Source organism: Streptomyces sp. NPDC057010 (assembly GCF_042673805.1).
Lineage (GTDB): Bacteria > Actinomycetota > Actinomycetes > Streptomycetales > Streptomycetaceae > Streptomyces.
The window spans coordinates 54,554-111,722 of record NZ_JBHUSC010000020.1 but is presented as its reverse complement, the minus strand read 5'-3'; the positions used below and the strand labels follow the sequence as shown (position 1 = coordinate 111,722).

Genomic DNA, 57,169 nt, shown 5'->3' with positions numbered 1-57,169 from the left:
GCCGGAGCAGTTCTCGCACCGGCCGCCCTTGACGTTGAAGGAGAAGCGGCCCGGCAGGTAGCCGCGCACCTTCGCCTCCATCGTCTCCGCGAACAGCTTCCGCACGTGGTCGAAGACACCCGTGTACGTCGCCGGGTTCGACCGCGGCGTCCGGCCGATCGGCGACTGGTCCACGTGCACGACCTTGTCGACGAGGTCGTCCCCGTCCACCCGCGTGTGCCGCCCCGGCACCGAGCGCGCGCCGTTCAGCTCGCGCGCCAGGTGCGTGTAGAGGATGTCGTTGACCAGCGTCGACTTTCCGGAGCCCGAGACGCCGGTCACGGCCGTGAGCACGCCCAGCGGGAAGGACACGTCGATGTCCTGGAGGTTGTTCTCCCGGGCGCCGTGCACGGTGAGCCTGCGCTCCCCGTTCACCGGCCGCCGTACGAGCGGCAGCGGGATGGACCGCTTGCCCGACAGGTACTGCCCGGTCATCGACTCGGCGTTCTTCAGCAGGTCCTTCAGCGCACCGCTGTGCACGACCTTGCCGCCGTGCTCGCCGGCGCCCGGGCCGATGTCCACGACCCAGTCCGCCACCTTGATGGTGTCCTCGTCGTGCTCGACCACGATGAGCGTGTTGCCCATGTCCCGCAGCCGCACCAGGGTCTCGATCAGCCGGTGGTTGTCCCGCTGGTGCAGGCCGATGGAGGGCTCGTCCAGTACGTAGAGCACCCCGACCAGGCCGGAGCCGATCTGCGTCGCGAGGCGGATGCGCTGGGCCTCGCCACCGGACAGGGTGCCGGCGGCCCGGTTGAGCGAGAGGTAGTCGAGGCCGACGTCCACGAGGAAGCGGAGCCGCTCGTTGACCTCCTTCAGGACCCGCTCGGCGATCTTCTTGTCACGGGCGTCGAGCCGCATCCGGCCGAGGAAGTCCGCGCACTCGCTGATCGACATGGCGGCCACCTCGGCGATGGACTTCTCCATCACCGTCACCGCGAGCACGATCGGCTTGAGCCGGGTGCCCTCACAGGTCGGGCAGGGCACCTCGCGCATGTAGCCCTCGAAGCGCTCGCGGCTGGCGTCGCTCTCCGACTCCGCGTGCCGCCGCTTGACGAACGGCACGGCGCCCTCGAAGGCCGTGGTGTAGGCCCGCTCGCGCCCGTACCGGTTGCGGTAGCGGACCTCGATCTGCGTCTTGTGCCCGTAGAGCAGGGCCTTCTTCGCGCGCAGCGGCAGTCCGGCCCAGGGGATGTCGGTCCGGAAGCCCAGTTCGCCGGCGAGCGCGCCGACCAGCCGCTGGAAGTAGTCCTTGGTGTGGCCGAGCGACCACGGCGAGACCGCGCCCTCGTCGAGGGACTTCTCCTCGTCCGGAACGATCAGCTCCGGGTCCACCTCCATGCGCGTGCCGATGCCGGTGCACTCGGGGCAGGCGCCGAAGGGCGAGTTGAAGGAGAAGGAGCGCGGCTCCAGCTCCTCGAAGGACAGGTCGTCGTACGGGCAGTAGAGGTGCTCGGAGTACATCCGCTCACGCTCGGGGTCGTCCTCGGCGAGGTCGACGAAGTCCAGGATGACCATGCCGCCGGAGAGGCCGAGGGCGGTCTCCACCGAGTCGGTGAGCCGGCGCTTGGCGCTGTCCTTGACGGTGAGGCGGTCGATGACCACCTCGATGGTGTGCTTCTCCTGCTTCTTCAGCGTGGGCGGCTCGGACAGCTGGATGGTCTGCCCGTCCACGCGCGCCCGGCTGTAGCCCTTGGTCTGGAGGTCGGAGAAGAGGTCGACGAACTCGCCCTTGCGCTCGCGCACCAGCGGCGAGAGCACCTGGAAGCGGCTGCCCTCGGGGAGCGCGAGCACCTTGTCGACGATCGCCTGCGGCGACTGGCGGGAGATGGGGCGCCGGCACTCGGGGCAGTGCGGCTTGCCGATGCGGGCGAAGAGGAGGCGGAGGTAGTCGTAGACCTCGGTGATGGTGCCCACGGTCGAGCGCGGGTTGCGCGAGGTCGACTTCTGGTCGATGGAGACGGCCGGGGAGAGGCCCTCGATGAAGTCGACGTCGGGCTTGTCCATCTGCCCGAGGAACTGGCGGGCGTACGACGAGAGCGACTCGACGTAGCGGCGCTGGCCCTCGGCGAAGATCGTGTCGAAGGCCAGGGAGGACTTGCCCGACCCGGAGAGTCCGGTGAAGACGATGAGTGAGTCGCGGGGCAGGTCGAGCGAGACGTTCTTGAGGTTGTGCTCGCGAGCGCCACGAACGATGAGACGGTCGGTCACGCCGGTCCGCACCTTTCTTGAGAGAGCCGGGGGGCACGGGCCCCCGTCCCAGGGTATGGGGGGCGCCACTGCGGTGGAGTTGGAGTCTGGACTTCGAGCGTATAGCACGCACATTCGATTTACGGCACTCCGCAGACCTCTTCACCCGATCGTGTGGCCGCGACCCGGCAGCCACTAGGCTCGCCGTCATGACTGATCATGTGCACGACCTGCGATCTGTACGTGAAGCCACGGAGCGACTGCTGACCGCGGTCGCGAAACTGGACGACGCCGCCCTGACCGAGCAGTCACATCTGCCCGGCTGGACCCGGGGCCACATCCTGGCCCACCTCGCACGCAACGCCGACGCCCTCGTGAACGTCCTCGAAGGCCGTCCCATGTACGAGAGCGCCTCGGCACGCGACGCGGACATCGAGCGCGACTCCGGTCGGCCCCTGGAAGAACACCTGGCGGACCTCCGTGATTCCGGGGCCCGCTTCCTCGCCACCGCCGAGCCCGCCCAGGACTGGTCCCGCACGGTCGAGCTGCGCAACGGCGTCACCGACCTGGCCTCGAACGTACCCTTCCGCCGCTGGGTCGAGGTCGCCCTGCACCACGTCGACCTGAACATCGGCTACGAGCTCGCCGACCTCCCGGACGAGTTCACCGATCGCGAGATCACCTTCCTCGCCGACCGCTGGTCCGGGCGCCCGGAGGTTCCGCCGGTGACCCTGAAGACGTACCACGACGACCGCGTCTGGCACACGGGCGGCCCCGAGGGCACCCCCGTGATCCTGGTCGGCCCGCCCGACGAGCTGCTCGGCTGGCTGGCCGGCCGCGGCCTCCAGGGCGCCCACCTCTCCCTCGAGGCCGGGGACGGCCTCCCCGAGCTCCCCCCGCTCTAGGATCAGGACATGACGTACACCGGAGAGGTCAAGGTCGGCGGTCCGGCCGACGTGCACGAGCTCGCGGACCTGATGATTTCCAAGGTCGCGGTGGGTTCGATGAACAACAACGCCTACCTGCTGCGCTGCCGGGCCACCGACGAGCAGCTGCTCATCGACGCGGCCGCCGAGGCCACCACCCTGCTGAGCCTGATCGGCGACGACGGCATCGCGTCCGTCGTCACCACCCACCGGCACGGCGACCACTGGGGCGCGCTCCAGGAGGTGGTCGCGGCGACCGGGGCGCGGACGTACGCGGGCGCCCTCGACGCCGAGGGCATCCCGGTGCCCACCGACGTGGCGGTGGCGGACGGGGACACGATCCAGGTCGGCCGGGTCAAGCTGACCGCCCGCCACCTGGTCGGACACACTCCCGGCTCGATCGCCCTGATCTACGACGACCCGCACGGGCACGCGCACGTCTTCACCGGCGACTGCCTCTTCCCCGGCGGCGTCGGCAACACCTGGGGCGACCCGAAGGCCTTCGCCAGCCTGATCGACGACGTGGAACACAAGCTCTTCGACCAGCTGTCGGACGAGACCTGGGTCTACCCGGGACACGGCAACGACACCATGCTCGGCGCCGAGCGGCCGCACCTCGCCGAATGGCGCGAGCGCGGCTGGTAGAGCCCCGCCATCCGTCAACTTCGGTACGCGATGCACTCCTTCCGGTCGATAGGGGCCGAACTCACGTCCTGAGGGACGGGGAAGGGGTATTTGCTGCATCATGCAACAAGACCCCGCCCCGTCCCCCGAGCCCTCCCGGCCCGGCGCCGCAGGCCACCCGGGCATGCTGCGGCTCGCCTCGGCCGCGCTCGCCGGGACCGCCATCGAGTTCTACGACTTCTTCGTCTACGGGACCGCTGCCGCGCTCGTGCTCGGCCCGCTCTTCTTCCCGTCCTTCTCCCCGCTCGCCGGCACCCTGGCCGCCTTCGGCACCTTCGGCGTCGGCTTCCTCGCCCGCCCCCTGGGCTCGGCGCTCTTCGGCCACATCGGCGACCGGCACGGCCGCCGCCCGGTGCTCCTGGCCTCCCTGCTGCTCACGGGCCTCGCCACGGTCGCCGTCGGCTGCGTGCCCACGTACGGCTCGATCGGCACGGCAGCCCCCGTACTGCTGCTCCTGCTGCGCTTCCTCCAGGGCCTCGGACTCGGCGGCGAGTGGGGCGGCGCGGTGCTGCTGACCGCCGAGCACGCCCCCGAGCGGCGCCGGGGCCTGTGGTCGAGCTTCCCGCAGATCGGCCCGGCGGTGGGCTTCCTGCTCGCCAACGGCATCGTCCTCGCGCTGTCCGCGACGCTGACCGACGCCCAGTTCACCGCGTGGGGCTGGCGGGTGCCGTTCTGGGCGGCCGGGGTACTGGCGCTGGCCGGGCTGTGGCTGCGGCGCTCCGTCGAGGAGACCCCGCAGTTCCGGGCACTGGCCGACACGGGCCGCCGGGCCGAGGCCCCGCTGTCCGAGGTGGTCCGCGGCCACTGGCGGCTGCTCCTGCTGACCGGCGGGGCGCTCGCCGTCGGGTACGCCGTCTTCTACGCGGTCACCACCTGGTCCCTCGCGTACGCCACCGAGCACCTCGGCGCGGGCCGCAGCGTCATGCTGGCCTGCATCATGGCGGCGGTCGCCCTCAAGGGCCTGGCGACTCCGCTGGTGGCGCTGCTGGGCGACCGCTACGGCCGGCGTCCCCTGTGCCTGATCGGCTGCACGGCCTGCGCGCTGTGGATGTTCCCGTTCGTGGCCCTGCTGCGCACGGCGGAGCCGTTGCTGATGACACTGGGCTTCGTGGGGGCCCTGTTCGGCATGGTCACGATGTTCGCCGTGGTGGGTGCGTACCTGCCGGAGCTGTACGCGCCGCGGATCCGCTGCACGGGCGCGGCCGTCGGCTACAACCTGGGCGGCGTGCTGGGCGGGGCGCTGACCCCGATCGTGGCGACGGCGCTCGCGGACGGCTCGGGGCCGCCGTGGGGGGTCGCCGCGTACCTGAGCGGGATCGCCCTGCTCAGCCTGGGCTGCTTCGCGCTGCTTCCCGAGACCAATCCGGCGGTCGTACGGACGCGGCCGGGGGCGGCGGCCGAAACGGCCACCGCCCCCGCCTAGACGCGCGGGCCCGCTCAGGCGTCGATGCTCTCCGGGCGGGCGGCGGCCTCGGCCGCCGCCTGCTTCTTCGAGGCCATCAGGCTGGTGATCGTGGTGATGACCAGGACACCGCAGATGACGCCGAGGGAGACGGGGATCGAGATCACCGGGACGTGCACGCCGTTCTCGTGGAGGGCGTGCAGCACCAGCTTGACGCCGATGAAGCCGAGGATGATCGACAGGCCGTAGCTGAGGTGGACCAGCTTCTTGAGCAGGCCCCCGATGAGGAAGTACAGCTGGCGCAGGCCCATGAGGGCGAAGGCGTTGGCCGTGAAGACGATGTACGGGTCCTGGGTGAGGCCGAAGATCGCGGGGATCGAGTCCAGGGCGAACAGTACGTCGGTGGTGCCGATGGCGAGCATGACGACCATCAGCGGGGTCAGGACGCGCTTGCCGTTGTTCCGGATGAAGAGCTTGGTGCCGTGGTACTTGTCGGCGACGCCGAACTTCTTCTCGACGGACTTGAGGAGACGGTTCTCCTCGAACTCCTCGTCTTCGTCGTCCTTGCGCGCCTCCTGGATCAGCTTCCAGGCGGTGTAGATCAGGAACGCGCCGAAGATGTAGAAGACCCAGGAGAAGCTGGCGATGATCGCGGCGCCGGCCGCGATGAAGACCGCGCGCAGCACGAGGGCGATCAGCACGCCCACGAGCAGCACGCGCTGCTGGAGGTGCGAGGGCACCGCGAACTTCGCCATGATCAGGACGAAGACGAAGAGGTTGTCCACGCTCAGCGACTTCTCGGTGATGAAGCCCGCGAAGAACTCCTGCGAGGCCTGGCCGTTCCCGAAGAACCACAGGCCGAGGCCGAAGAGTGCGGCGAGGACGATCCAGACGACCGTCCAGGTGCCTGCTTCCTTGATCGATACGTCGTGAGGTTTGCGGCCGATGAAGAAATCGGCGCCGATGAGGAGGGACAGACCAAGAATGGTCAGCGTCCACAGGGTCCAGGAAACTTCCACGGTTGACACGCCTCCGGCGGATGGCTCAGCACTTCGTCAGCGTCATCGCTGCCGGAGGTCTCTTCCACCCGGGCGACCTGGAGGCCGTGGGCCGGCGCCCCGGGACCGACTGGGTTCGTGTGACCGAACCGGTCCGTATTGACGGGCACGCCGTAGCAGGAAAGCAGGAATACTCCCCTCCGCGCTCACCAGGGTACCCGCCAAGGTCGGAAAAGGTAAAGAGAATGCCAAGTACCGGTCATCGGAAAGTCATCGACCGGTGCGCCGGACCTCCGCCACCCGCTCCAGGGCCAGGTCGAGGACGCGGCTCCCCTGCGGGGGCAGGTCCGGTTCGAAAGTCCAGGCGTGGTGGACCCACGGGTCGGCGAGGTGGTTGTCCGGCACCGGGGACAGCCGCATCAGCGAGCGCCACAGCGGATCCAGCAGCGGCCCGTAGGCCGAGGCCTCGTCACGGTCCGCGACCATCAGCAGGTGCACGCCGACCGCCGGCCCCTCGTCGGCGAGGTAGCGCAGACGGGTGACGGCCCGGTCGTCGAAGCCGTGCGGGAAGTCGTGCACGATCAGCAGCTGCTCGGCCGTGTCCACATCCGGCGGCAGGTCCTCGGGAGCACCGGCCCGCAGCGCCATCTGTACGAGGTCCACCCGGCGGGTCAGCCGCTCCAGGGTCTCGGAGACCCCGGCGGCCCCGGCGGCGGGCGGCCCGGCCAGCACCCCGGCGCGCACGAGCGGCGCCAGCGAGGCGGCACCGGCCCCGGCCGCGTCGATGACGTGGACGGAGATCCGGTCGCCGGGGTGGACCGCGAGCAGCCGTGCCGCGTGGGCGACGGCCATGTCCATGGCGGCCCGGCGCAGCCGGTCGGTGTCCATGGCCATCGCTGCCTCGGAGCCGGTGCGCCCGTTGTCGATCCACAGCCCGCGCTCCAGCGGGAGCCGCACGAGCATGGGGATGCGCAGATCGGGCCGCTCGGGCAGGTGCAGGTCCCCCAGGCGCAGGGCCAGCGGGCCCTCCTCGGGCAGCCGGTGGGCGTGCCAGACCGGGTTGTCCCAGCGGGCGTACGAGGCGGGCAGCGCGGGCTCGACCACCTCGCACTCGGCGGTGAGCTGCGCGAGGTCCCGGTCGAGGACGGCCTGGGCCTGGGCGACGAGCTCGTCGCGGCGGGCCCGGGCGGTGTCGCGGGCGGCGTTGCCCGATCCGCCGAGGCGGTGGCGCGGGTCGGACAGGGCCTCGTCGAGCTCGCGGTCCATCCGGGAGTCGGCGAATTCGACGGCGCCCCGGTAGGCGGCGACGGTGCGGGCCAGGTCCTCGAACATGCCCCAGACCTGGTTGTAGAGCCGCTCGTCCATGGACCAGCCGCTGGCGTCCCCGGCGACGGGGCGCGGGGGCTGCCCGGGCTCCGCCGGCTGCTCGGCCCGCGGCGCGGGCTCGGGCGGCTCGGTGCTGGTGCGGCGGCGGCGCGGGTGGGCGTAGTTGATGGTCCCGTCGGCCCCGATCGCGGGAGACGGCGCGGCCTCGGGAGCGGGCGAGGGCTCGGGGGCCGGGCCCGGGGTACCCGCGTACGGGACTCCGGACACGGGGACCGGGTCGGGTGCCACCGGGGCGGCGACGGACGCGTCCACGCGCGCCGCCAGTTCGGCGGCGGCGGGCGCGCTGAGCCCGTGGTCGGCGAACAGGGCGGCGAGGCCGCCGGCGTAGCCCTGGCCGACGGCACGGACCTTCCAGGCCCCCTGGCGCCGGTAGAGCTCCAGGGCGACGACGGCGGTCTCCGCATCCAGCCCGGTCAGGGTGTACTCGGCGATCTCCGTGCCGTCTGCTCCCGCGACGGCGATGTGCGAGGCCGCGACGGCCCCGAAGCGGGCCGGGCCGCCGGGCGGCAGGGAGAGCAGGACGCCGACCCGGTGCACCGCGGCGTCCACCGCGTCCAGGTCGACGGCGAACCGGTGCCGGTCGGCGGATCCGTCGGACGCCTCCACCCCTGGGAGGGCGTGCGCACCGGGGTGCGCGATTCCCTCCGGGCCCGTCACGGCTCCCCGCTCGTCGCCGAGCGAGGCCAGGGCGAGCACCGGTGTGCCCGCCGAGACCGTGATCCGCACCTTGTGTTCGGGCAGGGCGTGGTTCTGCCCCCGGACCAGTTCGGCCGCCATCGTCCCGTCTCCCCCCGTGTTTCTTCGCCTACAGGTGCGGCAGGATCGCCGGCATCAGGTCCTGGAACGTGCGGCCGTTGGCCGGGTTGCCCAGGGCCGTCATCTTCCAGCCTCCGCCGGCGCGGGACACCTTCGCCATGATCTGCGCGGTGTACTGGCCGCCGCCGTCGAGGGTGTAGCGGGCCAGCTCCTGGCCGTTGGTCTCGTCGACGATGCGGCAGAACGCGTTCTGCACCTCCTGGAACGTCTGGCCGGTGAAGGAGTTCACCGTGAAGACGATCTGGTCGATGTGCACCGGCACGCGCTGGAGGTCGACGAGGATGGACTCGTCGTCCCCGCCCTGGCCGGCGCCGCCGACGAGGTTGTCACCGGTGTGCCGGACCGAGCCGTCGTCGCTCTGCAGGTGCCGGAAGAAGACCACGTCCACCGGCTGCTTGTCGGCGAAGAGCACCGCCGAGGCGTCCAGGTCGATCTCCCTGGTCCGCGAGCCGAACAGCCCGCGGCGCTTCGCCGCCTGCCAGCCGAGTCCCATCCGGACCGCGGTCAGCGTGCCCCCGTCCGCCTTCTGCAGACTGATGGCCTGACCCTTGGTCATGTTGACCGTCACGCGGTGTCCCCTCTCATAAGCCCGCCCCAATAACGAGCGCGCAGCGTGTACCTGCGGCCGTGCACCAACCCTACTGACAGGCTCCCGGTCAGGCGAGGCCCGCTTCCTTCATCTGCCGCAGCTCCTTCTTCAGCTCGCCGACCTCGTCCCGGATCCGGGCCGCGACCTCGAACTGCAGCTCCGCGGCCGCCGCCCGCATCCGCTCGGTCATCTGCTCGATGAGCGAGGCCAGTTCCGCGGCGGGCCGGTCGGTGAGCACCTCGGTGCCCTTCGCCGCGCCCTTGGTGCCCTTGGCGCCCTTTCCGGCCGCCTTCGCCTTGGCCCCGAGCGCCGGCACCGGGGCCTGGGCCCCCTTGCCGTCCTTCGCCTGCCGGTATCCGGTGCCCAGGAGCTCCTCGGTGTCGAGCTCCTCGCGGGCGATGGTGGCGACGATGTCGTTGATCTTCTTGCGCAGCGGCTGCGGGTCGATGCCGTTCGCCGTGTTGTAGGCGACCTGCTTCTCCCGGCGGCGGTTCGTCTCCTCGATCGCCTGGGCCATCGCCGGGGTGACGGTGTCGGCGTACATGTGGACCTGGCCGGAGACGTTGCGCGCCGCGCGGCCGATGGTCTGGATCAGCGAGGTGCCGGAGCGCAGGAAGCCCTGCTTGTCGGCGTCCAGGATCGCCACCAGGGACACCTCGGGCAGGTCGAGGCCCTCGCGCAGCAGGTTGATGCCCACCAGTACGTCGAACTCGCCGGACCGCAGCTCGCGCAGCAGCTCGATGCGGCGCAGGGTGTCCACGTCGCTGTGCAGGTAGCGGACCTGGATGCCGAGCTCCAGGAAGTAGTCCGTGAGGTCCTCGGCCATCTTCTTGGTGAGGGTGGTGACCAGGACCCGCTCGTCCTTCTCGACGCGCTGACGGATCTCGTGCACCAGGTCGTCGATCTGGCCCTCGGTGGGCTTGACGACGACCTCGGGGTCGACGAGGCCGGTGGGGCGGATGATCTGCTCGACGAAGCCGTCGCCGCGCGAGAGCTCGTACTTGCCGGGGGTCGCCGACAGGTAGACGGTCTGGCCGATCCGCTCCTGGAACTCCTCCCACTTCAGCGGGCGGTTGTCGAGCGCGGACGGCAGGCGGAAGCCGTGGTCGACCAGGGTCCGCTTGCGCGAGGCGTCGCCCTCGTACATGGCGCCGATCTGCGGCACGGTCACGTGCGACTCGTCGATGACGAGGAGGAAGTCCTCGGGGAAGTAGTCGATGAGGGTGTTGGGCGCGGAGCCGCGCTCGCGGTCGTCCATGTGCAGCGAGTAGTTCTCGATGCCGGAGCAGGACCCGATCTGGCGCATCATCTCCAGGTCGTAGGTGGTGCGCATGCGCAGCCGCTGCGCCTCCAGCATCTTGCCCTGCTTCTCCAGCTCCGTGAGGCGCTCGGCCAGCTCGGCCTCGATGCCGCGGATCGCCTTCTCCATGCGCTCCGGGCCGGCGACGTAGTGGCTGGCGGGGAAGACGTACAGCTCGCGGTCCTCGCTGATGACCTCGCCGGTCAGCGGGTGCAGGGTGGAGAGGGCCTCGATCTCGTCGCCGAACATCTCGATGCGGACGGCCAGTTCCTCGTAGACCGGGAAGATCTCGACGGTGTCGCCGCGCACCCGGAAGGTGCCACGGGTGAAGGCCATGTCGTTGCGGGTGTACTGGATGTCCACGAAGCGGCGCAGCAGCTGGTCCCGGTCGATCTCCTCGCCCACCTTGAGGGGGACCATCCGGTCGACGTACTCCTGCGGGGTGCCGAGGCCGTAGATGCAGGAGACGGAGGCGACCACGACGACGTCGCGCCGGGTGAGGAGCGAGTTCGTCGCGGAGTGGCGCAGCCGCTCCACTTCCTCGTTAATGGAGGAGTCCTTCTCGATGTACGTGTCCGACTGCGGGACGTAGGCCTCGGGCTGGTAGTAGTCGTAGTACGAGACGAAGTACTCGACGGCGTTGTTCGGCAGCAGCTCGCGGAACTCGTTCGCGAGCTGGGCGGCGAGCGTCTTGTTCGGCGCCATCACCAGCGTGGGGCGCTGGAGCTTCTCGATCATCCAGGCGGTCGTGGCCGACTTGCCGGTGCCGGTCGCACCCAGCAGGACGACATCCTTCTCACCTGCACGGATGCGCTTCTCCAGCTCGGCGATGGCCGCCGGCTGGTCGCCGCTGGGCTGGTAGGAGCTGACGACCTCGAAAGGCGCCACCGTGCGTTCGATCTTCGATACGGGCCGCATGAGTCAACCGTACGACCCCCCACTGACACTCACGCAGCCGCGCCGCTCCGCGAGGCTCCGGCGGGTCCGGACGCGCCCGGCAAATCTCATCCCTTCTGGTCCGTTTGTCGTAGTTCGGTGGCGGCCCGGTGATCTTCAACCCCATGATCGCGGTGAAGGCCCCGCCGTGAAGTACATCGCCGCAACGTCTGCCGCTCCGCACCCGTCTGACGCAGGAACAGGGTTCACGACCCGAGGAGAACGCACATGTACGTCCGACCCGCCGCCGCGGCCGCCGCCGCATTCCTGGGCTTCACCCTCACCCTGCTGGGCGGGACGGCTTCGTCCGCCGCCGCCCCCACCGGCTCCGGATCCGCCACCGCCACCGGCCGGGCGGCACTGGGCGGGCCCGTGGTGTACGCCCACCGGGGGGCCTCCGCGTACGCCCCGGAGAACACCCTCGACGCGATCGACCTGGCGATGCGGCTGGGCATCGACTGGGTCGAGAACGACGTGCAGCGCACCAAGGACGGCGAGCTGGTGGTGATCCACGACGACACCCTGGCCCGGACCACCGACGTCGAAGAGGTCTTCCCGGACCGCAGGCCCTGGCGGGTCAAGGACTTCACGGCGGCGGAGATCGCCCGCCTGGACGCGGGCAGCTGGTTCGACGAGGAGTTCGCGGGCGCCCGGGTGCCGACCCTGCGGGAGTACATGAACCGGGTGCAGCGCAACCAGCAGCGGCTGCTGCTGGAGATCAAGAAGCCGGAGCTCTACCCGGGCATCGAGGAGCAGACCCTGCAGCTGCTGGGCGAGCTGGGCTGGCTCGACGAGCGCCACGTGACGGAGCGCCTGGTGGTGCAGAGCTTCAGCGCCGACAGCGTACGCATCGTGCACGGTCTGCGACCGGAGCTCGTGACGGCCTTCCTGGGCACCCCGACGGTGGCGGACCTGCCGAAGTACGCGCAGTTCACCGACCGGATCAACCCGTGGCACACGACGATCTCGGAGGAGTGGGTCACGGCGGTGCACGACCTGCTGGGCGCCCACGGCAAGGCCATGGAGGTGGACACCTGGATCGTGGACGACGCCGCGACCGCCCGGAAGGTGCAGGCGATGGGGGTGGACGGGATCATCACCAACGCCCCGGACGTCGTGCAGGAGGCGGTCGGCGGGTTCTGAGCCCGCCGGCGGCCACCGCCGCGGGGTCGCTGTCGGTCCTCCGCCGTACGGTGGACGGGTGGACAGCACCGAGCGGCCGCGCGGGCCGCACCTCGAATGGACCGTCGTCGCCTCCGGCGTCGGGCCCCTCCTCCTGGCGGCGACCCCCGAGGGTCTGGTCCGGGTCGAGTTCCATGCCGGGCCGGAGCGGGTCGAGGCCATGATCGGCCCGCTCGTCTCCCGGCTCGGCGCCGACGCCGTACGGCCCGCGCCGGGCGAGGAGGTGCTGCTGGCCGAGCCCATACGCCAGCTGGCCGCGTACTTCTCCGGTGCGCTGCGGCGCTTCGACCTGCCGCTGGACTGGCGGCTCAGCTCCGGCTTCAACCGGCAGGTGCTCCAGGAGCTCGACCGCTCCGTGCCGTACGGAGCGGTTGTCGGCTACGGGGAGCTGGCCGCCCGCGTCGGCCAGCCGGGCGCCGCGCAGGCCGTCGGCAACGCCATGGGGTCCAATCCGCTGCCGCTGGTGGTGGCCTGCCACCGGGTCGTGGAGAACGACGGGGGCATCGGCGGCTTCGGCGGCGGCATCGAGACCAAGCGGCTGCTGCTCGCCCTGGAGGGCGTGCTTCCGCAGCCGCTGTTCTGAGGGGTGCCGAGTGCGCGGCGCGAGCGGCAGGGTGCGGGCGGGCCGGGGTGCACGGCCTGCGCGGGCGGCGGGCCGGACCGCCCCGCGGGCACCTTCCGCCCCGGCGGCGGCCGAGGCGCGCAGCCGCGGGCGCCGAATTCCGGTTCCGCCACGCGGTAAGGGGTGGCACACTGCCGCGGTGACTACCTCCGCCGCACCGCCCGGTCCGCCCTCCCGCGCCCCCCAGGCGCCCCCGCAGAGGAGGTGTACGGCGTGACCGCCACACCCGGCACGGACCGGACCGCTCCGCCGTCCGGCCTCCCGGACCTGGCCCGGCTGCAGCGCCGCACCTCCGCGGTGCTCATCGCCAGCCAGATCCTCGGCGGGCTGGGCGTGCCCATCAGCATCGCCCTGGCCCCCGTCCTCGCGACCGAGATCAGCGGCACCGAGGCCATGTCCGGCCTCGCCTCCACCGCCGCTGTGATCGGCACCGCCCTGGTCTCGCTGCCGCTCGCCGCGCTGATGACCGCCCGCGGCCGCCGCCCCGGGCTGGTCCTGGCGTACGCGATCGGGGCCACCGGCGCGGCCCTGGTCGTCCTCGCCGCCACCGTCAAGAGCCTCCCGCTGCTCCTGCTCGGCATGGCCGCCTTCGGCGCCGCCTCCTCCGCCAACCTCCAGGCCCGGTTCGCCGCCGCCGACCTCGCCGCCCCGGACCGCCGGGCGCGGGCCATCTCCGTCGTCGTGTGGGCGTCCACCATCGGCGCGGTGCTCGGGCCCAACCTGTCCGCCCCGGCCAGCCGCAGCTTCGCCGGGACCTCCATACCCGAGACGGCGGGCCCCTTCGTGTGGGCCGCCGCCGTCTTCGTCCTCACCGGCACGCTGATCGGCGTGCTCCTGCGGCCGGACCCGCTGCTGACCGCCCGTGCGCTGGCGGCGCCCGAGGAGCAGACCCGCGAGGGCCGCTCGCTGCGCGCGGGGTTCGCCGCCGTGAAGGCCTCCCCGCGCGCTCGGCTGGCCCTCGTCACCGTCGCCGTGTCCCACACCACCATGGTCTCGATCATGGTCATGACCCCGATGGACCTGGGCCACCACGGCGCCGGCCTGCAGCTCATCGGGCTGGTCATCAGCGTGCACATCGCCGGCATGTTCGCCTTCTCGCCGGTCATGGGCTGGCTCGCCGACCGGCTCGGCAGGCTGTCCGTCATCGGCCTCGCCGCCGGGCTCCTGTCGCTCGCCGCGCTGCTCGCCGGGACCGCCTCCGGGAACCATGCGCAGAGCGGCGCCGGGCTGTTCCTGCTCGGCCTCGGCTGGTCCGCGGGGATGGTGTCCGGTTCGGCGCTGCTGACCGACTCGGTCCCGCAGCCCGCCCGCGCCGCCGTACAGGGCCTGAGCGACCTGACCATGAACACGGCCGCGGGCGTGGGCGGCGCCTCCGCCGGCCTGGTGATGGCCCAGGCGGGCTACGGCTGGCTGAACGCCATCGGCGCCGGCCTGCTGCTGCCGCTGGCGGCGCTCGCGCTGTTCACCGCCCGCCGCCACCCCGCGACGCCGCCCGCGCCCGCGAAGGGGGTCAGTAGCTGATGTGGTAGGCCTTGCGGAGCGTCTCGTGCACGGTCCAGGTCGTCCTGTCGCCCTCCCGGAGCACGCACGCGCTGCCGGGGCCCACCTCCAGGGTCGCGCCGCCCTCGACCTCGATCGTGGCGCGGCCGCTGACCACCACGAACAGCTCGTTGGCCTCGACGTCGGTGACCACGCCCGGGGTGATCTGCCAGATCCCGCGCACCTGCCTGCCGTCTGCCGACTCCCACAGCACCCTGCCCGTCACCACGGGCTCGCCGGAGACGATCTGGTCGGGGTCGAGGTCTTCGGCCTCCAGCTCGGAGTCGGGGAGGTCGGGTACGGAGACGGCGAAGGAGGCGGGGGCCGGCCCGGCAGCCGCTGCCTGTGCTGCGTGATCACTGGTGCTCATGGCGCGCCAGCCTAATCCGGCCCGGCCGCGCGGCGCGGTGAGCGGAGCGTCCAGCAACCGCCCCGCCGGGGAGTCACCCTGTCCAGTCCGCCCGCCCGCCTCGGTCGGGCCGCCTGGCGGCGAGGACCGGCTGGTGGAACCCGGTGTCCTCCGGCGCGTGCCAGACCGTGTCCCGGAAGCCCTCCTGCCGGGCGAACTCCGCGGTCCGCTCCTCCGGCAGCGCCCAGTACGTCGCGCTCGACGTCCGCGTGGTCCAGGTGTCGCCGGTCGGCAGCAGCTGGAAGAGCTCCAGGTCGTACCGTTCCCCGTCGGCGTGCCAGTGCCACAGCTGGAAGGTGACCGTCCGCCCCTCGGGCCCCTTGCGCACGTGCGGGGCCTCGCTCTGCGGCCGGGCCCGGCGCAGCTGGGTGTACGGGCGGGTGGAGAGCAGGAGCAGGCCGCCGGGGCGCAGGACCCGCAGGGTTTCGGCCAGTGCGGCGCGGACGTCCGTGGCCGTCAGGAGGTGCGGCAGGGCGTTGTCGGCGCAGACCACGGCGTCGAAGGAGGCGTCCGCGAAGGGCATGGCCCGCATGTCGGCGGCCGCGACGGGCAGGGTGAGCCCCCGCCCCGCGGCCTCCCGCGCGGCGCGTGCGGCCGAGACGGGACTGAGGTCGGCCCCCGTGACCCGGTGGCCCAGTGCCGCGAGGCCCAGGGCCTGGGTGCCGATTCCGCAGGCGCTGTCGAGGACCGTGTGCGGGCCCGGGCCCAGTGCGGCGGTGAGCAGGGCGTCGAGGGCCCTGCCCTGACGGGCCGTGCCCGCGTCCCAGTCCGCGTACAGGAGGTCGTACCGGTCGGCCAGTTCGTCGTAGAAGCCCCGCGTGTCCATGGGGGAACGCTACTCGGACAGGTTGGGGCGGCTGGGGCGGGAGCGCGTTTGGGGGCGTCAATCCCGTGCCATGGATGGGGACATGTCACAGCACACAGCAGCAACTGCATCCCTGTCCGGCGGACCGGTGGCCCTGTCCGAAGAGGTGCGCGAGGCGCTCGCCCGGCGCAGGCCCGTGGTGGCCCTGGAGTCGACGATCATCGCGCACGGTCTGCCGCGCCCCCGCAATCTGGCGGTGGGCCTCGAACTGGAGGATCTGGTCCGGTCGGAGGGTGCGGTTCCGGCGACGATCGCGGTCCTCGACGGGGTCGCGTACGCGGGCCTGGACAAGGCGCAGCTGGAGCGGATCGCGGGCGGGGAGGGGGTGCGCAAGCTCGGCCACAGGGATCTGGCGCCCGCGCTGGCGGCCGGGGCTACGGGGGCGACGACCGTGTCCGCGACGGCCTTCCTGGCGGCGCGGGCGGGCCTGCGGGTCTTCGCGACGGGCGGGCTGGGCGGCGTACACCGGGAGTGGACGCAGACGCAGGACGAGTCGGCGGACCTCTCGCTGCTGGCACGGACGCGGATCACGGTGGTGTGCGCGGGGGTGAAGTCGATCCTGGACGTGCCGGCCACGCTGCAGCGGCTGGAGACGCTCGGGGTGGGGGTGCTGGGGTACCGGACGCAGCGCTTCCCCGGGTTCTACCTGGCCGATTCGGGCGAGCCGGTGGACTGGACCGCGCAGGGGCCGGAGGAGGTCGCGGCGGTGATGGCCGCTCAGGACGCGCTGGGCGGACCGGAGTCGGCGCTGCTGGTGGCCAATCCGGTGGCGGAGGCGGAGCAGCTGGATCCGGAGCTGCACGACCGGGTGCTGGCGCAGGCGCTGGCGGAGTGCCGGGAGCGGGGGATCACCGGGCAGGCGGTGACCCCGTTCCTGCTGGGGTTCCTGGTACGGGCGACGGGCGGGGCCTCGCTGGAGGCGAACCTGGCGGCCGTACGGGGCAACGTGCGGCTCGGGGCCGGGATCGCGGGGGCCTGGGCGGCGCGGGCATGAGCGGGACGGGCCGCGCCGACGGGCACGGGACCGGCCGGGGCGCGGCAGACGGAGGGGACGACTCCGGCACGGGCGGCGCGGGCACCACGGGCCGCCCCGGCGGGCCGGGGGCGCTGCTGATCGTCGGGGACGTGGTGACCGACGTGGTGGCGGTGCACCCGGAACCACTGGCTCCGGCCACTGACACGGCCGCCCGGATCCGGACCCTGCCCGGCGGCGCCGGGGCGAACGCGGCCTGCTGGGCGGCGCAGACGGGGGCCGCGGAGGTACGGCTCCTCGCCCGCGTGGGCACCGAGTCCGCGCGCTGGCACGAGCGGGCGCTGGTGGACGCGGGGGTGCGGCCGCGGCTGGTGGTCGACCGCGAGGAGCCGACCGGGACGGTGGTCGCGCTGGTCGGCAAGGACGCGGAGCGGACCTTCCTGACGGACAGCGGGGCCGCGCTGCGGCTGTGCCCCGCCGACTGGCATCCCTCCCTGCTCGACGGGGTGGCCCATCTCCACCTGTCCGGCTACCTCTTCTTCGCCGACAGCAGCCGGGAGCTGGCCCTGATCGCGCTGCGGGCGGCCCGGAGCCGGGGGATACCGGTGAGCGTGGACCCCGCCTCGGCCGGATTCCTGATCACGCTGGGCCCGCGCCGGTTCCTCGACGCCGTGGCGGGGGCCGACGTACTGCTGCCGAACGAGGACGAGGCGCGGCTGCTCGCCGGGCTGCCGGAGCCCGCCGGACTGGCCCGGGCGGCGGCGGAGCTGAGCCGCCGGATACCGCTGGTGGTGGTCACGCGGGGCGCGGCCGGGGCGCTGGTCGCCGAGCGGGGCCGGATCACCGCCGAGGTCGCCGCGGAGGCGGCCGACGCGGTGGACTCCACCGGCGCCGGGGACGCGTTCACCGGCGGCTTCCTCGCGGCCCGCCTGGCGGGTGCGGACCCGGCGGAGGCCGCCCGCGCCGGCTGCCACACCGCGGCGCTGGCCGTCACCCGGCTGGGTGGCAGGCCCTGACACGCCGGCCCCGGGTGGGTCACCCGCCCCCGCGGATGCCGGTCCAGGCGGGATGGCGGGGGTCGTCGGCCCGGACCAGTACGTCGGCGGCCGATGACGGGTCGGTGTCCGCCTCGTAGCGGGCGAAGGCGGGCAGGGTCCAGCGTGCGGACTCCTCGGTGCGGCGGGCGAGCGCGCCCGGGGAGAGCCGGATGTGGACGCTGAGGTCGAAGGGGAACCAGTGGCCCAGCAGGAGCGGGCCGTGCACGATCACCACGCCGCCGGGCGGGAGTTCGGTGTACGGGCTGCGGGTGGCCCGGTCGGTCGCCGGGTCCCACAGGTCGGGCAGCACCCGCCCGGTGCCGCCGGGGTCCGTGGGGCCGAACACCTCCCGCCAGAGCGCGGCGGTGTCGTACCAGCCGCCGAGGTACGAGTGCACGTCCTCGCGGCCGAACTCGAAGCGGAGGGAGGCCGGCCGCAGGAAGCCCTCGGCCTGCACCACCAGGACCGACCGACCGCGCGCCCGCAGGGCGTCGGCGAGCTCCCCGGCGAGCGTGCCGGTGCCGGCGGCCGGGGCTCCGTCGATGCCCACCCGCTGCCAACCTCCCTGTTCGGGGCGGGTGCCGGGGTCGTCGAGGTGACCGGCGAGCCGCTCGGCCATCCGCTGCCATGTGATCGCTTCCAGCTGCACCAGCCCATTGTCAGTGGTGGCCCGTAGCGTTTTTCACGAGGGATCACCGGCGGAACGGAAGCCGGTGGCCCGGCCTTTGGGGAGGGGTCTGTCATGGCTCGGGAGACGACGTATCTGGAGCTGTCGCAGGACGACGGCGCGGCGCACAAGTTCTACGAGGTGACGCTCGACGGCACCGCCGTCTCGGTGCGGTACGGGCGCATCGGCGCGGCCGGCCAGCTGCAGAGCTCCTCGTTCCCGACCACCGACAAGGCCCGGGCGGCGGCCGCGAAGAAGATCGGGGAGAAGGTCCGCAAGGGGTACGCGCCGGCGGTGCCCGGGCAGCGCGCCGCGCGGTCGGTGACCCGCCGCCAGGTCACCTCGGCTCCGTCGACGGCGCGGGCCGTGGCGCCGGTGCTGTGGCGCTTCCGGACGGGCTCGTCGGCGTTCGGGATCCACGTGGACGAGGACCGCTGCTGGGTCGGCAACCAGGCGGGCGATGTGTACACGCTGAGCCACGGCGGTGAGGTGCTGGCCCGCTACTCCCTGCCGGACGGGGTGAAGTGCCTGGTGGCGGACGAGTTCTGGATATACGCGGGCTGTGACGACGGCACGGTGTACGACCTGTCGTCGAAGGTGCCGTTCGGGGCGTACGACATAGCGGCGGATGTGGACATCTTCTGGCTCGACATCCGCGAGGGCGTGCTGAACGTGTCCGACCGCAGCGGCGGTCTGACGGTCATCGACCACGAGGACGAGTTCCAGTGGTCGCGCCGCTCGGCCGGCACCAACGCCTGGATGGTCCGGGCGGACGAGCGGGCCGTCTACCACGGGCACAGCAAGGGGGTCACGGCGTACGCCCCGGACGGCGGGCGGGAGTTGTGGCACGCCGAGACCGACGGCAACGTGCTGTTCGGCTGGCAGGAGGAGCACGCGGTGTATGCGGGCACCGGGCGCAAGACCGTACAGCGGCTGTCGAAGGCGACCGGCGCGGTGGAGGCGACGTACCGGTGCGATGCGGCGGTGTACTCGTGCGCGACCTCCCCGGACGGCCGGCACGTCTTCGCGGGCGACCTCGCCTCGTCGGTGTACTGCTTCGACGCGCAGGGGCGCCGGCTGTGGAAGCTGGGTACGGGCAGCGGGGCGGCCCTGTCCATGCAGTATCTCGACGAGCGGCTGTACCTGGTCACCACGGACGGTTCGCTGGTCTGCGTGGACGCGAGCGAGCAGGCGATCGCGGCGGCCCGGCAGGGATCGGTGCCGGCCGCGGTGGACGTGAAGTCGGCGGCCGCGCTGCCCGTGTACACCCCTGCGGCCTCGCCCGCGGCGGTGGCGACCGTCTCGGTGGCCTCGGCTCCGGCGGGCGGTGTGGTGGTGGAGTGCGTCCAGCAGGGCGGCCGGATGCGGGTGCAGGTGGTGTCGGGGGGCTTCGAGCCCGGCTGGAACGTGCAGTTCCCGCGCGGGATACGGGAGGTGGGCGCCCGGTACGTGGTCGACGGGCTGCACGCTGCCTCAGGAGGCTTCTACCGGGTGCGCGGGGAGATACGCCGGCTGGTGTGAGCCGCACCTGCACCTGCGGGCGGGGGCGGGTATGGACAGGGGGTCGTCCTCGGCCAGGGCGCAGGTCACGTAGAGCACGACGGGCTCGGTGCCCAGGTTGCGCCCGAGGTGGATGTGCCGGAGGCCGGCCGGCTCGACGAAGCTGGAGCCGGCGTCGTGCACCACGACCGTGCGGTCGCGCAGGATCCGGGTCAGCGTCCCGGATTTGACCAAGGCAATCAGCGGCACCCTGTGGTAGTGCCAGCCGGTGCATCCGCCGGGTTCTATGACGATCTCCCGGCCCACGAGATCGCCCGAGGCCACCGCCCCCGGAGGTCGTGCCGTCGCCTGCCGTCCACCCATGTCCCCCTCCTCCACGGGCCGACCGTGCCGCCCGCTGGCGCCACGGTAGGTGGGCATCCGGCCATCCAGGGGAAGTTGGTCAAACAGCAACCTCCGCCCGGCTCCAGGTGATAGACGGCCCGGGCGGCGGTATCACACCGGTATGAGCCTGGTGGTGTTCGAGTCCCAGAAGCAGATCCACTGCGCGGAGTGCCGGCAGGGCCCGCTCCGGCACCTGGTGCGCGAGGCGGGCGTGCCGCGCTGCCTGGACTGCGCCGATCTCGGGCACCTGGTCTACCTCCCGCGCGGGGACGCGGCGCTGACCCGCCGTTCCCGCGAGGGGAGTTCGCTCTGCGCCGTCGTCCTGCGCTTCAACCGGCGCCGCCGCCGCTACGAACGCCTGGGCCTCCTCGTCGAGGATGCCGCCCTGGCCCGGGCGGAGCGCGCCTGCCTCGCGGACGCCGAGGCGCGGGCGCGGCGCCGGGAGCGTGACCGGCTGCGCCGCGCGGCCGAGGACACCCGGTTCACGGCGGCCTTCGCCGCCGAGATCGTGCGGCTGTTCCCCGGGTGTCCGGCCGACCGGGCCGTGGCGATAGCCACCCACGCCTCGGTGCGCGGCAGCGGGCGGGTGGGCCGTACGGCGGCCGGCCGGGCCCTCGACGAACTGGCGGTCTCGGTCGCGGTACGGGCTGCCGTGCGCCACACCGACACCGAGTACGACGCCCTGCTGATGGCCGGCGTCCCGCGCTTCGCGGCCCGGGCCCGGCTGGCGGCGCAGATCGACGCCGTCCTGGACGGCTGGCGCGCCCTGCCGGAAACGGCCTAGGCGATCCGGAAGCGGCGGTAGAGGAGCACGCCGCCCAGGAGCAGGGCTCCCCCGCCGGGGATCAGGTAGCCGACGCCGTCGGCTCCGGTGTGCGCGAGGGACCCGCCGGGCCGCGGCGGGGCGGGCGGCGGGGTCACCGGCCGCTCGGTGACCGACGGCTGGGGCGGCTTGCCGCCGGTGGGGGGCTGCCCGTTGACGGAGGTGTTCCCGTGGGAGCCGTTGCCGACGCCGACGACGCTCACCGCATTGCCGCTGATGTTCACGGGCACGTCGACCGGCAGCTGGAGGCCGTTGCCCGACAGCAGCCCGGGCGAATCCTTTCCGCGCCCGTCCGCGACGGCTCCGCCGCCGTTGCCGGCCCCGGGTTTCGCCTGGTGCGAGGGATGGGGCGACGGTTGCGAGGGCCCCGGCTCCGGACTCCCGTTCGTACAGCGGTTCCCTGCGGCAGAGTTGAGCACGCCGACCACGCTCACGGTGTTCCCGCACACGTTCACCGGGACGTGCACCGGCAGTTGCACCAGATTCCCGGACAGCAGTCCCGGAGACCGTTCGGCCCGCCCGCTCGCGTCCGCGTCGGCGTGAGCCAGTCCGCCCACACCCGCGACCGCCAGCCCGCCTCCCGCAACCACCGCCGCGATCAAGCCATTCCGACGACTGTGACGCATCAGTTTTCCTGCCTTCCGGAGGGTTTCGCGGGCGTCGCGCCCGCACCGGAAACAACGCGCCCAACCCATTCGGGTTATAGAGCCGGTAGGCATTTCACTCCATCGTGTACTGGGTAGTGCGTACTTCATGACTGAACGACCGCTGCTCCTCCTCGACGTGGACGGCCCGCTCAACCCCTTCCGCGCACCCTTCGCCCGCCTGCGCGGCTACACGAGCCACCGGATGAAACCGGACGTCTGGCTCTCCTACCGCGACCCGGAATCCCGCAGCGCCCGCCGCGGCGCACTGGTCCGGCTCCACCCCTCCCACGGACCCCGGCTGCTGGCCCTGCCCTTCGAACTCGCCTGGGCCACCGCCTGGACGCACCAGGCCAATACGCTGATCGCCCCGCACATCGGACTACCGGGTGATCTGCCCGTCGTCGAATGGCCGGAACTCTTCGCCCGCGACCCGGACGGCCTCTCCTGGAAGACCCGCGCCCTCCTCGACTGGGCGGGCGGCCGTCCCTTCGCCTGGGTCGACGACATGATCACCCCGGCCGACCGGGCCTGGGTCGCCGCCCACCACCCGGCCCCGGCCCTCCTCCTGCGCATCCATCCCCGCCACGGCCTGCGCGACCGCGACTTCGGCACTTTGACCCGCTGGGCGGCCGGACTGGCCGGATAGCGAGGGTCCGTACCGGAAGATCAAGATTCGCCCCTGGGGGTCCCCGCCGTCGCCCTAACATCGCCCGTGGGGGATCTCGGCACGCGTGCCGGCCGGTGTGACGTCGGGTCCCCCGCCGGAACGACCCCTTCGCCACCTCGTCAGGAGTTCCAGGTGCCCTACACCGCCGAGATCAGCCGCAGCAATCCGACGAGCATCATCTTCCTTGTCGACCAGTCGACATCGATGAGCGACCCCATCGGTGGCGAGGTCCCCCAGCAGAAGGCCGATGTCGTCGCCGATGCGATCAACCGGCTGCTGACGGAACTGTCCATCAAGTGCGCCAAGGAAGAGGGCGTGCGCGACTACTTCCACGTCGCGGTGATCGGGTACGGCGCGAACGTCGGCTCGGCCTTCGCCGGCTCGCTGGCGGGCCGGGACATCGTGCCGCTGAGCGAGGTCGCGGACCATCCCGCCCGCGTCGACCAGCGCAGCAAGAAGGTCCCGGACGGCGCCGGCGGCCTCGTCGAGACCAGCGTCAACTTCCCCCTGTGGATGGACCCGGTCGCCCACGGCGGCACCCCCATGAACCGCGCCCTGAAGTACGCCGAGAACCTGGTCGCCGGCTGGACCGAGCGCTACCCCGCGAGCTTCCCGCCCATCGTCATCAACCTGACCGACGGCGAGTCCACCGACGGCGACCCCTCCGCCGCGGCCGATGCCATCACCTCCCACGCCACCGCCGACGGCGCCGCCCTCCTGTTCAACCTGCACGTCTCGGCCGCGGGCGGGACTCCGACCGCGTTCCCCGACAGCGCCGACGGTCTGCCCGACAGCTACGCCCGCACCCTCTTCGGCATGTCGAGCCCGCTGCCGAGCCACATGCGCTCGTACGCCGCCTCGCAGGGGCAGCGGGTGAGCGAGACGACCCGCGGGTTCGTCTACAACGCGGACATCACCACGATCGTCCAGTTCCTGGACATCGGCACCCGCGCCACCGAGCTGCGGTGAACGCGGCGCCACCACCCTGCATGTACGTCACGCGCCTGGTGGTGCCCAAGCACGGGAGCTCGGAAGCGGAGTGCGAGGACGCCGTCGCCGTGCTCCCGGCCTGCACCCATGACGACATGCTCCGCACTCCCCTGACCGCGGGCGTCTGCGACGGCGCCACGGAGAGCGTGCTGGCCAAGGACTGGGCCCGGATCCTGTCCCGGGCGGCGGCCGCGGCGGCCCTGGACCGGCCCGAGGTCATGGCGGGCGGTGCGGCGTTCGAGGAGTTCGCGGCGGGCGCCGTGGCGCAGTGGGAGCCGTGGCTGGAGACGTACACGCTGGCCCGTGCCGAGGAGGGCCGGCCGCTGAAGTGGTACGAGCAGGCGAAGCTGGGCGCGGGCGCGTTCGCGACGCTCCTGGCCGTCCGCGTCGACCCCGGGCCCGGGCCCGCGGCGGCCTGGCGCTGGCGGGCGGCCGCCCTGGGCGACAGCTGCCTGTTCCACATGCGCGAGAACCGGCTGCTGAGCTCGTTCCCGGTGCAGCGGCCGGAGGAGTTCGGCACCACGCCCGACCTGTTCGGCAGCCGCAACCACGACACCGTGCTGCTGAGGGAGCGCACCCGGTTCACCGCGGGCGACGCCCGGCCCGGCGACCGGCTGCTGCTGATGACCGACGCCCTGGCGGCCTGGTTCCTCACGGCCCCGGACCCCACCTCAGCCCTCTACGAACTGCAGGAATTCTCCGGGCCGGACGACCTGGAACGGTTCACGGAGTGGATCACGGGGCTGCGGGAGCGCCAGGTCCTGCGCAACGACGACGTGGCCGTCGTACGGATCGACTTCGAAGGGCGGTGAACCGTGGGCGCGCCCACCGGTCCGCACAGGCAGTTCCCCAGCGGCGCGGCCTACGCGGAGGCTCTGCAGCACACGGAGCTCTGCTTCCTGCACCCCGAGCTGAAGGGTGCCAGGCCCGAACTCACCCGGCTCGGACTGCCCCGCGCCATCTCGGGTGCGTTCGCGAGCGTGTTCTCGCTGACCTCCGCCGTGTCCGGCCGGCGGTACGCCGTCAAGTGCTTCACCCGGCACGTCCCGGACCAGGAACTCCGGTACCAGGAGATCAGCTCCGAGCTCGCCGGGCTCGATCCCGGCGAGCTGTCGCAGCCGTGGAAGCTCGGCTTCGAGTACCTCCCGGATGCCATCCGGGTGGGCCGGGACCTCTTTCCCGTCCTGAAGATGGACTGGATCGAGGCCGTCACCCTCTCCGCCTGGCTGGACGCGCACCACACCGACAGCGCCGCCGTCGACCGCCTCGCGAGCCGCTTCTCGGAGCTGACGGGGGACCTCTCCGCCCACGGGATCGCCCACGGCGACCTCCAGCACGGCAACCTCCTCGTCGCCGCGGACGGCACCTTCCGGCTCGTGGACTACGACGGGATGTACGTACCGGCGCTGGCCGGTCACGGCGGAACGGAACGGGGCCACCGCAACTACCAGTCGCCCGCCCGCGGCAACGACGACTTCGGGGCCGACCTCGACCGGTTCTCCTCGTGGGTCATCTTCCTCGCGCTGAAGGCCGTGGCCGCCGATCCCGGCCTGTGGGTGCGCCTGCACGAACCCAGCGGAGAGTTCCTGCTGCTCACCGAGGAGGACTTCAAGAGTCCTTCGACATCGAGCGGTCTGCTCACTCTGCTCGCCCACCCCGACCGGACCGTGAGCGGTCTCGCCGAGCACGTGAAGTCGCTCGCGTACCAGCCGCTCTCGGCCCTGCCCCCGCTCGCCCCCGCGATCCCCGCCATCCCCTCCATCCCCGCGCAGACCACCGCGGGCCGGATCAACACGGCCACGGCGCCCGTCACTCCCCCGCCCGCGCACACCGCCGCCGGCGCGGGCCCGCTCCCCTCCTGGATGGCCGGCCATCTCGCGGCGTCCTCGCCCGCGGCTCCCCTGCCCGGAGCCGCCGGGATGCCGGGCGGCTTCCGCCGGCGGCGGCTGCTCGACGTGGTCGGCGCCGCCCTGCTGCCGCTCTCGCTCGCCGCGTCCGTGCTGATGGTGCTCGCCGACCTGCTCGTACCGATGGGCACCCAGGCGGCGCCGCTCGCCTTCGCGGCCCTGGTCACCGCCTTCGCCCGGCGCCGCAGGACGGAGACCAGGACGGCCCTCGCGATCCTGGGCGGCCTGCAGCGCGGCATCCGGCAGCTCGACAGCCCCGAGAAGAGCGCCGAGAAGCTCCGCAAGGAGCGCGCGAGGTTCGACACCGCCGAGGCGAACCGGAAGGTCCGCCTCCCCCAGGATCAGCAGAAGCTGACCGCCCGCTACCACAAGGAACTGAAGTCGGCGGAGGAGTCCAAGGTCAGGACCCAACGCGAGATCGACCGGAAGATCGCCGCGATCGACGGCGATGTCGGCAAGGCCCTCGCCCGGGCGCTCACCCGCCGCCAGGCGGACTTCGTACAGAACCGGCTGAACGGCAAGCCGGTCAGCCACGCGCGGGTGCGCGGCATCGGGGAGGCGCTCACCCGGCAGCTGGCCATGGCGGGCATCCGCACGGCCGCGGACTTCACCGGCTACCGCACCTTCCAGAACACCGCGCACAACACCGCCGGTGTGGTGCTCGTCCTGCGCAACGGCGCCTCGGTGAAGGTCCCCGGCATCGGCGAGGCCAAGGCCAAGGCCCTCGTCGCCTGGCGCCAGGCCGAGGCCGCCGCGGCAGCGGCGAGCCAGCCCACCCGGCTCACCTCCGCGGAACGGAGGGCGGTCGAGCAGGACTTCGAGCGGCGGCGCTCCCTCCTGGCCGACCAGCGCAAGGCGGCGCAGACCGTGGCCGACACCGAGCGGGCACAGGCGAAGACCCGCCTGGAGGACGGCCGGGCCCGGCTGGTACGGGAGGACGCCGCCGCCAACGCCCGGGCCCAGCAGCAGCGTCAGGAGTTCAGCCGCAGGACCGTCGAGCTCCAGCAGGACAAGACCCGGTACGAGGCGCTGCGCGACTCCCTCGAAGAAGCGCAGCGCCACGGCCGCGAGCTCTCCTACGCCCGCTACCTCCGTTTCCTCTACACCGGCCGCTGAGCGGCGGCGGTGATCCGGCGGGTACGGCCGTCCCACACCTCCCAGGCCGGCACCCTGATCCCGCCCGGCACCAGCCGCGTCCTGGTCAGCGCCAGCCGCACATGGCGCGTCGCGTTCCCGTCCTCCGGGACTCCGTGGTCCAGGAGCATCGGGACGGTCCTGTCGCCCAGCCTGAGTTCGAAGTCGCAGCGGTACCCGTCGCGGACCACGTCCCGGTCGGTGAGCGCTCCGGGGACGGCATCGCCGAGCAGCTTCTGGAGGCGGTCGCCCACGAGCAGGGGCCAGGGCTCCTGCTCCACCGCCGCCGCGGGATCCAGCCGCGCGTGGCCGGCCGCCGCGTCCTGAAGGGCTCCGGCCATGCCGCCCTGCCCGGACCAGAACTCGCGGTCGCCGAGGACGATCAGGTGGGAGCGCGCACGGGTGATGGCGACGTTCCAGAGGTTGGTCTCGCGCGTCAGCCAGCCGACGGCACTCGCCCGCATCTGCGGGCCGGCCACGAGCGACAGGAGCATCACGTCCTGCTGTCCGCCCTGGAAGGTGTGGACCGTGCCGACCCGGACCCGCTGTTCACGGGCCCACCGCCGCGCGATGAGCTCCTTCTGGGCGCGGAACGGCGTCACGACGCCGATGGTCGAGCCGGCGGGGAGCCTGGTCAGCAGCCGCTCGATGGCGACGTGCACCCGGTCCGCCTCCTCCGAGTTGATCCACGAGCCGCCGCGTCCGGCCCGGGCACGGCCCGGTACGTCCAGCCACTGCACCGCGCCCACCCCGTCGAGGCGGCGCAGCGTGCGCGGGTCGGTGAGCACGGTCAGCCGGCCGGCGTAGCAGTAGCGGTTGGAGATCTCGGCGATGTCGGGGTGGCAGCGGAAGTGCTCGTCCAGGAGCAGCGGGCCGCCCGACGCGTGGGCGGCGGCGTGGAAGGAGGAGTACGAACGGTGTGCGAGGCGGTGTTCCTCCAGCCAGCTCGCGCGCACGGAGGCCGCGTCACGGGCCTCGGCCTCCTGCGGTGCCTGCAGCTGGGTGATGTGCGGCAGCTGCATGGGGTCGCCGATGACCAGGGCGCGCTTCGCCCTGAAGAGCAGCGGCAGCACGTCGGTGGTGGAGCACTGGCTGGCTTCGTCGATGATCACCAGGTCGAAGAGGCCGGGGCGGTCCCGGAATCTGCGGACGGAGCGTGCGGTGACGGCCCAGCCGGAGACCGACGGCAGCAGGCTGTCCAGCGTCGCCCACTGGCGCGGCGAGGTGGACCGGACGGCCTCGATCCGGTCGTGGAGCAACTGCCGGGCCCCTGCGGCCCTTTCGTCGACCAGTGCCCCCAGCAGTCCTTGCGCCATGTCGCGCACCCGCTGCTCCGCCGCCCGCAGCGCCTCCGACAGGTCCGCGTCGCCGGGCTGCCCCTCGGCGAGCGCGCGGTGGTGACGCCAGCTCGCCTCGTCGTCCGCGAAGGCCAGCAGCTCCGCGAAGTCCTCGGGGCCGTCCACCTGAACGGGCAGGTCGGGCAGCCTGCCCACCGCACGGCGCCGCCGGAACCCCTTGAAGAACGCGGCGCGTGCCACGCGGTGCGCCGCGCCGCGCCACCGTTCGAGGGCCGTGTCGTCGCCGAAGGCCGCCGCGAGGACGGCCACCTCGGAGCGGCAGGTCTCGGCGTACGTGTGCCGGCGTTGCGCGGCCGCCGACAGGAGGCGTTCGCGTTCCGCGACATCGGCCAGCCGCCGGCGCACCTCCTCCAGCTCGCGCGTGGCATTGCGCAGTTCGCCGCCGTGGGCCTGCGAGGAGCGGGGCGGCCGGGTCACGCCCGTCAGCCGGGTCAGGCCTTCGAGTTCGTCCTCCACGTTGTCGCGTTCACCGCTGCGGCTGCCGGTGCGCACGAGCAGGCCGGGGGCGAGCTCTTCGGCACGCTCCCAGACCTCGTCCACGGCCTTGTTGTTGGTCGAGGCGACCAGGACGGTCAGGCCGGCCGCGCGGGCGGTGGCGACCGCGTTGACGATCAGCTGGCTCTTTCCGGTGCCGGGCGGTCCGGTGGCCACGGTGAGCCTGCGGGTCATGGCCGCCCTGATCACGGCTTCCTGGCCCTCGTTGACCGCCAGCGGTGCCACGATCCGGACGGCTTCCTCTGCTGCCGGATCCGGCTCCTCCCTGCGGGCGAGGGCCCCGAGGGCGGTGCCGGAAAGCTCCGCGACCGAGGACCTCATCTTCTGGTAGTCCTTGACGAGCTGCTTCGACGAGCCGCCCTGCTCGCTGCGCGCGGCGAAGACCAGCGCGAGGTTGCGGGCGCCCTCGTGCGGGGCCCGCAGGGTCGCGCCGTCGCCGAGCGCCCCGGGATCGAGGTGCTCGGTGTCGGGCAGCGCCAGTTCGTCCAGGAGGACCCGCAGGTCCCGCACCATCTCGTCCCTGAACCCGGGCCGCCAGCTCGGCCGGTACGTGGCCAGCAGCTCGAGCCCCTCGTCCTTGCCGAGCCGTTCGAGGACCAGCTGGGCGTGCGGGACCGCCGGCCCCGCCGCGACCACCATCGGAACGCCCCCGGCGTCCTCCGCGACCTCGATCTGCCGCATGAACAGGGGTGCGCACTTCTGCTTGTTGCCGTCGAACAGGACCACGGTCGGGTAGCCGTACCAGAGTTCGGCGCCGTCCTTGCGGGCCTGGGCCGCCAGGCGCACGACGCCCTCGGGGGCGGGCACCGTGTCCGACGCGCCGCTGAGGAGGGACTCCTGGCCGCCGGGCCAGAGCGCTCGCGCCGGGGTCGATCCGGGCAGCGGCAGGAAAGCGCCGCTCGCCTCTTCCTGCCGCAGGCAGGCGAGGTAGTAGTCGAACAGCTTCGGCCAGTCCGCCTCGCCGAAGGCCGTGTCGTCGTGTGCGGCCACCGCCGGTACGACGGATTCGGGGACGGCCACGCCCTTCCCCTCCGCGTCCACCGCGAAGGTTCCCGGATCCAGGGGCTTGAGGGCGGGGATCTGGCGGCCGACGGCGGCCTTCGCCAGGAAGATGTCGCCCGTCACGGACAGGCTCGACTTCGTGGGCGTCTGCTGTCTGTCCGCCGGGGCGTTCTTCAGCTCCCTGCTGACGTAGCGGAACAGGTCGTCGGCCGAGACCTGCCCGTCGCCGTCGAGATCCGCCTGCCCGGTGTGCAGTCCGCGCACCAGGGCCTGGGTGAACTGGGAGGGGTCACCCGGTGTGGAGGTGAAGGACTCCTCCCAGTGGTGCGAGGCGGTGATGACGTAGACGCCGCTCGCCTCGACCGCGGGCAGGTCCGCGCCGGCCTTCTGTGACGTCCCGCCCTTGCTGCGGAAGCCCTGGACGGCCGCGCCGCTGAAGCAGCAGTCAAGGAGCAGTACTTTGCGCCGGGCCGCGCAGGCTTCGAGCTGCTCGGTGATGAAGGAGGCCTTCACTCCGGTGCGCTGCACCTCGTCGGCCCGGGTATCGGCGGCCACGTAGTACAGCTGGCCGTCCTCCCGCTCGTAGGCGCCGTGGCCGCTGAGGTAGAGGACGACCAGTTCGTCGCCCTCGCGGTCCGCCAGGAAGTCCTCGACGGCCTGGGTGATGGCCGCCTTGGTGGAATCCTCCACGCGGACGCTTTCCTCGAACCGTCCGACGGACGGCATCTCCAGGACCTGGCTCAGGTAGTGCACGTCGGCCCGTACCGCGGCGAGGGGCGCGTAGGCGGGGTCCTCGTAGTTCGCCGTGCCGATGAGGAGCGCGTGGTTACGGCTCACGGACCCACCTCGGGCTTGGGCTGCCGCTCCTCTTGGATCTTCTTCAGCTCCCGGCCGGAGACTCCGCCGCGCAGTTCGGCGACGGTGCCGTCGCTGAACTCCACGCGTGCGTGGCGGCTCTTGCGGACCTCGGCCCAGGCCCGGATCGCCGCGCGGACGACCGCGAACGAGCCGCCGCTGAGCAGCAGCACCACCTCGGGAGTCAGCAGCTCCCCCTTCGCGCCGTCGGTGCCGCCGGACGGGCTGCGGCCTTCGGCGAAGCGGGCCTCGACACCGTCGAGCCCGCGTAACACGTCGCGTAACTGGCGTGCTTCACGCTCGGCATGTGCGGGATCCGCTCCGAACACCTGCACCCGCCGGATGGTCACGTCCTGTTCCATGTACCCCTCCCCGTGGCCGGCTGCCGGTCTCTCCCCGAGACGCGGCGCCGATTGCCCAGATGGGGTCCATTGTCCGCGCCGGACACGTTCACGGGGCGAGGATCACGAGATCCCCCCGGGGTGTCGGCGGCCGGGGGCCGGGGGCCTCAGCCCAGCAGGGCGGTGACCGGGTCCGGGGAGGGGTGGCCCGTGGGCCACCAGTCCTCGTCGCCCAAGCGGTCCTCGTAGGCGTACCAGAGGCCCTCGCGGCCGAGGCGGAGCTGGCGGTTGCGGGCCGTGAGGCGGTTGCGTTCGGGGCGGAAGGCGCCCTGGGCTGCGGCGATCAGGGCCGGTCGGGCGCGGTCGAAGGGGCCGGCCGGCGGGTCCCAGGGGTCTTCGAGCGCGGCGAGGGCGGGGCGGCCGCCCTGACGCCAGGCCGCCGCGGCCCGGGCCAGATCGGTGGTGCTGCGGCCCGTGGCACGGGCCAGGTCGCGGTAGAGGGTGCGGGCCGCGCCCGTCAGGCCGGCCGTGGGATGCGCGGAGGCCAGCCGGACGGCGTCCTGCCAGAGGTCGAGCCCGGCGATCGGATCCTCGGCGGTGGTCAGGACGGCGAGGGCGCGGGCCGCGGCGTCGGAGGCGAGCTGGTCCAGGACGAGCGGGTCCGGGGCCGCGGGGTCGGCGGGGTAGGCCGGCGGGAGTCCGGCCGCGGCGGGCGCGGCGAGCGGCGCGGGCAGCAGCGGCAGGCCGGTGCGGGCGATCGCCACCCGGGCCGGGACGCCGGGGAAACCGGGCGCGGCGTCGGGCTGTTCACGCGCGGCGTGGGCGGCGTTGCGGCGGGCGAGTTCGTCGAGGAGCTCCCGCTCGCCGCGGCCGCGCAGGAGCAGCAGCACGAAGGGGTCCGCATCGAGGAGGCGGGCCGCCCGGTAGCAGAGGGCGGCCGCGTGCTTGCAGGGCGGACGTCCGACGTCGGGGCAGGAGCAGTGCGGGCGCAGCTCGCCCGCGCCGGGCAGGATCGTCCCCGCGAGCGACTGCGGGACCTCCCGCTCCAGCAGCGCGGCCAGGGCCCCCGGGTCGGCGGCGACCTCCTCCAGCAGTTCGGTCCACTCGGCGTCCGCGAAGGCGGGCAGGGTCAGCTCGGTGCGGTACGGGCGCGGCCGGCTGCCCCGCACGTAGGCCACGATCCGGCCGGGCGTGACGGTGACCGCGTCGACGTGTCCCTCGGCGGCGTACGTACGCCCCCGGGCCAGGCGGGCCGTGTCGTGGGAGACCTCCTCCAGCGCCGACACCCAGGCCCGGCCCCACCAGCTGACCGCCTCCACCCCGGCGGGCACCGTCTCGAAGGTGCGCCGGCGGTCCTCCCGCGCGGTGATCATGCGGGCCTCCGCAGGGAGACGAGGTCGGCCAGCTCGCGGTCGGTCAGCTCGGTCAGCGCCGACTCCCCGGAGCCGAGCACCGCATCGGCCAGGGCCCGCTTCGCCTCCAGCATCTCGGCGATCCGGTCCTCCACGGTCCCCTCGGCGATGATCCGGTGGACCTGGACGGGCTGGGTCTGGCCGATGCGGTAGGCGCGGTCGGTGGCCTGCTCCTCGACGGCCGGGTTCCACCAGCGGTCGAAGTGGATGACGTGCCCGGCGCGGGTGAGGTTCAGGCCGGTGCCCGCCGCCTTCAGCGACAGCAGGAATACGGGCACCTCGCCCGCCTGGAACCGGTCGACGAGCTCCTCGCGGCGCGCCACCGGCGTCCCGCCGTGCAGGAGCTGGTGGGAGATGCCGCGGGCCGACAGATGGCGTTCGATGAGGCGGGCCATCGTCACGTACTGCGTGAAGACCAGCACGGAGCCGCCCTCGGCCAGGATCGTGTCCAGCAGTTCGTCGAGCAGCGCCAGCTTGCCGGAGCGGTGCGGGATCCGGGGCGCCTCTTCCTTGAGGTACTGGGCGGGGTGGTTGCAGATCTGCTTGAGCGAGGCCAGCAGCTTCATGATCATGCCGCGCCGCTCCATGCCCTCACTGGACTCGATCACGGCCATCGCCTCCTCCACCGCCGCCTGGTAGAGGGAGGCCTGCTCGCGCGTGAGGGAGACGGGGTGGTCGGTCTCGGTCTTCGGCGGCAGTTCGGGCGCGATCCCCGGATCGGACTTCTTGCGGCGCAGCAGGAACGGCCGGACGAGCGCGGACAGCCGGGCCACCGCCGCCTCGTTGCCGCCGTCCTCCTCCTGCTGGTGCTCCACCGGGCGGGCGTGGCGCGCCCGGAACGTGGTCAGCGGGCCCAGCAGCCCGGGCGTGGTCCAGTCGAGCAGCGCCCACAGCTCGGAGAGGTTGTTCTCGACGGGCGTGCCCGTCAGCGCCACCCGGGCCGGCGCGGGGACGGTGCGCAGTGCCTTCGCCGTCGCCGAGTGCGGATTCTTGACGTGCTGGGCCTCATCGGCGACGACCATGCCCCAGCTCTGCTCGGCCAGCAGGGGGGCGCTGGCGCGCATCGTGGCGTACGTGGTGAGCACGAACCCGCCGGCGCAGGACGTCAGGTCGTCGAGGCTGCGGCTGCCGCCGTGGAAGCGGCGCACCGGCGTGCCGGGGGCGAACTTCTCGATCTCCCGCTGCCAGTTGCCCAGCAGGGAAGCCGGGCACACCACGAGCGTCGGCTCGGGACGGTCCCGGTGCAGGTGCAGCGCGATCAGGGTGACGGTCTTGCCCAGGCCCATGTCGTCGGCGAGGCAGCCGCCGAGCCCGAGGGAGGTCATCAGGTCCAGCCAGGCCAGGCCGCGCGCCTGGTAGTCGCGCAGGGTGGCCTTGAGGGCGGCGGGCTGCGGCAGCGGGGCCAACTCCCCGGTCAGCCGCTCCCGCAGGGCGGCCAGCGCCCCGACCGGAACCGCCTCGACCGGCTCCCCCTCGACCTCGGCCGTCCCCGACAGTACGGCGGCCAGCGCGTCCACCGGCTCCAGCAGACCCAGGTCCCGCTTGCGTGCCTTGCGCACCAGCTCCGGATCGACCCGCACCCACTGGTCGCGCAGCCTCACCACGGGCCGGTGGGCCTGCGCGAGGGCGTCCATCTCCCCCGGGGTGAGCCGGTCGCCGCCCAGCGCCAGCTCCCAGGAGAAGGCGAAGAGGTGCTCGGCGTCGAAGAAGGCGGTGCCGTCGGTGGCGGACCCGGGGGCGGTGGACCGTACGACGGCGGTCGCGGAGAGCGTACGGGCCAACTCGCGCGGCCAGTGGACCAGGACCCCGGCGGCCGCCAGCCGGCTCGCGGCCACGCCCAGCAGGTCTTCGAGCTCCGGGTCGGACAGCGCGAGCGCGTCGGGGACCGGCTGGTCCAGCAGCCGCAGCAGGGGTGGCCAGACCCGCGCGGCCCTGCGCAGCGCGAGCACGGCATCGATCCGGGCGCGCGGTCCGAAGCCGGCCGCGGCCGCACCCGCCCACAGCTGTGCGGCGTCGGCGACGAGGGTGGGGTCGGCGAGGCTGTGCACCTGGACGACGGCGGCCCCGGCACGGCGGGCGTCCTCCAGTGCGCCGGTGTCGTCCTCCGCCCCGTCGAAGAGGCTGAAGGAGGACAGGTCGAGCCGCAGCGAGATCCCGACGCCCGTATCGGCTCCGGCGGCGACCTGCGCGGCCCATTCCCGTATCGCCGGGATCCGCTGGGGTTCCCGGGCGGCGAAGGGCCGGCCGGCGGCCACGGCGGCGGCCGGGGTCCGGGGCAGGCTGTCGGCGACGGCGTCGAGGAAGGCGCGGACCAGCGCCTCCGGTTCGGGCAGGTGCAGGGGGCGGCGGCCGGTCAGGGGGGTGGCGTACCCCTCGTACGGCAGCGCGGCCGCGACGGCCCGCAGGTGGTCGACATCGGCGGCGTCGAGCGGCCCGGCCCGCCAGGCGTCGACCCCTTCGGGGGTGAGCCCGGGGAGCATCCGGCCCCGGGCTACCAGGGTGAGCGCCTGCGTGGCGGCGGTGCCCCAGGCGCGGGTGGCGGGGTGCGCGGCGGGGCTGCGGGCGGCCTGGGCGAGGAGGGGCAGGGCGGAGGTGACGGAGAAGGTCACGGCGGGCACGGTCCGGCTGCGGACCCGCTCGCCGTGCGGGCGCACGACCGTAAGCGGCGTGGGGGTACCCGCCTCGGGCAGGGCGTCCCCCTCGGGCGCCCAGAAGGCGACGCGGCCCTCGCGGGGGACGGCGGCGGGCAGGAAGACGGCGGCGTGCCGCAGCAGGGCGCGGGCCTGCTCCGACTGCGGTGGTGTCACCACGGTGTCCCCCCTCCCTGCTGCCCGGCCGATTCGGACTACCTCTCATTACCTCTGTCGCCGAGTCTAGGCGCGCCCACTGACAACGCCGCTGACCTGCTCTTATGCGCTGGTTTCGGGTCAGCGGCCCCAGCGGCCGAGTTCCGTCGCGTAGCCGTACATGGGCCGGCCACCGGCGGCGCTCGTGCGCAGCGGGCGGCCGCCGTCGTCGATGCGCAGGACGCCGGAGCCGGCCGGTCCGCTCCAGCGGAGGTCCAGGGACCAGTCGCAGTCGCAGCCCGTGGTGGTGGCCTCCACCCTCAGGACGGCCGGCTCGGACGCCGAGACGCGCAGGGGGAAGGAGGGGGCGGGGATCGCACCGCCCCCGTCGTTCCCCGCGACCGGCCGGGCCAGGGGGCGCGGCGCGTCCAGGTTCACCGCGAAGGCCGCCGGGGTGAGCGCGCCGCCGCAGCCCTGCGACATCTGGAAGAGGTTCCAGGCCGGCGGGGTGCGCCGCGCGGCCACCCGTACCTCCAGGTCCTCCAGCACCACGCTGCCCGGGCCCGTGCCGTGCAGCGTGACCTCCACGATCTGTGTCCCGGCGTGCACGGCGCCCTGGGCCGCGGCCCAGGCGGGCGCGTCCGCCTCCACCGGCGGCGGGGGCACCGAGCCGGGGGCCCGGTCGGCGAGGTAGGCGTGGTCGCAGCCGTTGGCCCACACGTGCGACCGTACCGCCGCCCTCAGCGGCACGGCGGGGACCGACGGCTCCTGCCGCCGCGCGGAGGGCGAGGCCTCGGCGCTCGACGCCGGCGCCCCCGACGGTACGGGGCTTGCGGCGGGCCCGGCCGGCGGCGACGCGGCGGGGGCCCCGGGCGTCGGGGTGGCCGCGGACGGGACCGGCGGGGCGGTGATGCCCGCGGCGCCCGGCGGAGTGCCGCGCTCCGGCGCAGCCGCCGCCAGCACCGCCACGGCAACCGCACCCGCTGCCACCCCCGCGGCGCCGACCACGGCCACCCGCCTCCGCCGGTACCACGGCGACCGCGCCCCCACGCCGGCCCCACCCCCCGGCTCCGGCCCCTGCCCCGGCGGGGGCGGAAGCGGCTCCGCCCGGGCCGCCGCCCGTTTCCGCGCGTCCGCCAGGAGCCACGCCCGGTGCAGCTCCACCGCCTCCCCCGCCGTCGCCCCGCAGACCCGCGCGAACCGGTCCACCACCGCGAACTCCGCCGGCACCGCCTCCCCGTTGCAGTAGCGATGCAGGGTCGAGGTACTCGTGTGCAGCTTGCGCGCCAGCACCCCGTAACTCAGCCCGGCACGCTCCTTCAGCCCCCGCATCAGCAGCGCGAACCGCTCCGCCTCGCCCGCGCCCTCGCCGTCACCCTCGCTCGCGCCCACGGCGTTCCCCCGTCCCACGACTGCGTTCCATGCAGGGGGTGTTCCCCCAGGTGGCAGCACGTACGGCCGTTCCAGTGTCCCGAATCCGCCCCGATCCGTCGCCCGACACCCCGCTCCGGGGCAAGGCTCTCGGCGTACGACCACACACCGATGGAAACGGGGAGTACCGACCATGTTCCGACGCACCGCCACCGCCACCGCCACCACCGCCCTCGCCGCCCTCGCGGCGGCCACCGCCCTCGTCCTGACGGGATCGGCCACGGCCACGGCCGCCACCGCCCCCGGGTTCCTCACGGGCGCCGACCTGCCGCCGCACCCCGGCTCCGCCTGGTACACCGGCGAGGTCACCAAGGGGCTCCCCGAGTTCGCGCCGTTCTGCGTGGAGGACGTGCTTCCGGCGACGGGCGCATGGCACCGCACCTTCGGCACCGAGTTCGACACCGGCGCCGTGCAGATCTCCGTACGGTCCTCCTCGGCCTCCGCGGCCGCCAAGCTGGCCGCCGCGATCGAGCGCAAGGTCGCGGCGTGCGCCGCCGACTGGCTGCGCGCCACCCCGGGCGGCACCGCCTCCTGGCAGGACTACGGCAAGCTCCCCGTCGAGGAGGGCGCGCACGTCTACGGGGTGCACACCTCGGTCCCCGACTCCGAGCCCGGCGTGCACCTGTACGGCATCGGACGCGACGGCTCCACCGTGACGGTCGTGAAGTGGGGGCAGATGGGCAACCTCTCCGACGCCCCCGTACCCGCCTTCAAGAAGACGACCACCACGGCCGTGAACAAGCTCAACCCGTAGGGCTCTCCTGCGCGGCCGCCCCCGACCGCCCCCACGGTGGGACCATGGACGTGAGGCGAGGCGAGGCGATGGCCATGCGTTCCGGAAACGAGCCCGTGACCGCGCGCAGTCCGTTGCGGCTGCGGTTCTGGCTGGGCATGTGGGGGCTGCTCTGGGCTGTCGCCGGGACGGCGGCCTTCTCGCTGGCGGGCCGTCCCGGCTGGGCGGCCGCCTGCGGGGTCCTTGCCGTCATCGTGACCGTGGACGTGGCCGTCGTCCTGCACCACATCCACCAGGGCCCGCACTACCAGCCCGGCCCGGACATCCCCCCGTACGAGCCGCCCCGCCGGCGGTGAGGCTCAGTCCTCGAAGCGGGCGGCCCGGAGGTACTCGGGCTGCGGGTCCAGCGCGGCGGCCAGCCGGAAGTGCTTGCGGGCCTGCTCGGGCCGGCCCGAGCGCTGATGGGTGCGGGCCAGCGCGAAGTGGGCGAAGGCGTTGTCCGGCTCCCGTTCCAGCACGAGCTCGAACTCCAGCTCCGCCGGACGCAGTTGGGCGGCGGCGAAGAACGCCCGGGCGCGCAGCAGCCGGGCCGCCGTGTTCTCCGGGTGGGCGGCTATGACCGAGTCGAGGAGCTTGACCGCACCGCGCGGGTCGCGTGCGGCGAGCAGCTGCTCGGCGGCCCGGTAGTCGATGACGTGCGTCTCGGGGCTCGCCGCGCCGGACGACGAGGACGGCGAGGAGTGCGGCGTGGTGTCGGACACGGTCTGTTCCTTCCCTCTACGGCCGCGTTCAACGCCCTGCGGCGCGCCCGCTATTCCATGGCGCGCCAGACCTGACGATCCATCCGCCCGGCCACCCGCCCCGCGGCCCGCTTCACGGCTACTCCGCCGCCTGTTCCACAGCCCGCTTCGCCGCCCGCGCCGTGAGCTCCTCCCACACCCCGCGCACCTGCGGCTCCAGTGCCTCCAGCGGCCCGTCGTTGTCGATCACGAGGGTCGCCACCGCCAGCCGCTGCTCCCGGGTGGCCTGCGCGGCCATCCGGGCCCGCGCCTCCTCCTCGGCCATCCCGCGCAGCGCGGTCAGCCGCGCCAGCTGCGTCCCCGGCGCCGCGTCCACCACGACCACCAGGTCGTAGAGGGGCGCCAGGCCGTTCTCCGTGAGCAGCGGTACGTCGTGCACCACGATCGCGTCGGCGCCGGCGGCGGCCTCCAGCTCGGCCGACCGGGCCCCGACCAGCGGGTGGACGATCGCGTTGAGGGTCCGGAGCTTCTCGGGATCGGCGAAGACGATCGACCCCAGCTTCGGCCGGTCCAGGGCCCCCTCAGCGGTCAGCACCGCCTCCCCGAAGGCCGCCACGACGGCCGCGAGCCCCGGCGTACCGGGCTCGACGACCTCCCGCGCGATCCGGTCGGCATCCACGATGACCGCCCCGTACCCCGCCAGCAGCCGCGAGACCTCGCTCTTGCCGGCACCGATTCCGCCCGTCAGGCCCACTTTCAGCATGCCCGCAGCCTAGACCCCGCCCCTGACCGCCCTACAGCCCCCTCGGCTCAGTTCTCGCCCTCGCGCTCCGCGAGGAACCGCTCGAACTCGCGGCCGATCTCGTCCGCCGACGGGATCTCCGCCGGCTCGGCGATCATGTTCCCCCGGGTTTCGGCGCCGGCGGCCGCGTCGTACTGGTGCTCCAGCCCCTGCACCAGGGCGACCAGCTCCTCGTCGCCCTCCCGGATCTGCCGGTCGATCTCCGTCTGCGTGCGGTGCGCCTCGGTCCGCAGCGCGTGCGCCACGGCCGGCAGCACCAGCCCCGTCGCCGCCGTGATCGCCTCCAGCACCGTCAGCGCGGCGTCCGGATACGGGGAGCGGGCGACGTAGTGCGGGACGTGCGCGGCGACACCCAGGACGTCGTGCCCGGCCTGGGCCAGGCGGAACTCCACCAGCGACTCCGCACTGCCCGGCACCTGCGCCTCGTCGAAGGGGCTGCGGTGCCCCGGCATGAGGTCGGTCCGGTTGCCGTGCGGGGTGATGCCGACGGGCCGCGTGTGCGGGACGCCCATGGGGATGCCGTGGAAGTTGACCGAGAGCCGGACACCGAGGCGCTCGACGATCTGCCGGACGGCCACCGCGAACCGCTCCCACTCCACATCCGGCTCGGGACCGGAGAGCAGCAGGAAGGGCGCTCCGGTGGCGTCCTGGACGAGGCGGACCTCCAGGCGGGGCTCCTCGAACTCCGTCCAGTGGTCGCGCTGGAAGGTCAGCAGCGGCCGGCGCGCCCGGTAGTCCACCAGCCGGTCCGCGTCGAAGCGGGCGACGACCTGGTGGGGCAGGGTGTCCAGGAGCCGCTCGACGATCTGCTCCCCGGCCTCACCCGCGTCGATGTACCCCTCGAAGTGGTACAGCATGACCAGCCCGGCCGAGTCCTGGGCGAGCGCCAGGTCGGCCACCGCCAGGCCCTTGGCGTCCCATTCGTACAAACCCTGTGGATCAAGCACCGTCACCACTCCTCCTCGCCGCGTTCTCTGCCAAGAACGTCCAAGGAGCCCCCACCATTCCCCAGTTGGCCGCATTCACGAGAACGCAACGGATCACGGGAAAACGCGGTGAGGCCCGCCCCCCGAAGGGGACGGGCCTCACCGTTCAACTCAACCAGCTCGGCTCACACCGGAGTGTGATGCGCGCTGCGATCAGCTCTGGCCGCCGGCCAGCTTCTCGCGGAGCGCGGCCAGGGCCTCGTCCGACGCCAGGGCGCCGGAGGTCTCGTCCGACTCCGAGGAGTACGAACCGCCCGAGATGCCCGCACCGGCGTTGCCACCGGCGGCCGGGGCGGCAGCACCCTCGGCGGCAGCGGCCTCGTCGGCCTCGCGGCTCTTGATGACCTGCGCCTGGTGCTGCTCGAAGCGCTGCTGCGCCTCGGCGTACTGGGTCTCCCAGGCCTCGCGCTGCTTGTCGAAGCCCTCGAGCCAGTCGTTGGTCTCGGGGTCGAAGCCCTCGGGGTAGATGTAGTTGCCCTGGTCGTCGTAGGACGCGGCCATGCCGTACAGGGTCGGGTCGAACTCGACCGACGCCGGGTCGGCACCGAAGGACTCGTTGGCCTGCTTCAGGGACAGCGAGATCCGGCGACGCTCGAGGTCGATGTCGATGACCTTGACGAAGATCTCGTCGTTGACCTGGACGACCTGCTCCGGGATCTCCACGTGGCGCTCGGCCAGCTCGGAGATGTGGACCAGACCCTCGATGCCCTCGTCCACGCGGACGAACGCACCGAACGGAACCAGCTTGGTGACCTTACCCGGGACGACCTGACCGATCTGGTGGGTCCGGGCGAACTGCTGCCACGGGTCCTCCTGCGTCGCCTTCAGCGACAGGGAGACACGCTCGCGGTCCATGTCGACGTCGAGGACCTCGACGGTGACTTCCTGGCCGACCTCGACAACCTCGGACGGGTGGTCGATGTGCTTCCAGGACAGCTCGGAGACGTGGACGAGACCGTCGACGCCACCCAGGTCCACGAAGGCACCGAAGTTGACGATCGAGGAAACGACGCCGGAGCGGACCTGACCCTTCTGCAGGGTGGTGAGGAACGTCTGGCGGACCTCGGACTGGGTCTGCTCGAGCCAGGCGCGGCGGGACAGGACCACGTTGTTGCGGTTCTTGTCCAGCTCGATGATCTTCGCCTCGAGCTCCTTGCCCACGTAGGGCTGGAGGTCGCGGACGCGACGCATCTCGACGAGGGAGGCCGGCAGGAAGCCACGGAGGCCGATGTCGAGGATGAGACCACCCTTGACGACCTCGATGACGGTACCGGTGACGATGCCGTCCTCTTCCTTGATCTTCTCGATCGTGCCCCAGGCGCGCTCGTACTGGGCGCGCTTCTTGGACAGGATCAGGCGGCCTTCCTTGTCCTCCTTCTGGAGAACCAGGGCCTCGATCTCGTCGCCGACCTTGACGACCTCGTTCGGGTCGACGTCGTGCTTGATCGAGAGCTCACGGCTCGGGATCACGCCTTCGGTCTTGTAACCGATGTCGAGCAGGACCTCGTCCCGGTCGACCTTCACGATGACGCCGTCGACGATGTCGCCGTCGTTGAAGTACTTGATCGTCTCGTCGATCGCGGCGAGGAAGGCTTCCTCGTTACCGATGTCGTTGACCGCTACCTGCGGAGTGGTAGAGGTGGTCTCGGTGCTGCTCGTCATGTGGGAAAGGGCTCCGGTTACGGACAGAAAGTCGTAGGTACTGCTACGCCGGGAGCCCTTATCGGCATCTGCCGAAGAAGCCGGACAGCCAGGAGACCCCCATTCCGCGAAGTGCGGAGGGGCCCCGAAAACCGAGGGGACATCAACAGATGCAAGCGCAGCCTGCTAGGTCTGAGGAGCACAGGCTCGCAGCGCAACTTGTAGCATACGGGGGCGGCCGGACAGGGTCAATGCGCGAACGCGGGCACCCCCGGCGGATCGCCGTATAACCGGCACAATTCGTGGGCGGGGAGGCCCTGATGGCGCTTCCCTGCTCCGCTCCGCAGACATTCGCAGACTACGACGACGGGCCCCATGAACCAAGAGGACTACGCCCCCGAAGACGCGTACGAGGCCGATTCCTCCTTCGGGGACGACGCCGAGGCCACACGGCGTGACGCCGGCGAAGCGGAGAGCAGCCGCGCGAGCCGCGGCTGGTGGGACCGCAACGCCGACGAGTACCAGACCGAGCACGGTGCCTTCCTCGGCGACGACCGTTTCGTGTGGGGGCCGGAAGGCCTCGACGAGGCGGAGGCAGCCCTCCTCGGCCCCGCCGCCTCCCTCAAGGGCAAGGACGTCCTGGAGATCGGCGCCGGCGCCGCCCAGTGCTCGCGCTGGCTGGCCGCCCAGGGCGCCCGCCCCGTCGCCCTCGACCTCTCCCACCGCCAGCTCCAGCACGCCCTGCGCATCGGCGATGACGTCCCGCTGGTCGAGGCCGACGCCGGGCGGCTGCCCTTCCGCGACGCCTCCTTCGACCTCGCCTGCTCCGCCTACGGCGCCGTCCCCTTCGTGGCCGACCCCGTGAACGTGATGCGCGAGGTGCACCGCGTGCTGCGCCCCGGCGGCCGCTGGGTCTTCTCCGTCACCCACCCCATCCGCTGGGCCTTCCCCGACGAGCCCGGCCCCGAGGGGCTGTCCGTCTCCGCCTCCTACTTCGACCGGACCCCGTACGTCGAACAGGACGAGCAGGGCCGCGCCGTGTACGTGGAGCACCACCGCACCATCGGCGACCGGGTCCGCGACGTGGTGGCGGGCGGCTTCCGCCTGCTCGACCTGGTCGAGCCGGAGTGGCCCGAGTGGAACAGCCAGGAGTGGGGCGGCTGGTCCCCGCTGCGCGGCAACCTGATCCCGGGCACCGCGATCTTCGTGTGCGAGAGGGACTGATCCCTTGATCCGCCAGGCCGCCCTCGACTCCCTCCCCGTACGGGAAGCCGTGCCCGCGCTCGTCTCGGCGCTGGACGCCCACGGCACCGCCGTGCTCTGCGCCCCGCCCGGCACCGGCAAGACCACGCTGGTGCCGCTGCTCCTGGCCGGGCTGGTCGGCGGCGGGCCGCGGCGCCGGGTCGTGGTGGCCGAGCCGCGGCGGATCGCGGCACGGGCGGCGGCGCGGCGCATGGCATGGCTGCTGGGCGAGGCCGTCGGCGACTCGGTGGGCTTCACGGTGCGCGGCGAGCGGGTCGTGGGCGCCGGGGCGGTGGTCGAGGTGGTCACCACCGGCGTCCTCCTCCAGCGGCTCCAGCGGGACCAGGAGCTGTCCGGCGTCGACCTGGTGGTCCTGGACGAGTGCCACGAGCGGCACCTCGACGCCGATACGGTCGCCGCCTTCCTCCTGGACGTACGGGAAACCCTGCGCCCGGAGCTGGGACTGGTGGCGGCTTCGGCGACGACCGACGCGGCCGGCTGGTCGCACCTCCTTGGTCAGGGCAGTCCGGGCGGTGCGCCGGTGGTGGAGGCCGCCGGGGTCTCCCACCCGGTGGAGACGGTCTGGGCCCCGCCGGCCCGGCCGGTGCGGCCTCCGCACGGGATGCGGGTGGATCCGGCGCAGCTGACGCACGTGGCCGCCGTGGTGCGGCGGGCGCTGGCGGAACGTTCCGGCGATGTCCTGTGCTTCCTGCCCGGCGTCGGGGAGATCGCCCGGGTCGCCGGGCAGCTGGGCGGGGTGGACGCCGAGGTGCTGCAGGTCCACGGCCGGGCCCCGGCGGCGGTGCAGGACGCGGCGCTGACGCCGGCCGCGCACCGGCGCGTCATCCTCGCCACCGCCGTGGCCGAGTCCAGCCTGACCGTGCCGGGCGTGCGGGTGGTCGTGGACTCCGGGCTGGCCCGCGAGCCCCGCGTGGACCATGCGCGGGGGCTGGGCGCGCTGGCGACCGTACGGGCCTCCCGCGCGGCCGGGCGCCAGCGGGCGGGGCGGGCCGGGCGTGAGGCACCGGGCGCGGTGTACCGCTGCTGGACGGAGGCGGAGGACGCCCGCCTGCCCGCCTTCCCCTCCCCCGAGATCCGCATCGCCGACCTGGCGCAGTTCGCCCTGCAGGCCGCGTGCTGGGGCGACCCGGACGCCTCCGGGCTGGCGCTGCTCGACCCGCCGGCGGCCGGGGCGATGGCCGCGGCGCGGGAGGTCCTGCGGGCCGTGGCCGCGGTGGACGACGCGGGCCGTCCCACGCGGCGGGGGCTGCGGATGGCCCGGCTGGGCCTGCACCCGCGGCTGGCCCGTGCCCTGCTGGACGGCTCCGCGGCCCTCGGCACGCGGCGGGCCGCGGAGGTGGTGGCGCTGCTCAGCGAGGAGCCGCCGCGGGAGTACGGGGACGACCTGGCCGCCGCCTGGCGCCGGGCCCTCCGGGGCGGCGACCCCTACGCGTCCCGCTGGCGCGCGGAAGCCCGCCGCCTGGCGCGTGCCGCCGGTGACCCCGCGGGGCTCTCCCCCACCCCGCCCCTTCCCGAAACCGGGTCTCGCGCCCCCGGCCCCCGCTCCCGGCGGCTCCGCCCCGGACCCCGCGGGGGCTCCGCCCCCGTACCCCCGCGCCTCAAACGCCGGCGAGGCTGGATATGCCGCGCCCGGCGGGGGTGGAGATGCCCGCCCGGAGGGCTGGATGGCGCAGGGCGCCACTTCAGCCTCGCCGGCGTTTGAGGCGCGGGTCCGGGCAGAGCCCGGCGGGGGTCCGGGGGCGGAGCCCACGGTTTCGGGAAGGGGCGGGGTGGGGGAGATCTCCGACGATGCCGCCGCCGGGCTCGTGGCGGCCCTGGCGTTCCCCGAGCGGGTGGCCAGGGCCAAGAACGAGGCGGCCTTCCTCATGGCCAACGGCACGGCCGCCGAGCTCGGAGACGGGTCACCGCTGCGCCGCGCGCCCTGGCTGGCCGTGGCCGTCGCCGACCGGGCCCCGCACTCCGCCTCCGCCCGCGTCCGACTGGCCGCCGTCATCGACGAGGACACCGCCCTGGCCGCGGCCGCCCATCTGCGCAGCCGGGGCGAAGAGGTGCACTGGGAGAACGGGGACCTCGTCGCCCGCGCAGCGGACCGGCTGGGGGCGATCGAGCTCGCGGCACGCCCCCTCCGCACCCCCGACCCAACCCTCGTGAGGGCCGCCCTGCTCGACGGCCTCCGCACCGAGGGCCTCGGCCTGCTGCGCTGGTCCCCCGACGCGCAGGCCCTCCGGGCCCGCCTCGCCTTCCTGCACCGCACCCTCGGCGGCGCCTGGCCCGACGTCGCGGACGACGCCGCCCTGCTGGACCGCGCCGACGACTGGCTGGAGCCCGAGCTGTCCCGGGCCCGCCGCCGCGCGGACCTCGGCCGCATCGATGCCGGGCAGGCCCTGAACCGGCTGCTGCCCTGGGCCACCGGCGAGGCCGCCCGGCTGGACGAGCTGGCTCCCGAACGGCTGGAGGTGCCCAGCGGCTCCCGGATCCGGGTGGACTACTCCGCCGAGCACGGGCAGCCGGTGCTCGCCGTGAAGCTCCAGGAGCTGTTCGGGCTGGCCGAGACCCCCCGGGTGGCGGGGGTACCCGTACTCGTCCATCTCCTCTCGCCCGCCGGCCGCCCCGCCGCCGTCACCGCCGACCTCGCCTCCTTCTGGCAGGGCGGCTACCGGGCCGTCCGCGCCGAGCTGCGCGGCCGCTATCCCAAGCACCCCTGGCCGGAGGACCCGGCCACCGCCGAGCCGACCCGGCACACCAGCGCCCGCCTCAGGCAGCGCTGAGCTCCTCCGGTCCCGCCCCCGGCCGCCGCCGCCCGCGCGCCTCCAGCCACAGCGCCACCCCCAGGAGCGCCAGCCCACCGGCGGCCAGGCCGATCGGCGCGTAGGTGTGCAGCGCGAGGACCTTCGTACGGTTCGACTTGACCAGGTCGACGGTGTAGTCGCTGTAGTCCTCGCGCATCTTCACGTGCCCGGCGAACGCGGTGAGCTTGCCGTCGGGGCCGCCGGCCGCGATCCCGCCGCGCATCTCCTGCTGGATCTCCTGCTCGGCGTTGACGGGCGCCCCGGTCACCGGGTCGACCCAGAACATCGCCTTCGTCGTGTACCAGAGGGTGGTGCCGGTGGTCGCCTCGATCGTCGCCGGGTCGATGCCCTCGATCGGCATCTTCTTCGGCATGGGCACCTTGGTCCAGGGGACGGTCTGCTCGAAGTAGTAGACGTCCATGCCCTTGAACTTGCGGGGTCCGACGTAGTGGATCGGCGAGGAGGTACGGGTCTGCGCGTCGAAGTAGAGGTAGTCGCGCGGCTCGGTGAAGAACGGCCACTTGAACTCGATGCCCTCGCGTTTGACGGCGTCCCCGTCGACCATCTCGCCCGTGGCGTGCACCGGGTCCTGGGTGTGCGCGTCGAAGATGTAGCGCTCGGGGATCTGGGAGACCATCTTCCCGTCGGGGTCGATGATGTGGGTCAGCGTGTCCCAGACGACGACGTCCTTGCCGGCGCTGGCCTCGATCTCCTTCGACGCCTCCACGTTGCCCTTGAGGGTCTGGACGATCGTGACCTTGTCGACCTTCTTGGGCTGCATGCCGTTGAAGTAGTCGAGGAGGGTGGCGTCCTTCGCCTCCAGGACCACCTCCTGGTACTGGTTCGGCGGGATCTTCGCGAGCCGCGGGTACGCGTACCAGCGCAGCAGCGGCGCGAGGGCCGCGAAGAAGACGGCCAGTGCCAGCAGGACGAGGCTCGCTCTGCGTCGCATCGCCGGGCCTCCTCTACTTTCCGGGCGCGGCGGGCGCGGTGGTGAGCAGGGGCTTGGGCGAGGTCTTGCCTTCGGGCGCCCCGAACGCCGTGATGGCGAGGACGAGGAGCACCGCGAGGACGAGCCCGCCGGCGGCGGCGATGAATGCGCGCATGCCGGGCCTCCGGAATCTGATAGGGCGTCAGGGCGGAGGCACCGTAGCAATGCGGACGCGAGATGAGAACCGTTTGACTACGGGGTTTCCCCCGCGGTGGTCGCCTCCGGCGCGGGGGCGGGCGATGCGGACGGCCTGGGCTTCGGCGCCGCCGTCGGAGTGGGGCGGGGGCCGGGCGCGGCCGTGGGCTTGGGACTCGGCGTCGGGGTCGGGGTCGGACTCGGCGTCGGGGTGGGCGTGGGGCTCGGCTTCGGTGTGGGGGTGGGCGACGGCGTCGGCGTGGGGCTCGGCGTCGGCGTGGGGCTCGGCGTCGGGGTGGGCGTGGGGGTCGGCGTCGGGGTGGGCGTGGGCGACGGCGTCGGCGCCGGAGTCGGGCTCGGCGTCGGGGTGGGCGTGGGCGACGGCGTCGGGGTCGGGGTCGGGCGGGTCGGTGCCGGGGTCGGGCGGGTCGGTGCCGGTGTGACCGCGCCTGTGCCGCCCGTGTCCGGGACCCCGTGCGCCCCCTGGAGGTAGTACGTGAACCAGGACCGCACCGTCCGCAGGTACTCCGCGGACTGGTTGTAGGAGAGCACGGCCCGGTCCAGGTCCGCGTCCACCCGGAGGTTCCGGGTCCCCGCGCACAGGTAGCGCCCGGCCGCGAGGGCCGCGTCGTACACGTTGTTCGGGTTGCGCCGCCCGTCGCCGTCCGCGTCCTGGCCCCATGCGGCCCACGTGGAGGGGATGAACTGCATCGGCCCCACCGCCCGGTCGTACCTGGCGTCGCCGTCGTACGCCCCGCCGTCCGTGTCGGGGATGTTCGCGAAGCCGTTGCCGTCGAGCACGGGCCCCAGGATGGGCCGCAGCGTCGTTCCGGCCGTGTCCACGCTGCCGCCTCGCGCCTGCCCGGACTCCACCTTGCCGATCGCGGCGAGGAGTTGCCAGCGCAGCCCGCATCCGGGATCGCCCTCCCCCACCGTCTTCTCCGCGCGCAGGTACGCCGCGAGCACGCTCGCCGGGATCCCCTGCGCCGCCGTCCCCGTGGAGGCGCCTTCCCCGGTCACGGCCGCCGCCTGCCCGGCGGGCGCGTTCGGCGCGGCGGCCCCGTCCTCGGGCGTGACCGGCACGGCCGGCGGTGCGGGGCTGACCAGGGGCGGCAGTTCGGTGAAGTAGGAGGAGTCCCCTCCGCTCGCGTTCGCGGGAAGCGGCCGCGCACCCTCCCCGGCCGCCGCGACCCGGTCCGCACGGCCGGCGGCCGGGCCCTGGGAGGCGGTCACCGCGGCGACCACCAGAGCGGAGACGAGGGCGGCCGCCCCGCCCCTGCGCAGCCTGCGTCCGAATATTCGAGCCGACATGAGCCGGGCCCCTCCCCCTCGACGTGCGCGTGACCCTACGTCAACTCCCTTCACAGGGCACGCATCGCGTTCGGGAATTCACCACATCCCCACGTCCTGCGCAGGTCACGCATACTGGCGGGACCACTGGGATCGAGGAGACGCACGATGCCGTTCACTCTCAGCCACGCGGCCGCCGTGCTTCCGGCCATCGGCCGGACCGGGCGCGCCCGGGGGCCGCTGGTGGCCTCCGCGCTGGTACTGGGGTCGTTCGCGCCGGACACCTTCTACTTCGCGGCCACGGTGGTCCCGGGCGTCAAGCGGTACGGCACCTTCACGCACTCGCTGCCGGGGGTGCTGACCGTGGACGCCGCACTGACCGCGGTCCTCGTGGCGTGCTGGCTGCTGCTGCGCGAGCCGCTGATCGCGCTCCTGCCGCGCCGCGGGCAGGGCCGGGTCCACGCCTTCGTGCGGGGCGAGGACTGGCGTCGGCGGCAACCGCCCGCCCTCGCCCTCTGGTTCTGCCTCTCGGCGGTCACCGGCTCCCTCACGCACGTGGTGTGGGACAGCTTCACGCACCTCGACCGCTTCGGGACGCACACGTGGCCGGAGCTCGGCGAGCCGCTCGCCTTCGGCCTGCCGCCCTACCTTTACCTGCAGTACGGCACTTCGGTGCTCGCCGCCTGCGTCCTGCTCTGGTTCACGGTGACCGGCCTGCGCCGGCTGCCCGCCGCACCGGCCCCCGCGTCCGTGCCGGCGCTCGGCCGTGCGGAGGTCTGGGGCGCGCTCGCCCTGATCGGGGTGTGCGTGGCGGTCGGGATCACGCTGCGGGTGCTCCGCTTCTTCACCTTCTTCGACCGGATCCGTACGCCGCTCGACATCATCCCGACGGTCTGCTTCGGCGCGGGCGGCGGCCTGTGCGTCGGCCTGCTGCTGTACGGGGTCCTCTTCCGGCTCCGGCACCGCGGCGACCGCACCCGGCACGGGGACCGGGACCGTACGGACGAGGACACGCGAACGCCCGTCCCCACCGCCTAGCGGGGACGGGCGCCGACCGGGCCGTCGTACGGGGATCAGTGCGCGGCGGACTCCCAGTCGGGGCCGACGCCCACGGACACGTCCAGCGGGGCGCGGAGCTCGACGGCGGCGCCCATCTCGCGGCGCACCAGCTCCTCCACCTTCTTCCGCTCGCCCGGGGCGATCTCCAGCACGATTTCGTCGTGGACCTGGAGCAGCATCCGCGACTTCAGCCCGGCCTCCGTGATCGCCTTGTCCACGCGCAGCATCGCGACCTTGACGATGTCGGCGGCGGTGCCCTGGATCGGGGCGTTGAGCGCCATCCGCTCGGCGGCCTCACGGCGCTGGCGGTTGTCGCTGTTGAGGTCCGGCAGGTAGCGGCGGCGGCCGAAGACCGTGGCCGTGTACCCGGTGGCCCGGGCCTCGTCGACGACGCGGCGCAGGTAGTCCCGTACTCCGCCGAACCGCTCGAAGTAGGTCTCCATCAGGCCGCGCGCCTCGGCGGGCTCGATGCTCAGCTGCTGGGCGAGACCGAAGGCGGAGAGCCCGTACGCGAGGCCGTAGGACATGGCCTTGATCTTGCGGCGCATCTCTGCATCCACGGCGGACCGCTCCACCCCGAACACCTGCGAGGCGACGGTGGTGTGCAGGTCCTCCCCGGACAGGAACGCCTCGATCAGGCCCTCGTCCTCGGAGAGGTGGGCCATGACGCGCAGCTCGATCTGGCTGTAGTCGGCGGTCATCAGGGACTCGAAGCCCTCGCCGACGACGAAGCCGCGGCGGATCGCCCGGCCCTCGTCGGTGCGCACCGGCACGTTCTGCAGGTTGGGGTCGGTGGAGGACAGGCGGCCGGTCGCGGCGACGGTCTGGCTGAAGCTGGTGTGCACCCGGCCGTCGGCGGCGATGGTCTTGACCAGGCCCTCGACGGTGACGCGCAGCTTGGCCTGCTCCCGGTGACGCAGCATGATCACCGGCAGTTCGTGGTCGGTCTGCGTGGCCAGCCAGGCCAGCGCGTCGGCGTCCGTGGTGTAGCCGGTCTTGGTCTTCTTCGTCTTCGGCAGGTCCAGCTCGCCGAAGAACACCTCCTGGAGCTGCTTGGGCGAGCCGAGGTTGAACTCGTGGCCGACCGCCGCGTGCGCCTCCTTCACCGCCTGCTGGACCGCCCCGGCGAACTGCTGCTCCATGGCCTCCAGGTGATCGCGGTCGGCGCCGATGCCGGCCCGCTCCATCCGGGCGAGCAGCTCGGAGGTCGGCAGCTCCATGTCGTGGAGCAGCTCGGTGGCGCCCACCTCGGCGAGCTTCCCGGTGAAGGCCTCGCCGAGGTCCAGGACCGCGCGGGCCTGCGCCATCAGCGCCTCCGCCTCGGCCGTGTCGTCGGCACCGAAGGCCAGCTGGCCGTCGGCGGCGGCGGGAGCGAGCTCCCGGTGCAGGTACTCGTTGGACAGCACGTCCAGCGCGAAGGACCGGCGGCCCGGCTTGACCAGGTAGGCGGCGAGCGCCGTGTCCATGGTGACGCCGGCGAGGCTCCAGCCGTGCTCGGGGAAGACCCGCATCAGGCCCTTGGCGTTGTGCACGACCTTCGGCTTCGCCGCATCCGCCGCCCAGGCCGCGAAGGCCCGCTCGTCGGCCTCGTCCAGCTCGGAGGGCTCGAACCAGGCGGCCGCGCCGCCGGCCGAGGCCAGCGCGATCTCGCTGATGTTGCCCTGGCCCAGCGCCCAGCTGTCGACGGTCGCCACGCCCAGCTGCGCTCCCGCGTGCGCCTCCAGCCACGGCGCGAGCTCGCCCGCGCCCAGCACGGAGCCGTCCAGCTCCACGCCCGCCGCGACGGGGGCCGGCGCCTCCACCTCGGCCGCGCCCGGATCCACGGCCAGCAGCCGCTCCCGCAGCGAGGCGTTGCGGATCTCCAGCACATCCAGCACCCCGGTCACCGCGGACCGGTCGTACGGGAGGCGGGCCAGGTCGGCCGGCGCCTTGGGCAGCTCCACGTCCTTGACCATCTCGGTCAGCACGCGGTTGAGCTTGACGGCCTCCAGGTGGTCCCGGAAGTTCTGCCCGGCCTTGCCCTTGACCTCCTCGGCGCGCTCCACGAGCTCCGCGAACGACCCGAACTGGGTGATCCACTTCGCGGCGGTCTTCTCGCCGACGCCCGGGATGCCGGGGAGGTTGTCGGACGGGTCGCCGCGCAGCGCCGCGAAGTCCGGGTACTGCTGGGGGGTCAGCCCGTACTTCTCCTCGACCTTCTCCGGCGTGAAACGCGTCAGCTCCGAGACGCCCTTGGTCGGGTAGAGCACGGTGGTGTGCTCCGAGACGAGCTGGAAGGAGTCGCGGTCGCCGGTGACGATCAGCACCTCGAAGCCCAGGGCCTCCGCCTGCGTCGCGAGCGTCGCGATCACGTCATCGGCCTCGAAGCCGTCGACCGCGAAACGCGGCACGTGCATCGCGTCGAGGAGCTCGCCGATCAGCTCGACCTGCCCCTTGAACTCGTCGGGGGTCTTGGAGCGGTTCGCCTTGTACTCGGGGAACTCCGTCGAGCGCCACGTCTTGCGGGACACGTCGAACGCCACCGCGAAGTGCGTGGGCGCCTCGTCGCGCAGCGTGTTCGCCAGCATCGACGCGAAGCCGTAGATGGCGTTGGTCGGCTGGCCGGTCGCGGTCGTGAAGTTCTCCGCGGGCAGCGCGAAGAACGCCCGGTACGCCAGGGAGTGCCCGTCCATGAGCATCAGGCGGGGGCGGTCCGCTGCGGTCGTCTGGTCGGTCTTCTTCGATGCTGAATCTGCCACGCCCCCGATCCTAGGCGCCCCCGCTGACAATTCCGGCGTCGGCGATGTCGGCGGAGCGTGACAGGATCGGATGTGTACGAGATGAGTACGCGAAGACTGCTCAAAGGGGAGCGACATGGCCGCCAAGCCGCCCGTAGGTGATCCGGTACAGGACGCGCCGCAGGTCGCGCCGCCCAAGCACGCGGCCGCCGGACTGCCCGCGATCGGCCACACCCTGAAGATCGCGCAGCAGCAGATGGGCCTGGCCCGCACCGCCCGCACCCTGCTCAAGGTCAACCAGAAGGACGGCTTCGACTGCCCCGGCTGCGCCTGGCCCGAGGGCGACAAGCGGCACACCGCCGAATTCTGCGAGAACGGCGCCAAGGCCGTCGCGGAGGAGGCCACCCTGCGCCGGGTCACCCCCGGGTTCTTCGCCGCGCACCCCCTGCCCGACCTGGCCACCCGCTCCGGCTACTGGCTGGGGCAGCAGGGCCGGATCACCGAGCCGATGTACCTGGCGGAGGGCTCCGACCGGTACGAGGCCGTCACCTGGGAGCGGGCCTTCGCGATCATCGCGGAGGAACTGCGCGCCCTCGCCTCCCCCGACGAGGCCCTCTTCTACACCTCCGGCCGCACCAGCAACGAGGCCGCGTTCCTCTTCCAGCTCTTCGCCCGCGAATTCGGCACCAACAACCTGCCCGACTGCTCCAACATGTGCCACGAGTCCTCGGGCTCCGCCCTGAACGAGACCATCGGCATCGGCAAGGGCAGTGTCTCCCTCGAAGACCTCCACCAGGCCGACCTGATCATCGTCGCCGGCCAGAACCCCGGAACGAACCATCCGCGCATGCTCTCCGCCCTGGAGCAGGCCAAATCCGCAGGCGCGAAGATCATCTCGGTGAATCCGCTGCCCGAGGCCGGCATGGAGCGGTTCAAGAACCCGCAGACCCCGCTCGGCATGCTCAAGGGCACCCCCCTCAACGACCTCTTCCTCCAGATCCGCATCGGCGGCGACCAGGCCCTCTTCCGGCTCCTGAACAAGCTGGTCATCGAGGCGGGCGGCGCCACCGACGAGGCCTTCATCCGCGAACACACCCACGGCTACGAGGAGTTCGCCGCCGCCGCCAAGGAGACGGACTGGGCCGAGACCCTCACCGCCACCGGGCTCACCCGGCCCGAGATCGAGCGCGCCCTCGCCATGATCCTCGCCTCGGAGCGCACCATCGTCTGCTGGGCCATGGGCCTGACCCAGCACAAGCACGCCGTCGCCACCATCCGCGAGGTCGTCAACCTCCTCCTGCTGCGCGGCAACATCGGCCGCCCCGGAGCGGGCGTCTGCCCCGTCCGCGGCCACTCCAACGTCCAGGGCGACCGCACCATGGGGATCTTCGAACGCCCGGCACCGGCCTTCCTCGACGCCCTCGACAAGGAATTCGGCATCACCTCGCCCCGCGAGCACGGCTTCGACGTGGTCCGCTCCATCCAGGCCCTGCGCGACGGCAAGGCCAAGGTCCTCTTCGCCATGGGCGGCAACTTCGTCGGCGCCACCCCCGACACCGAGGTCACCGAAGCCGCGATCCGCCGCGCCTCCCTGACCGTGCACGTGTCCACCAAGCTCAACCGCTCCCACGCGGTCACCGGCCGGCGCGCCCTGATCCTGCCCACCCTCGGCCGCACCGACAAGGACGTCCAGGCCGGCGGCAAGCAGTTCGTCACCGTCGAGGACTCCATGGGCATGGTCCACGCCTCCCGCGGCAACCTCGCCCCGGCCTCGCCCCACCTGCTCTCCGAGCCCGCCATCGTGGCCCGCATGGCGCGCGCGGTCCTCGGTGACACCTCGAGAACCCCGTGGGAGGAGTTCGAGCGGGACTACGGCACCATCCGCGACCGCATCTCCCGCGTCGTCCCCGGCTTCGAGGACTTCAACACCAAGGTCGCCCACCCCGGCGGCTTCCGGCTCCCGCACGCCCCGCGCGACGAGCGCCGCTTCCCCACCAAGACCGGCAAGGCGAACTTCACCGCCGCGCCCGTCGAGTACCCGCAGGTCCCGGCGGGGCGGCTGCTCCTGCAGACCCTGCGCAGCCACGACCAGTACAACACCACCATCTACGGCCTCGACGACCGCTACCGCGGGATCACCGGCGGCCGCCGCGTCGTCATGGTCAACCCCGAGGACGCCGCCGAGCTGGGGCTGGCCGACGGCTCCTACACGGACCTGGTGAGCGAGTGGAAGGACGGCGTCGAGCGGCGCGCGCCCGGCTTCCGCGTCGTGCACTACCCGACCGCCCGCGGCTGCGCCGCCGCCTACTACCCCGAGACCAACGTGCTGGTCCCGCTCGACTCCACCGCGGACACCAGCAACACCCCCGCGAGCAAGTCCGTCGTCATCCGCTTCGAACCGGCCTGATAGAACGGCCCAGGACACAATGGTTAACGAGCGTTGACGAACGGAGCCGGCCCATGGGCGAGCAGCACGCAGTGAAGTTCCCGCAGGAGGTACTCGACGAGTACGCGGCCCTGGGCATCGACCTGCCCGCCCTGTTCTCGGCGGGCGCCCTGGGGCAGCGCATGGACATACGGATCCTGGAGGCCTCGGCCGAGCGGGTCGTGGCCACGATGCCCGTCGAGGGCAACACCCAGCCCTACGGGCTGCTGCACGGCGGGGCCTCCGCCGTACTGGCCGAGACCCTCGGCTCGGTCGGCGCGATGATGCACGGCGGCATCACCAAGGTCGCCGTCGGCGTCGACCTGAACTGCACCCACCACCGGGGCGTGCGCTCCGGCCAGGTCACCGGCGTCGCCACCCCCGTGCACCGGGGCCGCTCCACCGCCACCTACGAGGTCGTCATCAGCGACGAGCAGGAGCGCCGCGTGTGCACCGCCCGCCTGACCTGCCTCCTGCGCGACGCCGACCCGTCCGCGGCCGGCGCCTGACCCCGCCGCCGAAGGCCCGCCCGGCCCCGTCCCGCCCGCGCGGGGCGGGGCCGGGTGCGTCACGGGGCCTGGGCGCGTGCCGGGTCCCACCCGCCCGGAATCCGCCAGTCCGCACCCTGTGCCCGCACATCTGTTGTGTCACCGATGGTGACGGCCTACCTTCCCTTCATGGGGACCCCGCCACGCTCCACGGTCCGGTACGCCGCCACCACCCTGCTCGCGGCGCTCACCCTGACCGGATGCTCACCTTCCGCCCCACCGCACGGGGCCGCTTCCGAGAGCCCGGCCCCGAGCCCCTCCTCGCCCGCCCAGGTCTGCACGGCCCTGGTGTCCTACTGGGCCAAGGAGACCCTCATGGGCACCAAATGGTCCGGTCTGGACTGGGAGCAGAAGGGGCTCTCCAACGACCAGTACGCGATCCACGAGGAGGCGGTCGCCGCCGGCCGCGCCGAGGAGCGAACTGCCGGGCGCGACAAGGCACTTGAGCTCATCGACCGGCTCGTGGCCCAGCGTTGCGCCGAGCAGAACGGGGCGACGTGGAGCTCCGAGAACTGGCGGCCCCCGAAGTGACCCGGGTCACCGGATTCCCGGGCCCGCTGTCCGGCTTCCGGGCACCTCCCCCCGTACGGTCGAACCGCAGGTCGCAGGCCCTTCGGCCGCGCGAGCAAGATCCATTCGGGCGAAGTGGATCATCCTCTTTCGTTACTCTACGTAATGGATATGCCGTACCGAATCCCCTTTTTCCCTGGGGAATGGCCACCCGACGGATTGTTTCGGCCACGCACTGCCACATCCGGCTGAATTTGATCAAAGACAGGTGCATGAAGGCCTCAAGCCCCTTAGGGGAGCAGCTATTTCTCAGGATGCGGACATTCCCCACCGTCACCAAAAGTCCGATCTGTCCGCACTCCCACCACACATTCTTGCCCTTGGCATAACAAGAGCGTCACATCATCCTTTCCCCGCTCCCCGCGCTCGCCACCTCGGGCCTAGAGTCACGGCCAGTCACCGCGCCGATGGGCGCGACTCAGCACGGCCGTGGACCTCCCAGTGCGGCCCGGCGACCTACCGGCACCTCGACAGAGGACGCCGCGCCAGGGAAAGGAAGAATCGTGCGACACCGTTCTTTGCTCGTCCTCACCACCGTGATCACCACGGGAGCACTGACCCTCACCGCTTGCGGATCGCGCGACGGAGGCTCGAAGGACAACAGCGACGGCAAGAAGACCGTCGTCGTCATCGGCGTCGACGCCCCCCTCACCGGCTCGCTCTCCGCGCTCGGCCAGGGCATCAAGAACTCCGTGGACCTCGCGGCCAAGACGGCCAACAAGAACAACGAAGTCCCCGGCATCGAGTTCAAGGTCGAAGCCCTCGACGACCAGGCCGTCCCCGCCTCCGGCCAGGCCAACGCCACCAAGCTCGTCGGCAACAAGGACGTCATCGGCGTCGTCGGCCCGCTGAACTCCGGCGTCGCCCAGCAGATGCAGGGCGTCTTCGCCTCCGCCAAGCTGGCCCAGGTCTCCCCCGCCAACACCAACCCCTCGCTCAGCCAGGGCGACAACTGGGGCAAGGGCGAGTACAAGCGCCCCTTCGACACCTACTTCCGCACCGCCGCCACCGACGTGGTCCAGGGCAAGTTCGCCGCCCAGTACCTCTTCAAGGACGCCGGCAAGAAGAAGGTCTTCGTCGTCGACGACAAGCAGACCTACGGCGCCGGCCTCGCCGCGATCTTCTCCGACGAGTTCAAGAAGCTCGGCGGCGAGGTCGTCGGCACCGACCACGTCACCGTGAAGGAGACCGACTTCTCCTCCACCGCCGACAAGGTCAAGTCCTCCGGCGCCGACTCCGTCTACTTCGGCGGCCAGTACCCCGAGGGCGGCCTCCTCGCCGACCAGATCAAGAAGACCGGCGCCAACATCCCGCTCATGGGCGGCGACGGCATCCAGGACCCGGCCTTCATCAGCGCCTCCGGCGAGGCCAACGAAGGCGACCTCTCCACCTCCATCGGCTACCCGGTCGAGAAGCTGGACACCGCCAAGAAGTTCATCGAGGACTACAAGGCCGCCAACTACAAGGACCCCTACGCCGCCTACGGTGGCTACTCCTACGACGCCGGCTGGGCCGTCATCCAGGCCGTCAAGGCCGCCGTCGCCGCCAACAACGGCAAGCTCCCCGCCGACGCCCGCGCCAAGGTCGTCGAGGCCCTCGGCAAGGTCTCCTTCGAAGGCGTCACCGGCAAGGTCGCCTTCGACCAGTACGGCGACACCACCAACAAGCAGCTCACGGTCTACAAGGTCGAAGGCGGCAAGTGGGTCGACGTCAAGAGCGACACGTTCAACCAGTAATCCCGTAACACCGAACCACCAGGCCGAACCGTCCCGACCAACGGCCTGACCCGCAACAAAAGAACCAGCCGCGCGAGGGCGCAAACCGCGCCCTCGCGCGGAGTCTTATCCGACACGCTCATCGGAGGCCCTGCGGTGCACGAACTGCCGCAACAGCTGGCCAACGGCCTTGCCCTCGGTGCCCTTTACGGCCTCATCGCCATCGGGTACACCATGGTCTACGGCATCGTCCAGCTCATCAACTTCGCCCACGGCGAGATCTTCATGATCGGCGGCTTCGGCGCGCTCACCGCCTACACCGCCCTCCCGACCGGCACTTCCCTGCTGATCGCGATACCCGTCATGATCGTCGGAGGCGCACTCGCCTCCGTCGCCGTGGCCACCGCAGCGGAACGCTTCGCGTACCGCCCCCTGCGCAGCGCCCCGCGGCTCGCCCCGCTCATCACCGCAATCGG

47 protein-coding genes and 1 pseudogene (2 of these 48 cut by a window edge) are annotated in these 57,169 nt (G+C 72.8%); 25 read left to right on the top strand and 23 right to left on the bottom strand.

Annotated elements, in window-relative coordinates:
- Positions 1–2,247: the 5' portion of an excinuclease ABC subunit UvrA gene (gene uvrA / locus ACFTXQ_RS19020; protein WP_382642177.1), read on the bottom strand. It extends 720 nt beyond the left edge of the window; 2,247 of the gene's 2,967 nt are visible here — the first part of the coding sequence; its start codon is at positions 2,245–2,247; the stop codon falls past the left edge of the window.
- A gap of 188 nt (positions 2,248–2,435) precedes the next feature.
- Here uvrA and ACFTXQ_RS19015 point away from each other — a divergent pair, with 188 nt between their 5' ends.
- The 3 genes from ACFTXQ_RS19015 (at position 2,436) to ACFTXQ_RS19005 (ending at position 5,259) form a co-directional block, all read left to right on the top strand.
- The gene (locus ACFTXQ_RS19015) at positions 2,436–3,131 is read left to right on the top strand and encodes a maleylpyruvate isomerase family mycothiol-dependent enzyme (protein ID WP_382642175.1); all 696 of its coding nucleotides are present in this window, start codon (positions 2,436–2,438) and stop codon (positions 3,129–3,131) included.
- Between the two features lie 9 nt (positions 3,132–3,140).
- A complete protein-coding gene (locus ACFTXQ_RS19010) occupies positions 3,141–3,797 on the top strand; it encodes an MBL fold metallo-hydrolase (protein WP_382642173.1) in 657 nt (218 codons plus the stop codon).
- Positions 3,798–3,960: 163 nt separating this feature from the next.
- Positions 3,961–5,259 carry an MFS transporter gene (locus ACFTXQ_RS19005; protein ID WP_382642185.1) on the top strand — a complete coding sequence of 433 codons (1,299 nt, stop codon included), beginning with the start codon at positions 3,961–3,963 and terminating at the stop codon, positions 5,257–5,259.
- A 14-nt stretch (positions 5,260–5,273) separates the two neighbouring features.
- On the opposite strand, the gene ACFTXQ_RS19000 is transcribed toward ACFTXQ_RS19005, so the two are convergent.
- The 4 genes from ACFTXQ_RS19000 to uvrB all read right to left on the bottom strand — a co-directional run bounded on the left by ACFTXQ_RS19000 (position 5,274) and on the right by uvrB (position 11,245).
- Positions 5,274–6,257, bottom strand: coding sequence for a TerC family protein (locus ACFTXQ_RS19000; RefSeq protein ID WP_382642171.1), 984 nt, complete (start codon positions 6,255–6,257; stop codon positions 5,274–5,276).
- Between the two features lie 249 nt (positions 6,258–6,506).
- Entirely contained in the window at positions 6,507–8,399 is a 1,893-nt protein-coding gene (locus tag ACFTXQ_RS18995) for a TerD family protein (protein ID WP_382642170.1), read from the bottom strand.
- A gap of 28 nt (positions 8,400–8,427) precedes the next feature.
- On the bottom strand, positions 8,428–9,006 hold the full coding sequence (locus tag ACFTXQ_RS18990; RefSeq protein ID WP_382642169.1) for a TerD family protein: 579 nt from the start codon (positions 9,004–9,006) through the stop codon (positions 8,428–8,430).
- 88 nt (positions 9,007–9,094) lie between these two features.
- Positions 9,095–11,245, bottom strand: a complete 2,151-nt coding sequence (uvrB, locus tag ACFTXQ_RS18985) for an excinuclease ABC subunit UvrB (RefSeq protein WP_382642167.1) — start codon at positions 11,243–11,245, stop codon at positions 9,095–9,097.
- 246 nt (positions 11,246–11,491) lie between these two features.
- Between uvrB and ACFTXQ_RS18980 the strand changes: the two genes are divergently transcribed.
- From ACFTXQ_RS18980 to ACFTXQ_RS18970, 3 genes are all read left to right on the top strand, one after another.
- A complete protein-coding gene (locus ACFTXQ_RS18980; RefSeq protein WP_382642165.1) occupies positions 11,492–12,406 on the top strand; it encodes a glycerophosphodiester phosphodiesterase in 915 nt (304 codons plus the stop codon).
- A 58-nt stretch (positions 12,407–12,464) separates the two neighbouring features.
- Positions 12,465–13,028 (top strand): methylated-DNA--[protein]-cysteine S-methyltransferase, encoded by a 564-nt coding sequence (locus tag ACFTXQ_RS18975; RefSeq protein ID WP_382642163.1) that lies wholly within the window; start codon positions 12,465–12,467, stop codon positions 13,026–13,028.
- A 252-nt stretch (positions 13,029–13,280) separates the two neighbouring features.
- Positions 13,281–14,588: an MFS transporter gene (locus ACFTXQ_RS18970; protein WP_382642161.1), complete on the top strand. Its 1,308-nt coding sequence runs from the start codon at positions 13,281–13,283 to the stop codon at positions 14,586–14,588.
- Here the strand turns inward: ACFTXQ_RS18970 and ACFTXQ_RS18965 are convergent.
- On the bottom strand, positions 14,578–14,976 hold the full coding sequence (locus tag ACFTXQ_RS18965) for a cupin domain-containing protein (protein ID WP_382642159.1): 399 nt from the start codon (positions 14,974–14,976) through the stop codon (positions 14,578–14,580). The two genes, ACFTXQ_RS18970 and ACFTXQ_RS18965, sit on opposite strands and share 11 nt — an antisense overlap.
- Positions 14,977–15,049: 73 nt before the next feature.
- Positions 15,050–15,841, bottom strand: coding sequence for a methyltransferase domain-containing protein (locus ACFTXQ_RS18960; RefSeq protein ID WP_382642157.1), 792 nt, complete (start codon positions 15,839–15,841; stop codon positions 15,050–15,052).
- 82 nt (positions 15,842–15,923) lie between these two features.
- On the opposite strand from ACFTXQ_RS18960, the gene ACFTXQ_RS18955 reads away from it, so the two are divergent.
- Positions 15,924–16,874 (top strand): pseudouridine-5'-phosphate glycosidase, encoded by a 951-nt coding sequence (locus tag ACFTXQ_RS18955; RefSeq protein ID WP_382642156.1) that lies wholly within the window; start codon positions 15,924–15,926, stop codon positions 16,872–16,874.
- A complete protein-coding gene (locus ACFTXQ_RS18950; RefSeq protein ID WP_382642154.1) occupies positions 16,871–17,869 on the top strand; it encodes a carbohydrate kinase family protein in 999 nt (332 codons plus the stop codon). Before ACFTXQ_RS18955 ends, ACFTXQ_RS18950 begins: the two co-directional genes overlap by 4 nt.
- A gap of 19 nt (positions 17,870–17,888) precedes the next feature.
- On the opposite strand, the gene ACFTXQ_RS18945 is transcribed toward ACFTXQ_RS18950, so the two are convergent.
- A complete protein-coding gene (locus ACFTXQ_RS18945; RefSeq protein WP_382642152.1) occupies positions 17,889–18,539 on the bottom strand; it encodes a uridine kinase in 651 nt (216 codons plus the stop codon).
- Positions 18,540–18,632: 93 nt separating this feature from the next.
- Here ACFTXQ_RS18945 and ACFTXQ_RS18940 point away from each other — a divergent pair, with 93 nt between their 5' ends.
- The gene (locus ACFTXQ_RS18940; RefSeq protein ID WP_382642150.1) at positions 18,633–20,078 is read left to right on the top strand and encodes a WGR domain-containing protein; all 1,446 of its coding nucleotides are present in this window, start codon (positions 18,633–18,635) and stop codon (positions 20,076–20,078) included.
- Here the strand turns inward: ACFTXQ_RS18940 and ACFTXQ_RS18935 are convergent.
- Complete coding sequence (locus ACFTXQ_RS18935) at positions 20,031–20,420, bottom strand: cupin domain-containing protein (protein ID WP_382642148.1); 390 nt, start codon at positions 20,418–20,420, stop codon at positions 20,031–20,033. The two genes, ACFTXQ_RS18940 and ACFTXQ_RS18935, sit on opposite strands and share 48 nt — an antisense overlap.
- A gap of 142 nt (positions 20,421–20,562) precedes the next feature.
- Between ACFTXQ_RS18935 and ACFTXQ_RS18930 the strand changes: the two genes are divergently transcribed.
- Positions 20,563–21,225: a DUF2293 domain-containing protein gene (locus ACFTXQ_RS18930; protein ID WP_382642146.1), complete on the top strand. Its 663-nt coding sequence runs from the start codon at positions 20,563–20,565 to the stop codon at positions 21,223–21,225.
- Here the strand turns inward: ACFTXQ_RS18930 and ACFTXQ_RS18925 are convergent.
- Positions 21,222–21,821 (bottom strand): chaplin, encoded by a 600-nt coding sequence (locus ACFTXQ_RS18925; protein ID WP_382642144.1) that lies wholly within the window; start codon positions 21,819–21,821, stop codon positions 21,222–21,224. The genes ACFTXQ_RS18930 and ACFTXQ_RS18925 overlap by 4 nt on opposite strands.
- Before the next feature lie 196 nt (positions 21,822–22,017).
- Between ACFTXQ_RS18925 and ACFTXQ_RS18920 the strand changes: the two genes are divergently transcribed.
- The 4 genes from ACFTXQ_RS18920 (at position 22,018) to ACFTXQ_RS18905 (ending at position 26,591) form a co-directional block, all read left to right on the top strand.
- A complete protein-coding gene (locus ACFTXQ_RS18920; RefSeq protein WP_382642142.1) occupies positions 22,018–22,557 on the top strand; it encodes a hypothetical protein in 540 nt (179 codons plus the stop codon).
- A 153-nt stretch (positions 22,558–22,710) separates the two neighbouring features.
- Entirely contained in the window at positions 22,711–23,547 is an 837-nt protein-coding gene (locus ACFTXQ_RS18915; protein ID WP_382642140.1) for a VWA domain-containing protein, read from the top strand.
- A gap of 20 nt (positions 23,548–23,567) precedes the next feature.
- Positions 23,568–24,380: a hypothetical protein gene (locus tag ACFTXQ_RS18910; protein WP_382642138.1), complete on the top strand. Its 813-nt coding sequence runs from the start codon at positions 23,568–23,570 to the stop codon at positions 24,378–24,380.
- Positions 24,381–24,383: 3 nt separating this feature from the next.
- Positions 24,384–26,591: a hypothetical protein gene (locus ACFTXQ_RS18905; protein WP_382642136.1), complete on the top strand. Its 2,208-nt coding sequence runs from the start codon at positions 24,384–24,386 to the stop codon at positions 26,589–26,591.
- On the opposite strand, the gene ACFTXQ_RS18900 is transcribed toward ACFTXQ_RS18905, so the two are convergent.
- The 5 genes from ACFTXQ_RS18900 to ACFTXQ_RS18880 form a co-directional block, all read right to left on the bottom strand.
- On the bottom strand, positions 26,576–30,301 hold the full coding sequence (locus ACFTXQ_RS18900) for an AAA domain-containing protein (protein WP_382642134.1): 3,726 nt from the start codon (positions 30,299–30,301) through the stop codon (positions 26,576–26,578). The genes ACFTXQ_RS18905 and ACFTXQ_RS18900 overlap by 16 nt on opposite strands.
- Entirely contained in the window at positions 30,298–30,681 is a 384-nt protein-coding gene (locus ACFTXQ_RS18895) for a hypothetical protein (protein ID WP_382642132.1), read from the bottom strand. Before ACFTXQ_RS18895 ends, ACFTXQ_RS18900 begins: the two co-directional genes overlap by 4 nt.
- A 146-nt stretch (positions 30,682–30,827) precedes the next feature.
- Complete coding sequence (locus ACFTXQ_RS18890; RefSeq protein ID WP_382642130.1) at positions 30,828–32,033, bottom strand: SWIM zinc finger family protein; 1,206 nt, start codon at positions 32,031–32,033, stop codon at positions 30,828–30,830.
- On the bottom strand, positions 32,030–34,882 hold the full coding sequence (locus ACFTXQ_RS18885; protein WP_382642128.1) for a DEAD/DEAH box helicase: 2,853 nt from the start codon (positions 34,880–34,882) through the stop codon (positions 32,030–32,032). Before ACFTXQ_RS18885 ends, ACFTXQ_RS18890 begins: the two co-directional genes overlap by 4 nt.
- A gap of 117 nt (positions 34,883–34,999) precedes the next feature.
- On the bottom strand, positions 35,000–36,268 hold the full coding sequence (locus tag ACFTXQ_RS18880) for a helix-turn-helix domain-containing protein (RefSeq protein WP_382642126.1): 1,269 nt from the start codon (positions 36,266–36,268) through the stop codon (positions 35,000–35,002).
- A gap of 154 nt (positions 36,269–36,422) precedes the next feature.
- On the opposite strand from ACFTXQ_RS18880, the gene ACFTXQ_RS18875 reads away from it, so the two are divergent.
- Both ACFTXQ_RS18875 and ACFTXQ_RS18870 read left to right on the top strand, forming a co-directional pair.
- Positions 36,423–37,043, top strand: a complete 621-nt coding sequence (locus tag ACFTXQ_RS18875) for a hypothetical protein (protein WP_382642124.1) — start codon at positions 36,423–36,425, stop codon at positions 37,041–37,043.
- A gap of 74 nt (positions 37,044–37,117) precedes the next feature.
- The gene (locus ACFTXQ_RS18870) at positions 37,118–37,378 is read left to right on the top strand and encodes a DUF6343 family protein (protein ID WP_382642183.1); all 261 of its coding nucleotides are present in this window, start codon (positions 37,118–37,120) and stop codon (positions 37,376–37,378) included.
- Between the two features lie 3 nt (positions 37,379–37,381).
- Here ACFTXQ_RS18870 and ACFTXQ_RS18865 read toward each other — a convergent pair whose 3' ends face one another.
- From ACFTXQ_RS18865 to rpsA, 4 genes are all read right to left on the bottom strand, one after another.
- Entirely contained in the window at positions 37,382–37,783 is a 402-nt protein-coding gene (locus ACFTXQ_RS18865; RefSeq protein ID WP_382642122.1) for a tetratricopeptide repeat protein, read from the bottom strand.
- A gap of 118 nt (positions 37,784–37,901) precedes the next feature.
- The gene (coaE, locus tag ACFTXQ_RS18860; protein ID WP_382642120.1) at positions 37,902–38,525 is read right to left on the bottom strand and encodes a dephospho-CoA kinase; all 624 of its coding nucleotides are present in this window, start codon (positions 38,523–38,525) and stop codon (positions 37,902–37,904) included.
- 47 nt (positions 38,526–38,572) lie between these two features.
- Entirely contained in the window at positions 38,573–39,511 is a 939-nt protein-coding gene (locus ACFTXQ_RS18855) for a PAC2 family protein (RefSeq protein WP_382642118.1), read from the bottom strand.
- A 192-nt stretch (positions 39,512–39,703) separates the two neighbouring features.
- Positions 39,704–41,212, bottom strand: a complete 1,509-nt coding sequence (gene rpsA, locus ACFTXQ_RS18850) for a 30S ribosomal protein S1 (protein ID WP_030010959.1) — start codon at positions 41,210–41,212, stop codon at positions 39,704–39,706.
- Between the two features lie 354 nt (positions 41,213–41,566).
- On the opposite strand from rpsA, the gene ACFTXQ_RS18845 reads away from it, so the two are divergent.
- The 3 genes and pseudogenes from ACFTXQ_RS18845 to ACFTXQ_RS18835 form a co-directional block, all read left to right on the top strand.
- Positions 41,567–42,415 carry a class I SAM-dependent methyltransferase gene (locus tag ACFTXQ_RS18845; RefSeq protein ID WP_382642116.1) on the top strand — a complete coding sequence of 283 codons (849 nt, stop codon included), beginning with the start codon at positions 41,567–41,569 and terminating at the stop codon, positions 42,413–42,415.
- Between the two features lie 4 nt (positions 42,416–42,419).
- Positions 42,420–44,156, top strand: coding sequence for a DEAD/DEAH box helicase (locus ACFTXQ_RS18840; RefSeq protein WP_382642114.1), 1,737 nt, complete (start codon positions 42,420–42,422; stop codon positions 44,154–44,156).
- A 79-nt stretch (positions 44,157–44,235) separates the two neighbouring features.
- Positions 44,236–45,222, top strand: a pseudogene (locus ACFTXQ_RS18835) (ATP-dependent helicase C-terminal domain-containing protein); the annotation flags it as partial.
- Here ACFTXQ_RS18835 and ACFTXQ_RS18830 read toward each other — a convergent pair.
- The 3 genes from ACFTXQ_RS18830 to ACFTXQ_RS18820 form a co-directional block, all read right to left on the bottom strand.
- Positions 45,209–46,195: a DUF3068 domain-containing protein gene (locus tag ACFTXQ_RS18830; protein WP_382642112.1), complete on the bottom strand. Its 987-nt coding sequence runs from the start codon at positions 46,193–46,195 to the stop codon at positions 45,209–45,211. The pseudogene ACFTXQ_RS18835 and the gene ACFTXQ_RS18830 sit on opposite strands and share 14 nt — an antisense overlap.
- Positions 46,196–46,208: 13 nt before the next feature.
- Positions 46,209–46,349: an SPW_0924 family protein gene (locus ACFTXQ_RS18825; protein ID WP_382642110.1), complete on the bottom strand. Its 141-nt coding sequence runs from the start codon at positions 46,347–46,349 to the stop codon at positions 46,209–46,211.
- A gap of 77 nt (positions 46,350–46,426) precedes the next feature.
- Positions 46,427–47,680, bottom strand: coding sequence for a lytic murein transglycosylase (locus tag ACFTXQ_RS18820; RefSeq protein ID WP_382642108.1), 1,254 nt, complete (start codon positions 47,678–47,680; stop codon positions 46,427–46,429).
- A 147-nt stretch (positions 47,681–47,827) separates the two neighbouring features.
- Between ACFTXQ_RS18820 and ACFTXQ_RS18815 the strand changes: the two genes are divergently transcribed.
- Positions 47,828–48,697, top strand: a complete 870-nt coding sequence (locus tag ACFTXQ_RS18815) for a DUF4184 family protein (RefSeq protein ID WP_382642107.1) — start codon at positions 47,828–47,830, stop codon at positions 48,695–48,697.
- 35 nt (positions 48,698–48,732) lie between these two features.
- Here ACFTXQ_RS18815 and polA read toward each other — a convergent pair whose 3' ends face one another.
- Positions 48,733–51,456, bottom strand: a complete 2,724-nt coding sequence (gene polA, locus ACFTXQ_RS18810; RefSeq protein WP_382642105.1) for a DNA polymerase I — start codon at positions 51,454–51,456, stop codon at positions 48,733–48,735.
- Positions 51,457–51,571: 115 nt separating this feature from the next.
- On the opposite strand from polA, the gene ACFTXQ_RS18805 reads away from it, so the two are divergent.
- The 5 genes from ACFTXQ_RS18805 to ACFTXQ_RS18785 all read left to right on the top strand — a co-directional run.
- A complete protein-coding gene (locus ACFTXQ_RS18805; protein ID WP_382642103.1) occupies positions 51,572–53,842 on the top strand; it encodes an FdhF/YdeP family oxidoreductase in 2,271 nt (756 codons plus the stop codon).
- 53 nt (positions 53,843–53,895) lie between these two features.
- Positions 53,896–54,369: a PaaI family thioesterase gene (locus tag ACFTXQ_RS18800; RefSeq protein ID WP_382642101.1), complete on the top strand. Its 474-nt coding sequence runs from the start codon at positions 53,896–53,898 to the stop codon at positions 54,367–54,369.
- Between the two features lie 168 nt (positions 54,370–54,537).
- Positions 54,538–54,939, top strand: coding sequence for a hypothetical protein (locus ACFTXQ_RS18795; RefSeq protein ID WP_382642099.1), 402 nt, complete (start codon positions 54,538–54,540; stop codon positions 54,937–54,939).
- A gap of 542 nt (positions 54,940–55,481) precedes the next feature.
- Entirely contained in the window at positions 55,482–56,714 is a 1,233-nt protein-coding gene (locus ACFTXQ_RS18790; protein WP_382642097.1) for a branched-chain amino acid ABC transporter substrate-binding protein, read from the top strand.
- A gap of 135 nt (positions 56,715–56,849) precedes the next feature.
- Positions 56,850–57,169, top strand: the beginning of a protein-coding gene (locus tag ACFTXQ_RS18785; protein WP_382642095.1) for a branched-chain amino acid ABC transporter permease. The gene runs 613 nt beyond the window's last position; only the first 320 of its 933 coding nucleotides appear in the window; it begins with the start codon at positions 56,850–56,852; its stop codon lies off the right edge, out of view.

Coding starts and splice junctions, on each gene's coding strand:
- ACFTXQ_RS19015 (WP_382642175.1), top strand. CDS start 2,436: ATGACTGATCATGTGCACGACCTGCGATCTGTACGTGAAGCCACGGAG.
- ACFTXQ_RS19010 (WP_382642173.1), top strand. CDS start 3,141: ATGACGTACACCGGAGAGGTCAAGGTCGGCGGTCCGGCCGACGTGCAC.
- ACFTXQ_RS19005 (WP_382642185.1), top strand. CDS start 3,961: ATGCTGCGGCTCGCCTCGGCCGCGCTCGCCGGGACCGCCATCGAGTTC.
- ACFTXQ_RS18995 (WP_382642170.1), bottom strand. CDS start 8,399: ATGGCGGCCGAACTGGTCCGGGGGCAGAACCACGCCCTGCCCGAACAC.
- uvrB (WP_382642167.1), bottom strand. CDS start 11,245: ATGCGGCCCGTATCGAAGATCGAACGCACGGTGGCGCCTTTCGAGGTC.
- ACFTXQ_RS18980 (WP_382642165.1), top strand. CDS start 11,492: ATGTACGTCCGACCCGCCGCCGCGGCCGCCGCCGCATTCCTGGGCTTC.
- ACFTXQ_RS18965 (WP_382642159.1), bottom strand. CDS start 14,976: ATGAGCACCAGTGATCACGCAGCACAGGCAGCGGCTGCCGGGCCGGCC.
- ACFTXQ_RS18960 (WP_382642157.1), bottom strand. CDS start 15,841: ATGGACACGCGGGGCTTCTACGACGAACTGGCCGACCGGTACGACCTC.
- ACFTXQ_RS18955 (WP_382642156.1), top strand. CDS start 15,924: ATGTCACAGCACACAGCAGCAACTGCATCCCTGTCCGGCGGACCGGTG.
- ACFTXQ_RS18950 (WP_382642154.1), top strand. CDS start 16,871: ATGAGCGGGACGGGCCGCGCCGACGGGCACGGGACCGGCCGGGGCGCG.
- ACFTXQ_RS18940 (WP_382642150.1), top strand. CDS start 18,633: ATGGCTCGGGAGACGACGTATCTGGAGCTGTCGCAGGACGACGGCGCG.
- ACFTXQ_RS18935 (WP_382642148.1), bottom strand. CDS start 20,420: ATGGGTGGACGGCAGGCGACGGCACGACCTCCGGGGGCGGTGGCCTCG.
- ACFTXQ_RS18930 (WP_382642146.1), top strand. CDS start 20,563: ATGAGCCTGGTGGTGTTCGAGTCCCAGAAGCAGATCCACTGCGCGGAG.
- ACFTXQ_RS18920 (WP_382642142.1), top strand. CDS start 22,018: ATGACTGAACGACCGCTGCTCCTCCTCGACGTGGACGGCCCGCTCAAC.
- ACFTXQ_RS18910 (WP_382642138.1), top strand. CDS start 23,568: ATGTACGTCACGCGCCTGGTGGTGCCCAAGCACGGGAGCTCGGAAGCG.
- ACFTXQ_RS18895 (WP_382642132.1), bottom strand. CDS start 30,681: ATGGAACAGGACGTGACCATCCGGCGGGTGCAGGTGTTCGGAGCGGAT.
- ACFTXQ_RS18890 (WP_382642130.1), bottom strand. CDS start 32,033: ATGATCACCGCGCGGGAGGACCGCCGGCGCACCTTCGAGACGGTGCCC.
- ACFTXQ_RS18875 (WP_382642124.1), top strand. CDS start 36,423: ATGTTCCGACGCACCGCCACCGCCACCGCCACCACCGCCCTCGCCGCC.
- ACFTXQ_RS18870 (WP_382642183.1), top strand. CDS start 37,118: ATGCGTTCCGGAAACGAGCCCGTGACCGCGCGCAGTCCGTTGCGGCTG.
- coaE (WP_382642120.1), bottom strand. CDS start 38,525: ATGCTGAAAGTGGGCCTGACGGGCGGAATCGGTGCCGGCAAGAGCGAG.
- rpsA (WP_030010959.1), bottom strand. CDS start 41,212: ATGACGAGCAGCACCGAGACCACCTCTACCACTCCGCAGGTAGCGGTC.
- ACFTXQ_RS18845 (WP_382642116.1), top strand. CDS start 41,567: ATGAACCAAGAGGACTACGCCCCCGAAGACGCGTACGAGGCCGATTCC.
- ACFTXQ_RS18830 (WP_382642112.1), bottom strand. CDS start 46,195: ATGCGACGCAGAGCGAGCCTCGTCCTGCTGGCACTGGCCGTCTTCTTC.
- ACFTXQ_RS18825 (WP_382642110.1), bottom strand. CDS start 46,349: ATGCGCGCATTCATCGCCGCCGCCGGCGGGCTCGTCCTCGCGGTGCTC.
- ACFTXQ_RS18820 (WP_382642108.1), bottom strand. CDS start 47,680: ATGTCGGCTCGAATATTCGGACGCAGGCTGCGCAGGGGCGGGGCGGCC.
- ACFTXQ_RS18815 (WP_382642107.1), top strand. CDS start 47,828: ATGCCGTTCACTCTCAGCCACGCGGCCGCCGTGCTTCCGGCCATCGGC.
- ACFTXQ_RS18805 (WP_382642103.1), top strand. CDS start 51,572: ATGGCCGCCAAGCCGCCCGTAGGTGATCCGGTACAGGACGCGCCGCAG.
- ACFTXQ_RS18800 (WP_382642101.1), top strand. CDS start 53,896: ATGGGCGAGCAGCACGCAGTGAAGTTCCCGCAGGAGGTACTCGACGAG.
- ACFTXQ_RS18795 (WP_382642099.1), top strand. CDS start 54,538: ATGGGGACCCCGCCACGCTCCACGGTCCGGTACGCCGCCACCACCCTG.